Source organism: Gordonia hankookensis, from assembly GCF_014673215.1.
GTDB classification, from domain to species: domain Bacteria; phylum Actinomycetota; class Actinomycetes; order Mycobacteriales; family Mycobacteriaceae; genus Gordonia; species Gordonia hankookensis.
The window spans coordinates 1,085,509-1,143,179 of the sequence record NZ_JACWMS010000002.1; the positions used below are offsets into that span (position 1 = coordinate 1,085,509).

The following is a 57,671-nucleotide window of genomic DNA, read 5'->3' on the forward strand; positions in this document are numbered from 1 at the left end:
CGATCTCGGCGCCGTGCTCGAAGAACGCGCGGAAGGTCGCGAAGTTCAGCGAGATCTGGGTGATGCCGTACTGCTCCGAGTTCTTCGCCAGCTCGGTCACCATCGTCTCGACGATGCCGTTCACCGAGCCCCGATCGCGGCGCATGACGTCGAGGGAGACCCCGGTCCGTCCCCACGGGACGAACGACAGCATGCCGACGACCTTCTCCCCCGGTTCACCCTCGTGCTCGACCGCTTCGACGAGGAGGCAGTCGCCGTCGGACGGATCGCCGAGTCGGCCCAACGCCATCGCGAAGCCACGCTCCTCGTCGGTGTCGCGCCAGGCATCGGCGCGCGCGACGATCTCCGCCATCTCGCCGCCGATCCCGGCGACCGTGCCCGGCTTCCCGACGACCGAGCCCGATTTCCCGACGTTCGAGCCCGATTTCCCGACGACCGAGCCCGGCTTCCCGACGACCGAGCCCGATTTCCCGTCGACCGTGCCCGGTTTCCCGTCGATCGAGCCCGATTTCCCGTCGACCGAGCCCGATTTCCCGTCGATCGAGCCCGATTTCCCGTCGATCGAGCCTGTCGAGATCTCCCCGTGACGCCGGATGCGCACCGTGATCCCGGCCCGCTTCGTCCGTGTGACGGCCTGCCGGACACCCTTCATCGCGGGCCCGTTGATGCTGTAGTCGCGGGTGTGGAGGATCGCCTCGTCCCCGATCGAGAACGAGCCGAACCCTGCCGCGTCGTAGGCGGCGGCACCGCGTGCGCTCGACCCCATCGCCGCCGGATGCCAGCCGTACCGATCGCAGAGCGTGAGGAATTCGGCCACCGCGTCGTCCCAGGACTCCGGGTCGCCGATCGGATCGCCGCCGGCCAGTCCCACCCCGAGTTCGACCCGGTAGGTGAGCGCCGCGCGACCGTCCGGCGCGAAGACCACCGCCTTGTCGCGCCGGGTGGAGAAATACGCGAGCGAATCGTCGTCGTTGAATCGGGTGATCAACGCCCGGATGAGCTTCTCGTCGTCGGCGGTGATCAGGGATCGGAGCCGCACCGACCGGAACAGCACGATCGCCGCCGCGATCAGCGCCAGTGCGCCGAACAATCCGAGCAGCCCGTTGATCGGCGGATAGCTGTGCCGCCCGTCGAAAGTCGCCTCCTGGTCGATCGAACCGAATGCGACGACCCGGTTGATGGCGTACGGGAGACGATCGGCACGAGTGAGGGTGTGCGGGAACAACCACACCAGACCCCAGCCCAGCAGCGTGCCGACGACGAGGCCGCCGAGCAACACGCCGACGGCCCTGAGGATCGCGCCGCGGCGCACGCGCGTGTGGAACTGCTTGTAGGTGGCGATCAGATAGATCAGCGCAGCCAGGTCGATGACGATGCCGATGCACAGGTTGATGCGGTCGTTGTCGGTGACCGCGAGTTGATCGGCGAGCGCCGGGATCAGGTAGAGCGCGTTGCCCAGCGTGTACAGGACCAGGTAGACCACGCAGATCCACCAGGCGATGCGTTTGCGCATCGACAACGCGAACGCGACCAGGGCCAGCACGAAGGCCCACGCGAAACTGGTGTCGGGCAGGGTGATGACGAAGGTGTCCACGTAGTCGCGCGGCATGTGGATCAGGTGCCGGAACCAGGGGAAGACGCTGGACAGAAGTGCGATCGTGGCGAGCACGCCGACGACGGTCCCGGCGATCCGCGGTGCGTGCCTCCCGAACCCGCGCGGTGTGCGGATGCTCTCGATCAGGTCGCGCGACCGCCGCTCGGCCGGCGTGTGCGGTCGCGGAGTGGAATCGGTCATCTCGTGCTCGGAGATGCTCTCGGCAGCACGTTCTGAGCGCGGCGCTTCCAACGTCATGGATAGACGTTAGCCGTCCGGACTCGCTCGGCAGGCCATCGTTCGGCAAGATGGTTGCGATGTACGACGTACCCATCCGTGACGGCTCGATCCGCCTGGGTCAGTTCTTGAAGCTGGCCAACCTCATCGACTCGGGCGCCGAGGCCAAAGGTGTGATCGCCGACGGGCTGGTGTCGGTCAACGGGGATGTGGAGGATCGTCGAGGCCGACAGCTGGAGCCGGGCGACGTGGTGGAGATCGGCGGTCAGTCCGCGCGTGTCACCGCGGAATGATCAGCGGACGGCACTGATCATTCCGCATGGTGATCACGTGTGAAGTCGTCGGAGTTCGGCTTGGGTGACGAGGCGCTCGGCCTCGGCGGGAAATGCGCGGGTGGTGGTGCGCGCGCGGCCGAATCTGCCGCCGGTGATGGAGCTCAGCATCGAGCTACGACGTGGACTGGAGGATGTATTAGCCAACCTCATGACCAATCACTTCCCTGGTTCGCTACAACGGACTCGATCTTCGGCTTACTGTAATCGGTCGGTCGGTCGCACCCAAGTCATTTGGTCCATCGAAGAACGTATTCTCCGCCACACCTGGACTCCGATTCGCCGGGTACGCCCGCCGCAATGTCAGCCATCCGGTACATCGATGATCCCACAGCGACCGTTACATCCCGGGTAGCGTCGGCCCAGATGTCGCCTCGTGCAGGCATCAGCCCAGGACGTGGCCGATCTTCCAGTAGCCGGAGAAATACACCTGTCCCTTGTCCAGCCCCAGGTCTTCCACCACATGTCGGCGCAGCCGCTGGGCCGTGGAACTCTCACACGCGAGCCATGCGTACCCATAGGTCCGGTCTCGTGCCATCGAGGCGAGTGCGTCGGGCAACAATTCTCCCGGGCGGGCGCCGGCCTCATCTCGCGCCAACCACCGTGTCCGAACGGTTGCGTCCGACCGGATCTCCTGTGCGTCCGCAGCGGTCGGGATCTCGACGACGACGTCGGCGTGCGCCTCGGGTGGGAGCTGCTCGAGAATCGCCCCGATGGCAGGCAGGGCCGTCTCGTCCCCGGCGATCAACTGGGGCACGGACATCTCCGACGGCGCGTACGCCGAGATCGGCCCGAACAATGCCACCTCCGAACCGGGATCGCAGGTCTGCGCCCATGCCGAGGCCGGGCCGCCCCCGGGCCCGTGGGTGGCGAAGTCGATGTCGACCTCGTTGTCGTCGGCGCGATGTAGCCGGATCGTGTATGTACGCATGACCGGGCGATCGGACTCCGGCAGGGCGAGGATGTCCTTCGGCGTCATGTCCGGTGACACATTCGGCGACGTCTCACCGTCGCGGGGCAGGATGAGCTTCACCCGTTGGTCGGGCCCGACGGCGACGAAGTCGCGCAGGTCGTCCCCGCCGAGCGAGACCCGGATCATGTTCGGAGAGAGCTGCCTCCGATCGGTCACCCGCACCCGGTAGAGACGGACACCAGGACGTGCCGGGGCCGTCGACGGAGCGGTCTGCCGGTTCATGACATCTCTGTTCACTTCCACCACCTCATCTCGTCAGTGACACGGCGCCGCGCGACACCGACAATTGTTCTTCGAGGATCCGGCCGATGACGGCGATGGGCCCGGCCTGGCACATGTCCTTGTGCTCGCACGGTACGGGCACATCGCGGATGTCGCCGGAAACATACGGCGCCCAGTCATGTGCGTTCAGTCGAGGGTCGATGCGATTGACCGTCGCGGTGAAGAACAGCAGATCCCCGTCGAACACCTTGTGTTGTGCCTGCCGCTGGAGGACGACCGAGTTGACGAAGGTGTTGATCACGGCGGTGATGGAATCCTGCCCGAGCTCGGCCAACACGCCCCCCTGCTCGTCGACGATCGCCATCACCGCGTCCCGGTCGAGGGGACCGTCGGGCAGCAGGTCGAGATCGTAGTGCGACATGTACAGCAGGGAACGCAGCGCCTGCTGCTGATAATCGGCCGCCAGCTTCTCCCACGGATAGGCCGGATACGAGTCCAGCATCCCCAGCAGTTCGACCTCATGTCCTCGGTCCTGCAGCGCGGTCGCCATCTCGTGGGCGAGCACACCACCGAAAGACCATCCGATGATCCGGTACGGCCCGCTCGGCTGGACCTTCAGGATCTCGTCGACGTACTCGCCCGCCATCGCCGGCACCGACTCCGCCACCTGCGCAGGCGAGTCGAGTCCACGCGCCTGCAACGCGTACACCGGGACGTCGGCGGGCAGATTCCTGCGCAGACTCGAGAACGCCCACCCCAGACCGGAAGCCGGGTGGACGCAGAACAGCGGCGGTGCGCCGCCCTCGGATCTGATCGGCAGCATCATCCGCAACGCATCACTGCCCGAGGTCACCCGGTTCCCACTCAGGTGGTCGGCAAGCGACTCGACGGTCGGATTGCGGAAGAGGTCCATGATCGGTACGGCATGACCGAGTTCGCGCTGCAGGGCGATCTGGATCCGAGCCAGGATCAGCGAATGGCCGCCGAGGTCGAAGAAGTTGTCGCGTACTCCGATGTCCGACACGGACAGACATTCCGACCACGCAGCCGCGATGGCCTTCTCGATGTCGTTGCGGGGCGCTATCCGCTCCGGATCGTGTCGGACCTGCGCCGACGGTTCCGGCAGCGCCTTGCGATCCACCTTGCCCGACGGCATGAGCGGAAACGCCTCGAGCACGATCGTGTGCGCGGGCACCATGTGTTCGGGCAGGCGCTCGGCCGTCCAGCGCAGCAACTCATCCGACGCGGGATGCTCCCCCGAGGGCACGCAGTACGCGAGCAGGCCTGCGTCGCGCATCACCACCACGGCCTGCCGCACCTGCGGATGCTGTGCGAGGATGGCCTCGATCTCCTCCGGCTCGACCCGCATGCCACGGATCTTGACCTGATTGTCGACGCGCCCCAGGAACTCCACATTCCCGTCGGGCCGGAACCGGGCCAGGTCGCCGGTCGCGTACATCCGGCTGCCCGGGCTCGCGACGAACGGATCCTCGACGAAGACAGCGGCGGTGCGGTCGGGATCGCCGAGGTACCCACGCGCGAGTTGCACACCACCGATGAACAATTGACCCGGGACGCCGACGGGCACCGGATGACGATGCTCGTCGAGGACATAGATCCGATTGTTCGGATTCGGTCGCCCGATGGTGATCCCCTGAGCCGGATCCGCGCCCCGATACACCTGGCAGGTGACCCCGATGGTGGCCTCTGCCGGGCCGTAGCCGTGATACATCGTGGCATCCGAGTGGCTCGTGAAGCGCTCGTAGAGCGCAGGTGTGAGGACTTCGCCGCCGCACCAGACGTGTCGCAGCGACCGCGCCGCGTCGGCGAACTGTGCACTCTCCAGCATGAGTTCGAGCATCGTCGACACCAGGTACACAAAGGTGATGCGCTGCCGCACGATGAGATCCAGCAGGTAGGCCATGTCGCGTTCGCCACCCGGCTCGGCGACGACGAGGCGGGCACCTGCCACCAGCGGCAAGAAGATCTCGTTGATCGAGATGTCGAAGCCGAGCGGCGCCTTGTACAGCACCGCATCCGCCTCACCGAGGCCGAGCAGGCCGACCTGCCATGGCAACCGATTGCTCACCGCCCGGTGGATGATCATCGCGCCCTTGGGTTTCCCCGTGGACCCCGATGTGTAGATGACATACGCCAGACTGTCCATCTCGATCGTCACCGCGAGGTCGTCGTCGGCGTAGGTGTCCAGGCGTGTCGAGCTCATGTCGACGGTGTCCACGGCGACGTCGTCGATCGCACCGACCGGCTCGCCGAGGGTGATCACTGCGCGCAGCCCGGCATCCCGGATGATCTGGGTACGACGCTCCTCGGGCCAGGACGGCTCGAGTGGCACGAACGCGCCACCCGATTTGAGCACGGCCAGCAGAGCGACGATCTGCTCGATGCTGCGGGGCACCAGGATCCCGACGATCTCCTCGGGCCCCACGCCGATCCCGCGCAGATGCCTCGCGAGCCGACTCGCCCATCGGTTGAGCTGATCGAAGGTCAACTCGCGACCGGCGAAGCTCACCGCGCACGCATCCGGGGTCCGGCGAACCTGGTCGGAGACCATCTCCGGCAACGTGAGTGGGCTGATCGGTGCGTCGGTGTCGTTCCAATCGTCGACGATTCGGCGGCGCTCTGCCGCACCAAGGACGTCGAGTTCGCTCAATCGTCGCCCGGAGTCGCCGATCACGCTGCCGATCAGGTGACCCAGATATCCGACGATCCGCTCGACCGTCGATCGTGCGAACAGGTCCGTGGCGTATTCGAGATGACCACGGATACCCCCGTCGGTCTCGGCCAGATTGAGTGTGAGGTCGAACTTCTCGGTCCCCGTGTGGACCGGTTTCACCGTTGCCTCGCCGTGCTCGCCGAACCGCGTCGCCGCCTGCGCTCTCGTGAGCGACAGCATCACCTGGAACAGCGGGTGCCGGTCGGCGGCACGTACCGGATTGCAGGCCTCCACGACCAGTTCGAACGGCGTCTCCTGATGCGCGTAGGCCCCGAGGTCGGCGGTTGTGGTGCGAGTGAGGTACTCGTCGAACGTTGGGTCACCGGAGGCGTCGGATCGGAGCACCAGCGTGTTGACCAGATAGCCGACCAGGTCCGTCAGGGCGGGATCGTTCCTGGCCGCCACCGGCGTCCCGATGGTGATGTCGTCTCCCGCACCGAGTCGCGTCAGCAGGGTCGCGAACACCGCGTGCACGACCATGAAGAGGCTGGCACCATGGCGACGCCCGATGGTCCTGAGCGCGGCGACATCCTCCGCCCCGATCTCCACCGGTAGCCGATCACCCCGGTGGGTGGCCTCGGCCGGCCGCGTGAAGTCGGTCGGCAACTCGAGACGCTCGGGAACACCGGCAAGCGACTCGCGCCAGTACGTGAGGTCGCCGTCGGCGATCTCGTCGAGCAGTTCGTTCTGCCAGACCGCGAAATCCGCGTACTGGACCGGTAGCGGCTCCCACGACGGTGCTCGCCCGTCGGTGCGGGCCTCGTACGCGTCGCCCAGATCCCGTATCAGGGGCCGCAGCGACCATTCGTCGCCCGCGATGTGATGCAGGCAGACGAGCACCACGGTTCGCGTCTCTGCGAGGGGGAACATCGTCACCCGGACCGGCGGCTCGTTGGCGAGGTCGAACCCGCGACATGCCTCCTCCACGAGCGCTTCTCGTAGGTCGATACCGGCCTCGGGGTGTATCACCGCGAACGGCGACGACGCGGACCGAACGATCTGCTGGACCGGCGTGCCCTTGCGTGAACCGAAAACGGTCCGCAGGATCTCGTGTCGCGCGCACACATCGGCCATCGCCTCGGAGAGGGCCGTCGCATCCACCGGCCCCGCGATGTCGATCGCGACGGGCAGGTTGTACGTGGCCGTGGGACCACTGACACGGTCCAGGAACCACAGACTGCGCTGGGCTGCCGACAGTTCCGCGAACTCACCACGCTCATGTCGCGTCAGTCGGGGCCGGCGCGCGGCATCGACATGCCGGGCCAGTCCGCGAGGGGTCGGGTGCTCGAAGGCCGTTCGCAGGTCGACCGTGTTCTCCAGGACCGCACCGATCCGGCCGACGAGTTCGGTGATGAGCAGCGAGTGCCCGCCGAGGGCGAAGAAGTTGTCCTCGGGGGCGACACCGTCGACCTCCAGGACGTTCTCGAACAGGCCGCAGATCGCCTGCTCGACGGGGGTCGCGGCGACATCCTCGGTGGCGCGGCCAGACGGCGCGGGCAGCGCGGACACGTCGAGCTTGCCGTTCGCGGTCAGTGGCAGGGCATCGGTGAGAACGACTGCAGGAACCATGTATTCGGGCAGACGCCGGAGGAGGAACTCCCGTGCGTCCACGCGGGTGAGGTCGTGGCCCGGCCGCGGCACCACATAACACCACAGCTGGGCGGCGTCACCGGTCACCACCGCGGCATCGGCGACCGACGGCATCTCCAGTACGGTTGCGGTCACCTCGGCGGGATCGACCCGGTAGCCCCGCACCTTGACCTGGTGATCGGCCCGTCCGAGGTATTCCAGAAGGCCATCGGCCCGGCGTCTGCCCAGGTCGCCGCTGGCGTACATGCGGCTTCCCGGCGGGCCGAACGGATCTGCCACGAATCGCCGAGCGGTCAGCCCGGGCTGATGGAGATACCCCCGTGCCAACCCTGGGCCCGCGATGAACAGCTCACCGATGACCCCGTGCGGGACAGGATGCCCGTAACGGTCCAGAACGTGTACCGCCAGATCGGCGAGCGGCTCACCGATGATGCCGGCATCGCCGTCGTCGTCGCCGACGACGTGGAATGTCGCGTGCACCGTGATCTCGGTGATGCCGTACATGTTCACGAGCTCCGGACGATCCGTCGGATGGCGGATGAACCAGTCCTTCAGGCGTGCGAGCTCGAGTTTCTCCCCGCCGAGGATCACCATGCGAACGGTCTGCATCGGGTCGTCGCGGTCGTCTACCGCAGCGAGCTGGTAGAAGGCCGACGGCGTCTGATCGAGAACGGTGACCTGCTCGGCGCGGAGCAACTGCGCGAGATCCTCCGGCGATCGCGCCACATCGTGCGGCACTACCACCAGCCGGCCACCATGAGCCAGGGCACCCCAGATCTCCCAGACCGAGAAGTCGAAAGCATAGGAGTGCACCATGGTCCAGACATCGGTCTCGTCGAACCGGCACGGGCCCGCAGTCGACTCCAGCAGCCGGACGACGTTGCGATGCGTGACCAGAACACCTTTCGGCACGCCGGTCGATCCCGAGGTGTAGATGATGTACGCCCCGTCTTCGGGGTCGATCCGCACATCGGGTGCCGTCTCCGGTTGGTCGGAGAGATCGAGGGAGGCGATGTCGTCGAGCAGATGTACGGGGCGCGCATCACGAATCAGCAACTCCCGGCGTGCATCCGGCGTGCCGGGGTCGATCGGCAGATAGATCCCGCCCGACTTGAGGACACCCAGGATGCCGACGATCAGGTCGATCGACCGCGGGAGCGACAGGGCCACGACGTCGTTCGTGCCGATGCCCGACGCGACCAGGTGGTGTGCGAGACGGTTGGAGCGGCGGTGCAATTCGGCGTAGCTGCACGACTCGCGGCCATGGGTGACGGCGGTCGAGTCCTCGCCGGAATGTCCGGCGACGAGGCCGACGATGGTGTCACGTCCATCGCTGCCGATCGTCGTCGGAGCCGGCGGGTGAACGTCATACTCACCGGGCGCGAGCACACCAACCTGGGCCACCGTTGTCCCCGCGTGGAAGCGCCGCGCGAACCCGATGAATCGTTCGCCGAACAGGGCGACGTCGGTCTCGTCGTAACGGTCCGGATTGCCGTCGACGGTCAGCTCGAGCTCGCCGCTGTCACGTGGGACGACCGTCAGCGACAGATCGTCGACGTGTCCGGACGCCAGGAAGTGCACCTGCCCCTGCGCCTGCCCGAATGACAGAGGCGCGGCGGGCGGCTTGATGTTCACCAGCGGTCTGATGTCGCCTGCTCCCCGACCGCCGACCCCGCCGCGTACCTCGTCGGTGCGGAAGCGGTGATGCCTGCGCACGAAATCGATTTCCGCCGCGACCATTCGGGTGAGATCGGCGGGTGTCTGCGAGCCGGCGATGTCGAGGATCGCGGGCAGGATGTTCACGGCGGTCGTCGGGGTACGGCGTGCCACATCGGTGGACCGGGACATCACCGGAACCCCGACCACGGTCGTCGGCTCGTGGCTGAATCGGGCGAAGAACGCTCCCGCCGTGGCGATCAGCGCCTCCACCCACGAGCGACCCGCCTGCGCTCCGACAGCGCGGAGCGAGGAGGCGGTGTCGGCGTCGATGACGAAGGCACTCCGATGCGGGACGCGAGGACCGTTCGGCGCGTCGGCGTGTGCGCCGGGCAATCGAGCGACGTGCCCGGTCCACGCCGCCGCATCCGTCTCGTACTGTTCGGACGTCCGGTAGGCGAGGTCCTCGTCGAGGAACTCCGAGATCGGGGCGAATCGAGCGACTGGCGGTTCCCGACCCTCGACGAGGCGCGTGTAGCGCTCCGCCACCCGCCGCTCGAGCAACGACATACCGTAGGCATCGACCGCGATGTGATGACAGCGCTGGTACCAGTACCGGAGCACACCGTCGACACGCAGCAGCGCCTGGGCATGCAGCACACCGGCTTCCAGCTGTGGCGGCGCTCCGCCGTCGCCGACGTCACGGCGCATCCACTGCATGGCCTCGTCGGCGGACGCGACGTCGACCACATCGACGGCGAGCCGCTGCGCCTGTGTCCGTGGATCGGCGATCTCCTGCCATGGCGCCCCGTCGGATGTCCCGAACCGCATGCCGAGTCCGTCTGCCTCACGCAGGGTCTCGGTCACGGCGGTGACGAGATGGCCTTGGTCGATGCCGTCGGAGAACTCCACGCAGTGCGCAACCTGGTAGGCGGGACTGCGCGGATCCAGTTGTTGGGCATACCAGATGCCGCGCTGCGCCGCACTGAGTGGTCGACGGATTTCTCCGGTCACGCGGGTGCCTCCTGATTCACGTCATGTCCGTTCGGGGGTCGTACGGCGCTGCCCTGTTGTGTCGCACGATTCAGCGGTGCGTCGACCACGCCGCCCACAGCTGCGCATATCTGCTGCCGTTGGCGTCCACCAGCTCGTCGTGCGTTCCGGACTCCACGATCCGGCCGTCCTCCAGCAGGATGACCCGGTCGGCACGGGCCGCCTGGGTCAATCGATGGGCCACGATGAATGCCGTCCGGCCCGCGATGGCCTTCTCGGCTGCCGCCTCGAGGGTTTTCGCACCCGCACTGCCCGCGTCGGCGGTGGCCTCGTCCAGGATCGCGATGGGCGGATCGGCGAGCACCAGGCGCGCGAGGGCCAGTTGTTGTGACTGCGTCGGGGTGAGCGAGTGCCCACCCCGCCCGAGGACCGTGTCCAGTCCGTCCGGCAGTGTCGAGAGCCACCCGGACGCCCCGACCGCATCCAATGCGGACCGGGCCTGGGTCTCCGACGTGTGCTCTCCGGACAGTCGGAGATTGCCGAGCACGGTGTCGGCGAAGACATGTACCTCCTGACTGACGAGGACACATCGATGGCCCGAACCCGATGCGCCTGCGGCGAGATCGTGACCGCCGAGGACGATCTGCCCCTGCTCGGGAGGCAGCAGACCGGCCACCAGCTTCACCAGCGTGGTCTTGCCCGCCCCGGACGTCCCGACCACCGCAACATGCTCCCCGTCCTGTACGTCGAGATCCACGCCGTCGATCACGGTGTGCTGATCCGCGCCGTAGGAGAACCGGACGTCCCGCAGCGACACGCTGCCATCGGTCCCACGACCGGATCGCGAATCCGTTTCCCCGCCGTCGCGCAGGTCGGGGGTGGCCATCTCGGCGACGCCGATCAGGCGGGCGAAGGCAGCGGTGGCCGACTGCGCCGTGTCGAAGGTCCCGAGAACCACATTGAACTGATCGAAGAGACGGTGGAAGTACAGCGCGGCCGCGGAGGCGGCACCGATGGTGACGAGATCGCCGCGTACCAGGTAGAAGCCGACCACCAAGATCAGTGCGAGTCCGACGAACTCGCCGTAGTTCAGTTTGCCGAAGAAGCGACGCTGGACGGCCGCCATCCGGATCGAGAGCTGCCGCGCCTTGTCCGACGCCGCGGTCACCTTCGCCAGATGATCCGACTCGAGGCGCAGCGCGCGTACGGTGTTGGCGCCGTTGATCGAGTCCAGGAGCTGTTGGGCACGAGAACCTTCGGCGACCCGTTCGGCCCGGATGACCGGCACGGCGTTACGCAGGTACCAACGGGTTGCCACGACCTGGAACGGGACGGCCGCCAGGCCTGCGAGCGCGAAACGCCAGTCGAGGATGGCCAGCGTGACCGCGGTGAGCACGATCGTCAGGGCCGCGTCCAGCAGAGTCGGCAGGACCCCGCTGACGGCCTCGTTCACGGTCTCGACATCGCCGGAGACCCGGGACATCACGTCACCGCTGCCGGCGCGTTCGATGCGTCCCTCGGAGACGCGGAGAACCTGTCGGATCGCCTTCTCCCGGACCCCCGCGATCACGGTCTGCCCGACATGGGCCACCATCGCGGTGCCCACCGTCTGTCCGATCGCCTGCCCGATGGCGACCCCGATGAGCCCGAGAACCACCGGGAGGAGTTCGTCGGTGCGCCCGTCGATGACGAGGTCGACGATGCGTCCGAGCAACCACGGCCCGACGAGTCCGATCACGGTGCCCACGGTCAGGACGAGAAGGGTCAGCGCGACGTGGCCGCGCACCCGCCGGAGGGCGGTCCAGGCCGCGCTGCGGGCCTCCCCGCCCGTCGCGGTCGGCAACAATGTCTCGGTCATGTGGCGACCAACTCCCGGTAGTCACGGTTGTCGGACAGGAGGCCGGCGTGGTGTCCGGACGCGGCGACCCGGCCGTCGCGGACCACGACCACCCGATCGGCGATCGCGAGGAGTGCCGGACTGGTGGTCACCACGATCGTCGTCTTGCCCGCGCGCAGCGCGGACAACCCGGCGGCGATCTCCGACTCGGTCACGGCGTCGACAGCCGTGGTGGGATCGTGCAATACGAGCACGGGCGAATCCGCGGCCAATGCGCGCGCGAGCACGACCCGTTGCCGTTGCCCGCCCGACAGCGACAGTGCGCGCTCGGTGACCTCGACGTCGAGGCCGCCAGGCAGCATCGTCGCCACCCCGGTACATGCCACCGCGCGCGCCGGCATCTCGCCACCCCGGGTGACGGATTCGATGTTCTCCCTGACGGTCCCGCGGAACAGGACGGCATCGTGTTCGGCCACGAGGACCGACGAACGCACCTCGTCGGCACCGAGATCCGCCAGTGACCTGCCATCAATCTCGATCCGGCCGCCCTCGGGATCTCGCAGCCGACCCAGGCATCGGAGCAGGCTCTCCGCACCCAACAGGTTCTCCATCACGACCGCCACATGCTCGCCGGGTCCGACGTCGAAGGACAAGCCTTCCAGCGCGGGCGCCCGCAAGTCGTCGACACGGATCCCGGGGGCCGATCCCGTCGTCCGGATCGGTGTCTCGGCCCTCATGGTGGGCGCAGTGGTGGAGACCAGTGCCGGCTCGGCCAGGACGGCCGCGATACGTGTCGCCGACGCGCGCCCTCTCGCGAACTGGGTGCCGACCATCGTGATCCGTGTGAAGGGACCGATCAGGAACTGGGTCATGGTGAACGCGGTGACGAACTGTCCGACCGTGATCCGCTCGTCGGCGACGAGGTGGGCACCCAACCAGGCGACCAGCGCGAGAAAGCAGCCGGTCAACAGGGCGATCACGCCGCCGCGCAGAGCGATCATCCGCGCCGCCCGGATCCCGGCCACCCGGGAGGTGGAGCTCGCGGTCACATACTTACGCAGGGCGACGGCCTCGGCACCGAGCCCTTTGATCACCCGCAGGCCGCTCATCATGTCCTCCGCGACGCCCGCGGCGTGCGCGACCGCAGCCTGCTCGGTGGCGCTCCGCTCGACCAGCGGTCGCGAGATCATCCTGGTCAGCAGTACCACCGGGATGAGGCCGACGAGAACGACGAGGCCCAGCAACACCGATGCGTTCAACAGGATGATCGCCGCGACCACCAGCGCCGCGGCTGCACCGACCGAGGTCCACACCGCCGCGTTGACCATGCCGACGCGGCCGGCATCAGATGTCGCGGTCGAGAGCAGCACTCCGCCCCGGCTGCCCGCCTGGGTGAACCCGTCGGTGTCGAGCACACGTCGGGCGATCGCGACCCGCAGCTCGTGCGCCGCACCCTGGGTCGCATATCGGATGAGCCTGCCGCCCAGCCGCATCGACGCCGTCAGGACGAGGAACAACAGCGCGAGCACGACGATTGTCCACAGGAGTCCCGGACCGCTCCCGGGCGCGATCGCGCGGTCGATCACCACACCGATCATCAACGGCACCGATGCCTCGCAGCCCTGGTGGATCGCGGCGAACAGCGAGGCGGGTATCAGAAACCGCCGCTGGCCGATGATGGTGTGGCGCACCAGTTCCCGTCCGGGATCAGACACGGCCTGCGACCTCCGTCCGATCTCTGGCACGTATCCACATCGCGGCCGTCATGCCCTGGCCTTTCCCTGCGCGGCATCGCTCAGCCGTGGAAGATAGCGATCGAGCATCCACGGCAGACTCAGAACCGTGACCGCGCTGGTGGCATACACCAGCGCCGGTTCGTCGAGGCGGACGTAGCCATGGCGCGCGACGGCAGGCATCGTCCGGAAGACATCGTTGCCCTCCAGGCCACTGCGGACACTGTCGCTGAGGTACCAGGCCACCATGACGTCGGACTCGATGTCACCCAGACGCTCGATACTGGTCGGGACCGCGTACGACGATCCGCCCGGTGACGGCGCGGTCGGGACGGACGGGGAGATGGTGAACCCGAGGTCCTTCAGCAGCTGCACCCGGGAGTCGGTGGCGAGATACATGTTGAAGTTGTCCGCCGTCGTTCCGGAGCCGAAAGCTGCCGTCTTACCTGCGAATTCGGGATGTTCCTGCTTGGACTTCGCGATCAGCGCACTCGTCGAGTCAACCAGCTGGGCGGCCTTCTGCGTCTCGCCGAGTGCCTTCCCGGCCGTGGTGATCTGGTCCTGCCACGAGGTCTGCCACGCCTTGCCCGGATACCCGACGGTCGGCGCGACCTGACTCAGGCGCGAGTACTGCTCGCTGGTGAGTCCGGAGTTCACTGCCAGGATCACGTCTGGCTGCAGGGCCGCGATCTGCTCGAAGGGCACCGACTTCGACGTGTACTTGAGCAGTGTCGGCTGCGCGCCCTTCAGTTTCGGCTTGTCCCACGGCAGGATCGCGGAATCGTCGTCGACGTCGCCGGACATGTCCTGCATCCCCACCGGCACGACACCGAGCGCGAGCGCCGCGTCCGTGCTTCCCCACCCGATGGTGACGACGCGGGTGGGCTTCTTCTCGATGGTCGCCTTGCCCACCGCGGAGTCGATCGTCACGGGGAAGGCACCGCCGGCTCCGCCGGATGCGGAGGATCCGGCGGAATCGGCGTCGCCGTCGCTCGAACATCCCGCGACCAGACCGATCACGAGGGTGATCGCGGCGGCGAGGGTGATCAGGGTGGGGATGCGTCTTTCTGACACGTCAGCTCGTTTCTCGAGAACTCGAAGATGTGGTGGGTGGCTCGGTGGCTGCTCCGGAACGGGCGGTCCGATTCCTCGGATCACGGCGGGCCCGCACGGAAGGGGCACCGAGCCACGTCCGAGATCTCCGCGCCGGGATCGTTGGTGTCCGGCAGGAAGTACTGTTTCCACTCCAGGCTGTCCGGATCGCCGTAATCGCCCATCTCGCCGTACATCTCCATGCCGCCGTCGAACTCCTGGAGTCGCTTGCGGATCATCACCCGCGACGCACGGCCCACCGAGGTCTCGGGCCCGATGTTCTCGAACACCCAGCGCGGCTGGAAGGTCACCAGGAATACCGGGCTGTTGCGGCTCCGTCGCTTCACGTGCGCAGGTGTCGCACACACGACGAAGATGGGCGTTCCACCGAAGCTGAACTCCCACAACGGGTCATCCCCGTCCCGTGGGACATCACCCGGCCACTCGACCTCGTCGCCGTCGTGGAGGTACTGGAGCATGCGCCAGAACGTGCGGAAATATCCCTCGAGGTCGTCCGGCTCCGAATCGGTGTTGAAGAACACCAGGAAGGAGGTCTCCCGTGAGATGCTCCGGTAGACGGAGAGATAGTCGGAGAGCAGGTCGCGCAGAGTGTCCCAGTTGCCCTCGTCGTACAGTTCGTCGATGAACCCGAATCGCAGCGAGTCGGTCTTGGCCCCTCGCACGGCGAAGGTGCACGGGAATCCGCTGTCGGGGGACTTGATGAGATCGATCAGTTCCAGCGCAGGCGCGTACCCCCATTCGGGAACCTGCCCCATGCTGACCGTGCGCAGATACTCTCGCTGCTCGACGTCGCGCGCGTAGTCGGAAACCATTGTCAGATGATGTTCTTCAGCAGATCGTCGGAGATGATCGGCTGATGGTAGGTACAGACGCCGGACAGCACAGTCGAGCCGTGCAGCCTGGTCACCGGGATGAGGATCTTGTCCCCGGCAGTCAGTTCGATCGTGTGCGTCACGTTGTTCCAGAACCGCATGTCGCCCTCTTCGACCATCACGAGCCGATGCTCGTTGTGCACGTGGGTCGTCGAGGTCTCCTCTTCGCTCTCCACAAAGGTGTCGAGGTCGACCTCGATCCGGTTGTCCTCGAGGTACCGATGGATCTTCTCCGCGTATTCCTTGTGGAGTTCGATCTTGTCGGCCCAGCTCACCTGCAGCGTGAGATCGTCGTCCCAGATCTCACGCAGCCTGGCAGCGTGTGCCACGCCTTTCTGGAACCCGGTCAGAGCCGCCTGACCGAAGGACGTGATCAGCGCGCCCACCACCGATTCCAGTGTGGGCGTGTCGTCCCAGCCGACCCCGAGGTCGAGGCCGCGCAACGCGTCGTCGTCGGCGCCCATCCCGAGTGCGTCGGGCAGGCAACGGCGGAACGCGTCGGTATCGCGCGGACCGGTGTGGTTCAACAGCCACGCCGCACCGAGGAGTTCGGGTAGACGTGCCGCATCGGAAGCCAGCGACATCAGGTGGTTTCCCCGCGCCAGGCTCGATCCCAGGAGCAACTGCCAGTAGGCACCCGGCGTCTGCTCGAGGTCACCGTAGCGGAGCAACGCCCGGTAGTCCGGCCGACGTCCGACCCAGTCCGTATAGGACTCCTGCAGGAGCCGCCCGATCTCGTCGGCGCTCTGCGGGAACTCCCCGATCGCTGCGCGGCCGAGCGCGGCACGCGCCGCCGGCATGAATCCGTGGTACTGGATGAGCGCGAAGACCGTGGCTTCCCTTGCGCCGGTGAGCTGTTCGAGAACTGACGGGGCCACGAGGTCTTTCGTTTCGGCCAGCCGCTTCGATACCCAGGCGGACAGTTCGTCCGCATCGCTCACCGGCTCGAGGGCATCGTCGAGGAAGGAGTAGAGATGCCGCTCGAGGACCGGACGCGCCATCGCCGATCGAATCCGGTTGTCCTGGCTGTAGAACGACGACCGGTCACCGGCGATCGGCTCGTCGTCGCGCGGGGCGACCAGGGAGATCTCCAGATCGTTGATGTTGCGCAGCATGCGGTGACCGAGGAGCGCCGAGAGCCGCATCGACTTCTCGGCAGGCATCTCGCGGTTGAACTTCACCCATTCGAGATCGTCCGGCCGCACCGGTCGTCGATAGGGGTTGTCCGGAGTCGACAACTCGCTCCACTCCGCCGCCCGGAATGCCGGGTTCGATGCGAATGCTACGACGACCGCGTCCGGGTCGGCAGCCCGTTGCAGCGGCTTACCCGCCGCCGATCCGTCCTGATCGTGATCTGCCATGTCGCCCTTCGGTAGTGGTGGTTAGGCCAGCCTTACCGTAGGGAGTAATAGCCTATACGTCAACTGCCGTATCTGGTTCTTTTCGATGATTCGGACAATTCGGGCATGCCGACATGGAGGCAGGCACGCACCCCACACGCACCATTGATTCGGCGCGCGGGGCCGAGAGGAAATCGGGTCGCTTATGCCAGGCGGGCGAGAAAGTCGTGGGCCCACTGCACGGCGGTCACGCCCGGACGAACCTGGAACGCCGCATAGTTGCCGTGCGCACCTGACTTGAGGAAGGCGTTGAAGATCGTGATCTGCTCGCGCGCACGAGCATTGCTCAATTCCTCGACGATCTTTCCCGGGCCACCGAGGGTGAGGAGTTCGGCGACGATGGCTCCGGCCTCCGCCTGGTACTGGCCGATCTGGCTCGGCGTCGGGTCACTGGTCTCCGCCAGGTACCCGACGACTCTCGTGATGAAGTAGTCGCGAGGAACGTTGCAGTAGAGGTCGAGTGGCTCACAGATCGTGAAGGCCCGCGGCTTGACCCACCCCATGCCATCGAGCCGTGGGCCGCCGCTGCCCTCGCCGGCCAGCGGTGGTCCGATCAGATTGTCCTGCCGAGATCTGCGTGGATCGGAGATCAGCACCACTCCCGCCACCTGACCCGGCCGGATCGCCGCCCGGCCGGTCCCGATCTCCGACGCCACGTCTCCGGCGGCGTCGGCACCCTGGCTGTATCCCGTCAGCGCGATCCGCGTCCCCGGGCACCGCCGCAGCATGGTGGCGGCCAGTCCGGTCGTGTTGGCCACCGCCTGCGCCTTGGACTTTCCGTAGATCGCCTTCTCCCACGGGAACGCGGTCGCGTCGTATCCGACGAACTGCACCCGTGTCTCCGGCCCGAGTCCCGAGGTCACGGCCCGCAGGATGCCGGGACTCCGGCCGTTGGCCCACGTGCCGGGAACAGCGAGGACATAGATCTCCGGGCATCCCGGCGGCACCGCAGCCGCTGCCGATCCGACACCCACCGAGATCCCGGCAGCCGTGATCATGGCCACCACGGAAGCGATCATCCTGCGCAGACGCATCGTCGGCACTCCCCTCGCGCCCGGTTCGTGTCACGAGTGTAGTCGGCGAACGCCCATCCGGAATCTCTTCGGTGACGAATCCTTGCCGGGTTCACGTCCCGCCGGTGGCGGACGTGAACGCGCCGATCGTTCCCGATCCAGAGGAGTTCCCGTGGTCGATGTGACCCGCACGTTCACCGTTGCCCGCCCGCTCGGCGCGGTCGTCGCCTATCTCCGCGATTTCGCCAACGCGGTCGAGTGGGACCCGGGCACCCAGAGCTGCGAGCAGATCGGCACCGACCCGGTCGGGCCGGGTACCCAGTGGCACAACGTCACCCAGCTGTACGGGATCACCACCGACCTCACCTACGAACTGACCCGCGACGACGCCGACCACCTGACGTTCACCGGCACCAACAAGACCGCGACCTCCGTCGACGACATGACATTCGGTACGAGCGACGGTACGTCGACCATCGTGACCTACCACGCACATGTCGAGTTCAACGGTCTCGCCCGACTCGCCGACCCGATTGTCCAGATCGCCTTCGGCCGGCTCGCCGGAGCCGTCGAGCGCCAGATGACCTCGGCTCTGCTCACGATCTGACGCACGCTCGGTGTGCGTGGATCAGCGGCCGGCCCGGATGATCGGAGCCTCGAGTACGGCTCGCGCCAGGTGACGTGCCGCGTCCGGCAGAGCGGGAGTACGCAAGGTGGGGATGCGCACCACACCGTTGATCACCGCGAGGGCGAGGTCGACCAGCGCCTGCGCCTCATCCGGACTCAGCTCCGGCCTGCACTCCATCTCGAGTCGTCGCCACTCCCCCACGTAGTCGAGGTAGGTTCGCTCGAGCACGGTGCGTTCGGCGTCGTCGAGGATGCCCGAATGCGACAGACAGACGGTGATGAGATCCCAGTGGTCGAAGGCGAATCGCGCGTAGTGGCCGGTCAGGTCGTCGAGCGCCTGTCGCGGCTCGGACGCACTGCGGAGAACCTGGCCCAAGGTGAGCCAGAGCGATTCGAACGCCCGGCTGACCCCGGACGCCACGATCTCGCGCTTGCTGGCAAAGTAGTTGTACACACTCGGTCCGGCGATGCCGACCGCATCGCCGATGTCGTCGAGGCTGACCGTCTGGTACCCGCGTACGGCGAACATGGTGATCGCGGTACCCAGCAACGTTTCTCGCCGCGACGCAGGCCGGAGCCCGCCCATGGCATCGGAGGCGGACAGGGCGTCGGAGGCGGACAGTGCCTCGTCCGGAGACATCGCCTGGCCGTCCGACGTGTCGCCGATCCCCAGGCGGCCGGCGACCACGATCGCATCGACCGCGGACGCCAGGGTCCGCCGTTGATCGGCAACCGGCACCGCGAGCGGCCGATGACCCGGCCAGTCCAGCGCAGCGAAGACGGCCCACGCGGTGGTCCGCGAAGGCACACACCCTGCCTCCGAACCCACTTCGATCATCGCCGCGACGCGGCGGCCGACGCCACGCAGTCGCTGGAAGAGCTGGTCGTACTCCACCGGGGACAGATTCCCGCTGTCGCGGGACCAGAGCAGATCGAAGGCCCGGACATCGAGCGCGGCCTGCGCGATCCGGTCGGTCGCCGTCTCCCAGTCGTCCACGCCCTCGACGGCGCGTTCGTATCGGGCCAACGCGGCATCGAGGACCGCGACCAGGAGATCGTGCTTGCTCCGGTAGTGCCGGTACAAGGCGCTCGGCACGATACCGAGGTTGCCGGCGATGTCGCTCATCCCCACACCGTGGTACCCATGGTCACGGAACATGCCCGCGGCCGTTTCCAGGATCCGCTGCTTACGGTCCTTGGGACGGGATCGCCTCGCCGGGCGATCCACCCCTGTAGTCATCATGGTCTTCCCGTCGGGTCGGGGCGTCTGGATGCCACCGGTACTGGAGCACCCTCCACTCTGCTACATGTCCGGCCCGGTTCACCACATATCCGTGGATGAACTGGTCGTGCTCGGCATCGTTCGTACCCGAAACAAACGAATCAGTTGGGCGAGTCGGCAGTTCGGTGATTCAGCGGACCCGGTGACTCAGCGTTGGGCGGCCTGGGTCGGGACGATCGGCGCGGGCAGATCCGTCCGGCCGGCCAGGAAAGTATCGGCGGCCGCAGCTGCCGATCGACCCTCGGCGATCGCCCACACGATCAGCGACTGTCCACGACCGGCGTCGCCTGCCACGAACACTCCCGGCACACCGACGGCGGCGAAGTCGTCGTCGCGCTTGATGTTGCCGCGCTGGTCGTATTCGACGCCGAGCTTGTCGAGGAAATCCTCGCGCTCGGGTCCGACGAAGCCCATCGCCAGCAGGACCAGGTCGCACTCGAGCTCGAACTCGCTGCCCTCGACCTTCTCGAACCGTCCGTCACGCATGACCACCTCGTGCGCCTTCAGCGCGGTGACCTTGCCGTCCGTGCCGGTGAACTCCTCGGTGTTGACCGAGAAGACGCGCTCGCCGCCTTCCTCATGCGCCGATGACACACGGTACATCAGCGGGTAGGTCGGCCACGGCGTCGACTCGGCGCGCTCGTTCGGCGGCTTCGGCATGATCTCGAACTGGTGCACGATCTCGGCGCCCTGGCGCAATGCGGTGCCGAGGCAGTCCGCGCCGGTGTCGCCGCCACCGATGATGACGACCTTCTTGCCCTTGGCGGTGATCTGCCCTTCGACGGTGTCGCCGAGCTGGATCCGGTTGGACTGCGGCAGGAACTCCATCGCCTGGTGGACGCCGTCGAGCTCACGGCCCGGGATCGGCAGATCACGACCGATGGTGGAACCATTGGCCAGCACGACCGCGTCGAAGTCCGCTCGCAGTTGCTCCACGGTGACGTCGACGCCGACGTTCACGCCGGTCCGGAACACGGTGCCCTCGGCCTCCATCTGGGCCAGACGGCGGTCGATGTGCCGCTTCTCCATCTTGAATTCCGGGATGCCGTAGCGCAGCAGTCCACCGATGCGGTCGGCACGCTCGAACAGCGTGACGTCGTGTCCGGCACGGGTGAGCTGCTGTGCGGCAGCGAGACCCGCGGGGCCCGAGCCGACCACGGCGGCCGAACGCCCGGTCTTCTCGGTGGGCAGCACCGGGGTCACCCAGCCACTCTCGAAGGCGTTGTCGATCAGCTCGACCTCGACCTGTTTGATCGTCACGGCCGGCTGATTGATGCCGAGGACGCAGGAGGCCTCGCACGGCGCCGGGCAGAGCCGACCGGTGAACTCCGGGAAGTTGTTGGTCGCGTGCAGCCGCTCGATACCCTCACGCCACTGGTCCTTGTAGACCAGGTCGTTCCACTCGGGGATGAGGTTGCCCAGCGGGCAACCGTTGTGGCAGAACGGGATACCGCAGTCCATGCAGCGGCTGGCCTGGGTCCTCAACTCCGACTTGTCGAAATCGGTGTAGACCTCTTTCCAGTCCAGCAGTCGCAGTTCGACCGGACGGCGGTCGGGCAGCTCCCGCTCGGTGTGCTTGAGAAAACCTCTGGGGTCAGCCACGTGCGGCCTCCATGATCGCTTCGTTCACGTCTCGTCCTTCGCGCTCGGCGGCATCGATCGCCTGCAGCACGCGCTTGTAGTCGCGCGGCATGACCTTGGCGAACTTGCCTTGCGTCGTCTCCCAGTCGTCGAGAATCGCTGCGGCGACCGGGGAATCGGTCTCGGCGCGATGCTCGTCGACGATGCCCGCCAGGAACTCGATGTCCTCGGCCTCGAGCTCCTCGATCTCGACGAGCTCGGTGTTCAGGTTGTCCCCGAGCTTGCCGAACGGGTCGTACACGTAGGCGATACCGCCCGACATACCGGCCGCGAAGTTGCGCCCGGTGTCGCCGAGCACCACCACCCGACCACCGGTCATGTACTCGCAGCCGTGATCGCCCACGCCCTCGACGACGGCGGTCGCGCCCGAGTTGCGCACGCAGAACCGCTCTCCGACCACACCTCTGAGGAAGATCTTCCCCTTGGTGGCGCCGAACCCGATGACGTTGCCCGCGATGATGTTGTCTTCCGCGACGAATCCTTCCGGCGCGTTACGCGCCGGGCGCACCACGAGGCGTCCGCCGGAGAGTCCCTTGCCGACGAAGTCGTTGGCGTCGCCCTCCAGCCGCAGCGTGATGCCCTTGGGCACGAATGCGCCGAAGCTGTTGCCCGCCGACCCGGTGAAGTCGATCATGATCGTGCCGTCCGGAAGCCCGTGTGCGCCATAGGTCTTGGTCACCTCGTGGCCGAGCATCGTGCCGACGGTCCGGTTGACGTTGGTGATCTTGGAGCCGAAGGAGACCCGGGTGCCGTGATCGATGGCCTCACGGCTCTGGGCGATCAACTGCTGATCGAGTGCCTTGTCCAGCGAATGATCCTGGGCCCCGGAGCAATACAGGTCCTGGTTCATGAACGGCGACTCCGGCATCGCCAGCACCGACGACAGGTCGAGCTTGCCGGCCTTCGCCGAACCCCAGTGCGCCAGCGCCTTTGCCGTGTCGAGGGTCTCGACGTGCCCGACCGCTTCCTGCAGGGTCCGGAAGCCCAGGCGCGCAAGCAACTCGCGCACCTCTTCGGCGATGAACATGAAGAAGTTCTCGACGAACTCCGGCTTGCCGGTGAACCGTTCCCGCAGCAGCGGGTTCTGGGTGGCCACACCGACCGGGCAGGTGTCGAGGTGACACACGCGCATCATGATGCAGCCCGAGACCACCAGCGGAGCGGTCGCGAAGCCGAACTCCTCGGCGCCGAGCAGCGCCGCGACGACGACATCGCGGCCGGTCTTCAGCTGCCCGTCGACCTGGACCACGATGCGGTCACGAAGGCCGTTGAGCAGCAGGGTCTGCTGGGTCTCTGCGAGACCGATCTCCCACGGTGCACCCGCATGCTTCATCGAGGTCAGCGGCGTCGCTCCGGTGCCACCGTCGTGGCCCGAGATCAGCACCACGTCGGCATGGGCCTTGGAGACTCCCGCTGCCACCGTGCCGACCCCGACCTCGGAGACGAGTTTCACGTGAATCCGAGCCTGCGGGTTCGCGTTCTTCAGGTCGTGGATCAGCTGCGCGAGATCCTCGATCGAATAGATGTCGTGGTGCGGCGGCGGCGAGATGAGGCCGACACCCGGCGTCGAACCGCGCACCTCGGCCACCCACGGGTAGACCTTGTGCGGCGGGAGCTGACCGCCCTCACCGGGCTTCGCGCCCTGCGCCATCTTGATCTGGATATCGGTGCAATTGGTCAGGTAGTGCGACGTCACGCCGAAGCGACCGGAGGCGACCTGCTTGATCGCGCTGCGGCGCCAATCGCCGTTCTCGTCGTGGTGGAAACGGCGGGTGTCCTCGCCACCCTCACCGGAGTTCGACCGGCCGCCGAGACGGTTCATCGCGATGGCCAGCGTCTCGTGCGCCTCGGCCGAGATCGAGCCGAAGCTCATCGCTCCGGTGGAGAACCGCTTGACGATCTCGCTCGCCGGTTCGACCTTGTCGATCGGGATCGGATCGCGGTCACCGAAATTGAAGTCGAACAGACCACGCAGTGACGCCATCTTGGATGACTGGTCGTCGACGAGCTTGGTGTACTCCTTGAAGACCTTGTACTGCCCGGTCCTGGTGGAGTGCTGCAGCTTGAACACGGTGTCCGGGTTGAACAGGTGGTATTCACCCTCGCGACGCCACTGGTACTCGCCACCGACCTCGAGTTCACGATGCGCCCGCTCGGTCGGCCGCTCCGTGAATGCCAGGGCGTGCCGGGTGGCGACGTCGCCGGCGATCTCGTCGAGGCCGATGCCGCCGAGCTGGCTGTTGAGGCCGGTGAAGAACTCGTCGACGGTGTCCTGGGACAGACCGATGACCTGGAAGAGCTGTGCGCCGGTGTACGAGGCGAGGGTGGAGATACCCATCTTGCTCATCACCTTGAGCACACCCTTGCCTGCGGCCTTGATGTAGTTCTTGCGCGCAGTCGGGAAGTCGATGTCGCCGAGAACGCCTCGCTCGACCATGTCCTCGATCGACTCGAAGGCCATGTAGGGGTTCACGGCTGCGGCACCGAAGCCGATCAGCGTCGCCGCGTGGTGCACCTCGCGGCAGTCGCCGGACTCGACGATGAGCCCGACGCGAGTGCGCTTGCGCTCGCGCACCAAGTGGTGGTGGACGGCCGCGGTCAGCAGCAGCGACGGGATCGGCGCGAGCTTCTCGTCCGACTCCCGGTCGCTGAGCACGATGATCGACACGCCGTCGGCGATGGCGGCGCTCACCTTTGTGCGCACCTCGTCGAGTGCACGACGCAACCCCTCGCCGCCCTCGGCCACCGGATACAGGCCGTGGATGTGGGCGCTGGTGAAGTCCGGCAGCTCGTCGTTGTCGTCGATGCGGACGAGCTTGGCGAGCGTGTCGTTGTCGAGGACCGGCTGCGGCAGCATGATCTGCCTGCACGACTCGGGTCCGGGATGGAGCAGGTCGGCCTCGCGACCGATGGTGCCGCCGATGCTGGTGACGACCTCTTCGCGGATCGCGTCCAGCGGCGGGTTGGTCACCTGGGCGAACATCTGCTGGAAGTAGTCGAAGAGCATGCGCGGACGCGCCGACAGCACCGCGATCGGGGTGTCGGTACCCATCGAGCCGATCGCCTCGGCGCCGGTCTTGGCCATCGGTGCGACCAACAGGTTGAGCTCTTCGTTGGTGTAGCCGAACACCTGCTGGCGCAGCGCGACCCGGTCGTGGGCCATGTGCACGTGCGGCAACGACTCGACGTCGTCGATGTGGACCAGGCCTGCGTCGAGCCACTCCTGATACGGATGCTCGGCGGCGAGTTCGTCCTTGATCTCCTCGTCGTCGACGATGCGTCCGGCTGCGGTGTCCACGAGGAACATCCGGCCCGGCTGCAGGCGCATCTTCTGCACCACGTCGGCGTGGTCGATGTCGAGCACGCCGACCTCCGAGGCCATCACCACGAGGCCGTCCTTGGTGACCCAGACGCGGCTCGGGCGCAGCCCGTTCCGGTCGAGCACGGCGCCGACGACGGTGCCGTCGGTGAAGCAGACCGATGCCGGTCCGTCCCACGGCTCCATCAGCGCCGAGTGGTACTCGTAGAACGCCTTGTGCTCCGGCTTCATCGACTCGTGGCGTTCCCACGCCTCGGGGATCATCATCAGCACCGCGTGCGGCAGGCTGCGACCGCCGAGATGGAGCAGTTCGAGCACCTCGTCGAAACGAGCGGTGTCCGATGCACCCGGCGTGCAGGTCGGGAAGATCTTGTCGGCCACGTCACTGTCACCGAACGCACTGGCGTCGATCAGCGCCTCACGCGCCCGCATCCAGTTCTCGTTGCCGGTGACGGTGTTGATCTCGCCGTTGTGCGCGACGCGGCGGAACGGATGGGCCAGCGGCCACGACGGGAAGGTGTTGGTCGAGAAGCGCGAATGCACCAGCCCGAGAGCGCTCTCCAGGCGCGAATCCTGCAGATCCAGGTAGAACTCACGCAGCTGCGGGGTGGTCAGCATGCCCTTGTAGACAAAGGTCTGACCGGACAGGCTCGGGAAGTACACGGTCTCGCGGCCGGGACCGTCGGCCCCGGCGCCCTTGGTGCCCAATTCGGCCTGGACCCGCTTGCGGACGACGAACGCCCGCCGCTCCAGGTCCATGACATCGGCGCTGCCCTGATCTCTCCCGGCTAGACCGATGAACACCTGCCGGAAGGTCGGCATCGCGTCGCGCGCCAGAGCACCGAGCGAGTTCTCGTTGGTCGGCACCTCGCGCCAGCCGAGCAAGGTCAGGCCTTCGGCCTCGATGATCTTCTCGACGCCCTCGCAGGCCACCCGGGCGTCCTCGGAGCCCTGCGGCAGGAACGCGATACCGGTGGCGTACTCGCCCTCGGCAGGCAGCTCGAAGTCGATGCTCTCGCGCAGGAACCGATCCGGCACCTGGATCATGATCCCGGCGCCGTCGCCGGTGTTCGGCTCGGCGCCCGCGGCGCCGCGATGCTCCAGGTTCACGAGTGCGGTGATCGCCTTGTCGACGATGTCGCGGCTGCGTCGTCCGTGCATGTCGACCACGAATGCGACACCACAGGAGTCGTGCTCGTTGACCGGGTCATAGAGCCCCATGGGGCCCGGAGCATGCTTCATAAGTTCGCCTCACTCTGTGCGCGACGCTGCGCACGCAATCACCGTTATGTGTCCTAGGGACACCGTTGACGTGTGTCCGTGGACACCGACCACCGGCTCGTCGCGAATCCCCCCGAATCCTTGGGCTGACCTGGGAGTCTTCTCCAGCCATGTAGCGGTGTCCGTGTCAGCGTCGTTGCTGACGGCGCACCCGGGATAGAGCTGCTCCACCCGGCACCACCCTGCTCTGCGAAAGCATTGTGAGTCATTTTCTCACGCCGGGTACCAGGTATCGAAATCCGGATAGCACAACCGTGATGATTCCGCAGCTGACGCGGCCGAAAGGGCCATTCGACGCCCCTGGTTCGTCTAGCGTCATGACCGTGCGCACGCCCACCTCGGAGCAGCAGTGGCGACCGGTCGGTCGAGGGTCACTGCGGTCCCGCGCGGTCAACGGCTACCTCTCCCGTGTCTCTGCGCCACTGATGGCCGCCGCAGGCCTCGGCGGCGCGCTCCCGCCCGCCCACATGATCACCGCGATGCGCCCCGGCGTGAACCGCTCGCTGGCGGCGCTGTCCCCGGTACCGGATGGCACCCGGGTCGAGGTCGTTCGTGAGTCCTTCGGCGACGGCCGGGTGCGCGGCGAGTGGGTCAGCGCACATGCCGGCCCACCTCGGGGCACACCGGGCGATCGGACGATCGTCTACTACCTCCACGGCAGCGGGTACGTCATCTGCTCGCCGCGCACCCATCGCGGTCTGGTGGCGCGTCTGTCCCGCCGCACCGGATGGTCGGCCTTCAGCCTCGACTACCGACTCGGGCCCGAGTACCCGTTCCCGACCGCGGGTGACGACGCCATCCGCGGCTACCACTGGCTGCTCGACGCCGGCTACCGCGCTGATCAGATCGTGGTGGCCGGCGATTCGGCCGGCGGTCACCTCGCCGTCGACCTGATCGCCGACAATCACCAGACCGGGACACCCCAGCCGGCCGGGCTCGTCGTCTTCTCCCCGCTCTACGATCCGACCTTCGATCTCGCGGTCGCCAACCAACTTCGCGGAACCCGCGACCCTCTCATCGATGCCGTTGCTGCACAACGCATTCTGCGCCTGTACACGCGCGGGGCCGAGGCCGATCACCCCCGGATGAGAATCGCTCTGACCCCGGAGATGTCGCTTCCACCGACGCTCATCCAGGTGGGTCAGTACGAGGTGATGGGCGACGACGCGCGTGCGATGTACCGCGCGTTCGCGGCGGCGGGTGGCGATGTGCGCCTGCAGGAATGGCCGGGTCAGGGACACGTGTTCCAGATGTTCCCACTGTTCTCCCCGGAGTCACGACAGGCGCTGAACGAGGCCGCGGGCTTCCTCGGTCAGGTGGTCAGCCGCTGACCCGTGCACCTCGTCGCCGGCGGGTCGCCGGTCCGGGAGCACCACATGACGGAGATACCAGTAGAGCATCAGCGCACTGGCCATGCTGTGGAACAGGTGCAGGATCAGCGCCGGCCCGACCGGCAGATCCAGCACATAGACGAGGTAGATGAGGTTGCCGACGTTTGCCAGCGCGATGTTGCCGGGACTGTAGGACCTCACGTCCCTGGTCCGCCATGCCTTGACCAGCATCGGCAGCGTGCTGGCCGCGAAGACTGCGGTGGCGACACCTCCGGCGAGAATCGGGATGTTCATGGCTCGCTCCCACGACTCCGGACTTCAGAACCGTTGTCCGACCACGGGGCTCGTCGCATACCGGTCGCCGCCCTGTGCATAGTTGAGGTGGACCTGCGCATAGACCTCGTCGTCGTCATCGAATGCGTTGTCGTCCTCGTTCAGATACTCGCGCGGGACAGCCATCACCTTCAGGTAGTGCAGGCCGTCGTCGGCGGCGACCAGGTGCCCGCCCGGCATCGTGCCGGTGCCGGTCACCAGGCGCTCGAACAGCACCGGATCACCTGTGCCGACGTCGTCGCCGCGCAGCGTGTAGCGCACCCCGCCGACCCGCTGATCGACCATGTACTTGATGATCGTGTCGGCGTCGACCCGGCTCATCCGGAAGACGCCCTCGATGGTGATCCGGATGTTGTACGGATCGGTCTGGTAGGCGGTGAGCCGAGCGCCAGTCGCGCGGGGCGCCGCGTGCGCATCGCCGGCCGCGCCGGCCATCGGTGCGATCACGCCGGCCGCGATCGCGGCGGCGCCGACCACCGGCGCCACGCGCGCCCAGCCGCGGCGATGGTGCTGTGGCCGAGCGGGCGTGTTCGGGGCGTTGCGCTCGCGAGGTGAGATGTTCATGGTGTGCTCCGATCGTCGGGTCGTGCACCCGTGCATTCGACGGGCATGACCCACGATCGGCGGCGGCGAGCGGATACTCATCGGGGAAACCTCCCCAAGTTCCGAACGCGTGCGGAGTCAGTCGACGACGCCGAGCGCACGCGCGCGGCGTACCGCTTCCCGTCTGCTGGCCACCTCGAGACGACTCAGGATCGCCGACACGTGGTGGTCCACGGTCTTCTCCGACAGGAACAGCCGTTGGGCGAGTTCGGCATTGGTGAGCCCGTCGCACATCAACGCGAGCACCTCGGCCTGACGTGGGGTGAGTCCGGCCGGGTGCGCCATGCTCGCGCGGCGTCGCCGGGACGGCACCGCCGCCACCCCCGTGGCGCGGAGATCACGCCGCAACTTGTCGGCGACCAGGTGGGCACCGAGGCGATCCAGCGCGGCGAGTCCGCGTGCGATCCGGTCCGGGTTCCCCGATTCGACGGATGCGAGGGCGCCTTCGTAGGTGATGCCGAGACCGTCGAACGACTCTGCGGCACCCGCGATGTCGCCGGCGAGCTGCTGCCGGTAGGGCTCGGCGACCCGCTCGGCGACGGCGTCCGCGGGGAAACCGACCGCGGCACGGCGTAACCACACCGCCAGGTCCCCGCGCGACCACTCCAACCCGGCGGCATCGGTGTCCACGAGCAGTCTGACAAACGTGTCGGTGCGAGGGTCGGCGACGCCGGTCAACCAGGACCGCTCCACCAACGCGGACGCGGCGGGCATGAGGCGCAACGGTTCTCCGTATCGTTCGACCAGATCCCAAGCCCGTCCGAGATCGTCGGCCCCACCGCCGGTCGACCGCAGCGCGACCAGCCCACTCACCAGCAGCGGCCAGATCTTTGTCAACGGTGCCGACCCGCTGTCGAGGACCTCGGCGCAATCCGCCTTCGCCCCAACCCAATCGCCACGGATGAGACCGAGTCTCCCGCGGGAACCGACCTGCCACGCGCGGCACACCGGCAGGTCACGCTCGACCGTCATCCCGATCCCGGTCGCGAGCAGATCGGTCGCCTCGACGATCCGGCGCTGTTCCACATCGAGATAGGTGAGATTGCTGTATCCGCTCGAATAGATCTCGTCGAGGTGCGCAGGCGCGTGGGCCAGCCGCTCGAGCACCGCCTGCCGGCCGGCCGGGGTCCCGTCCATCACATCGCAGCACCCCGCGATGATGTCCACCCTCGCGGCGAGTTCGGGAGAATCGAGACGGGTCGCGAGTTCACGCGCGCGAGCCAGATCGCGACGGGCGTCGTCGACCCGGCCCGCCTGCATGGCCAGGAACGCCGACATCGCGTGGCCGTGTCCAGACGCGACCGCGGCCGGGCCGGCCTGCGTCGAACCGACGGTCGCGGCAATGGATTGGGCGACGTGGTGGTCCGCGGCGGCACGATTGGCGTTGTACCACTCGTAGACGGCGAGGGCGTGGTGGTCAGCGCTGACACCGGCGGCGTCATGGCTCGCGGTCCGAAGGGCCAGCGCGCGGGTACCCGCCGCGATGGCCTCGTCGAGCCGATCGATCAGGTAACACTCCCAGGCGAGCAGCTCCAACAGCTCGGCGTCGGCCGAATCGTCGCTGCCGCCCGCGGACAGTGCCATCCGGAAGAACTCCGCACTCTGCTGGTGTGCCCCTGACCTCGCGGCGACCCGGCCCGCCTCGGCCGCAGCGGCCCGCAGGCGCGTGTTGTCCCCCGCGCCGCGCGCGTGATGGACGATCACCGCGGGGTCCGCACCGACCGCATCGTAGGCGGCGATCATCCGCTGGTGCAGCGCCGGTTCGGCTCCCGGCGGGATCACCGTCTGCACCGCGTTGCGGCAGAGGTCGTGGCGGAAGGACACGCCGCGTGGGGTGCGCTGGATGAGGCGGGTCTCCCCGAGCCGCTGCAGTCCGGACGAGGGGACGCCCAGTTCGGCGATCACGGTCTCGCTGATCGCACCCGGCGCACAGGCGAGCAGGTTGAGTACCTCCCAACCCGACGAGTCCAGACCGACGGTGCGGGCGAGTACGGCGTCGCGTACCGAGGCGGGCAGATCGACACCGCGGTGGGCGAGCATCTGATCGACGAAGAAGGGATTCCCACTGGTGCGTCGATGCAGCTGCTGCGCATCCAGCGCCCGATCGCCGATCATCGACGCCACCCCGTCGACCGAGAGGGGCGACAGCGCAATGGATCGCGCGTTCTCGGTGCGCGCGATGTCGCCGAGTAACAGTCGTACCGGGTCCGCGTCGACGACGAACTCGCCCTCGCGTGCGGTGATGATCACCATCGTCGTACTGCGCCCGACCCGTCGCAGGAGGTGCCGTAGCAGGTCGATGGTGCCCTGGTCCGCCCAATGCGCATCGTCGATGACGAAAATTGTTGGCTGCGAGCTGAAGTCGTCCCAGACGGCGTCGAACATCTGGTAGGCGTGCTCGGCTTTGGTGAGCGCCTCCCTGGTCCGGGGGAGCAGATCCCGCGCGACGTCGTGCAGGGGCCCGAGGGGGCGTGGCGTGGCGAGTGGGTCGCAGACGCCCCAGAGCACTCGATCGTTGTCGGGCCGTTGCCGGGTGAACTCTTCGATCAGCGCGGTCTTCCCGGCGCCCGCCTCGCCGGTGATCATGACGAGATTGCCCTCGCCACCGTGCGCACGTGTCGCCAGGGCGGTCAGCGCCGCCAACTCGCCGTCACGTTCGATCAGGCCCACGCACAGACAACAGGCGCGGTCGTCGGGGCTGGACAAGACCACGAAAGATGGGTGACTCCTCCCGATGTGACGAAGGATCCGGTGGCGGGACCCTGGGTGGGCACAATTCCTTCGACCAGGAGAATCCGATGAACACCACCCCCGCGGACCCCACCATGAAGACCTTCGTCATCGAACGCGAGATGCCCGGCGCGGGAGCCCTCGACACCGCCGCGCTGGTGGAGATCTCGCGCACGTCGAACGCGACCGCGGCGACACTGGGTGTGCCGTATCGCTGGGTCACCAGTTACGCCGCCGGCGACAAAGTCTACTGCATCCACCAGACCGACAGCGAGTCGACGGTGCGGGAGCATTCGCGGAGAGCGGGCTTCCCGTGCACGACCGTCACCGAGGTGGGCACAGAGTTCGGCCCTCGGACAGCGGAGCTACTGCAACCACGGTGATCCCGATTGGCGCCCGGAGCGCGCGGAGGCGTCGGCGCCATGTGCGCCGTCGCTCTCCCGTGCGTGCAGGGAGCGACGTGTCCACCGATCGGTGGACATCGTCATCCTCCGGTGCATCGGCCGGTCGGCGGAGTTCGTCTCGACCCGGATCCCGGGAAAGTCATTGGTGTCACCACGACCACACGGTCCACCCACACCAGCACGGACCCACCCGAGGAGAACCCGATGAACACCACCACCCGCCGCATCACCGCCACCACCGCCGGCCTCGCCGGGATCGCCGCGGCAGCCGGCATCGGCCTGCTGGGTGCGGGCGCCGCGAACGCCGGCACCATGCCGGTCACCCACCCGGGCGAGCCGTCGGTCGCGATGACGATCACCAACCACACCGACAAGGTCGAACACCTCATCAGCTCCGGCACCAGCGGCAACGGTGTGTGGGTCAACGGCCCCAAGCAGACCCTGGGACCCGGCGCCAGCGAGACGATCACCGCGGTCGCCCCACAGGGCAGCAAGCTCGCGGTCAACGTCGCCTACAAGATCGGCGTCGGCGGACCCACCGCGACCTATGAGGTCCTCAACTCGCAGTCCAACACCAATGTCGGCACCAGCGGGATCTCCGGTCCCGGAGCGTCGCACTACTGGATGGCCCACAACTTCAGCAGCCACTTCCCGGCGACGAATGTCGGCTTCGACCAGTGGTGAACGACCAGCAGTGACTGGAGGGCACCCACCCACCATGCCGGCGCAGACCCGCGACGATCATCGTCGCGGGTCTTCGCGTGTGTCGCTCTGCCTCAGCTCGGCGCTTGAGCCCCGACGCTGCGCAGGCGGGTGATCTCGGCTCGGGTGTCGAGGACGTCGTCGGTGTCGTGGCCCTTCCCGGATGCGAGGTCGGCGAGGAGGTCGAGGGCTGCTCGCACGATGTGTCGTCGTCGTTTGCGGTCCGCCCGGTCGGTTCCGGCCTTGATGTACTGACGTTGTTGGCGCCAGCCTGCCGCCGCCGTCACCTCAGCGTCGGTGAGGACGCCTGTGTCGACTTCGGGAGCGAGGACGTCGCGGACGAAGTGCGCTTCCCTCGGGTGCGCCCACACGAACGCGATCCACAACGCGGTCAACCCGAAGATCACATCTCCGGCCATGATCACGAACACGATGGCCCCGCTGCCGCCTGCGATGGCGATCATCGAATCCCAGACACCGTGAACCACCACGGGTATGACCACCAGCGCCAATCCTCGGACGATTCGTCGAGGTTGGGCGGGTGTGCCGATCAGGTAGATGATCCCGGCACAGAACAAAGCGGTGAACAGTGGATGCGAGATGATGTCGGAATAGGTGCGGGTGGCAATCGATCCCAGCAGTCCGTCGGTTTGGTGGGCTCCGAAACCTTGGGTGGCGCCGGAAACCGAGTACAGCAGGTCCTCGCTCGTCTGAAACCCGAGGCCGATGAACGCTCCGAGCAGCAGGCCATCGGTGGGGGTGCGGACCAGGCGGGGTGCGAGGGCGAGGAGCACGACGATGCCGATGCCTTTGGCGGTTTCCTCGACAAAGGGTGCCGACAGGCCGGCGTGCCAATCCTGTGCCCAGACCTGGCCGAACAGTTTTCCATAGAGCGATCCGACGGCGGTGTTCGCAGGTACCGCGATGGCGAATGTGGCAGCTGTCGCGCCCCAGACGAACGCGGTGATCACCAGTGCCACGGGCTGGCGTTCGTAGCGGTCCACGTGTCGGAACCACCAGCCCCACACCGCGGCGCTGATGACGCCGACGACGCTTGCGATCAACAGGGCTCGACCGAAATAGCCCGACAACGGGGAGAACATCTGCCAGCCCTTGACGACGCCGGTTCCGCACAGCCACAGGAACATCCAGAAGACGACATTGCGGGGCTGGAAGAAATGGAACCTCTCACCCCAGGCCGTGGTCTCGAGTGCCGCGCTGCGGGCATCAAGCACATCGGCGCTCACGGAGTCCGTCCTTCGGTGGGACCGATGCTCGAGATCATGGCGTCGATCTCTTCGCTGCGGTCGGTGATCTGATCGGGTGGGCCGACCACCTGCACGCTCAGGCCGGTTCCGCCCACGACGAACGTCGTCACCGACCCTGCTGAGCTCGGAGTGTTGAAGGTGATCTGCACCCCCGTGAGGCCCGCATCCGTGGAGAACGGCTGACGCGATCCCGCCAGCGCCAGCACCGAGTTGCCGTTGGTGGCAGAGCCGACTGCGTCAATCTGCGTGAGCAACTCGTCTGGCGTGCCGGCAAAGGAATCTGCACGTACCGAGAAAGTGATGTTGCCACGCGTCAGTTCGATGGGTGGAACCGACTTGGATGCGCCTCGTTCGCCGACGCGAAAGCCACTTTCCACGTTCCAGTCCGGGGCGGGGACGAACGAGAGTGTCGGCGTGATCGACAGGCGGTCACCGGCGACGACCGGGTCTTCGCTCGGGAGAGCCGAGTCGATGGCAGGAACGATGACGACCCACAGCAACCAGACCGCGAGAATGGCCACCGCGTGCGGGAACACACGGGTGTCCAGTCCGAGGAATCGATGCTCGACCGGGGGACGTCGGCGATGAGAGCGGGATCGGTACTGCCGGGCATCGCCGGTGATGGTGCTCACGCCCACACCGCCAGGAGCCGACAGTGAGGCCGGGGCGACAGAGGGATACCAGTGTCACATGTAGCCAGGTGCATGGGTGGGGCGGCCATCGACGTCTCCTACGACACGGGATCGTCACCCTCGCGCCGCCGCTCACTGGTGAACGGCACCGTGCACGAGGGGACAGTGTGCACAACGACGCATCCGGACTGACGCCATGACGATACCGTCGCCCCAGATGCGCGGCATCAGCCGCGCAGCAAAGTATGACACGGCGCCACAGTCGTCACCGCCGGCCGGCGACAGTTCGCACGTATCCGATGAACTCGTGTGTTCTGTTCTTTGGGATGACTCACTGCATGGCTGCGGTAACGATGAGTGCGATGCCGGGGACAGTCCGGGTAGGTGACGTCTGTCGTGATCGAGGTCTTTCGCGTGTCCCGGCGGCACCGGGCGTGCTGCCTTTCAGATGACACCTTTGGTGCCGAGCGCCCCGACGATGCGCGGCCTCGCTGACGGAAGGATTTCTACGTGAGACACAAAAGGTTTCGCAGCAAGCCCGCAGCCGCAGTGCTTGGCTCGGCCGCCGCCGGAGCACTGGTGATCGGTGGGACCGGATTGTCGGGGCAAGCCGCCGCAGCGCCCAGCGCCGCCTATCCGCTGAGCAGCTGCATCGGTGTGAGCCCCAATATCGCTGACCTGCCCTACAATCCGACGCGGATCATCGTCTCCGACTACGCCGGGACCACCTGGCTGACGACCGAGTTCAGCAGCTTGTGGGGCTACCGTTCGACGGTCCGTCTGGACCTGCAGAATCTGGCAACCGGAAAGCGGGCCACCAAGCTGTCGGACCGCACGGTCTACCCGCCGTACGTCGGTACGCATCAGATCGCGCTGCCGACCTCGCAGATCGGGAAGGGCAAGGTCAAGGCCACCCTGAGCTCGGTCAATCGAAATGCGCTGTGGGTGATCCCCGCTACCACGTGCAGGGGCGTGATCCAGGTCCGATGAAGAGCGAGAGCAGCCAAGGTCGCGGGACCTGGCTTGCGTCAGTCCCCGGCCTTCGTATTGATCCGTAACCGCCTCCGCCGGATACGCCCGGCCTCCGACCCATAGCCCTGCCGGTCGGCGGCCTCGGCGAGCCGCCGGTCCAGCGGGGTAACCCAGTCGCGGTCGACCGCGGCGTCGAGCGCTGTCAAACGCTCGCGGAGCGGCTCCTGTTGATCGTCGGGGCACTGCTCCATAAGCGTCTCCAGCAGGGCGCGCAACCTCCGCTGCACCTGGATGGAGCTTCGACCGTAATGGCGGATCTGGTCGGTCGCGATGCCGACGTAGTCACCCCAGGTCCGCCGGTACCCGCCGATCATCGTGAGGCTGTTGTCATGTGCGTCGGCGCGGACTCGCGGCCCGAGCAACAGCAGCAGGTCCTCGGAATGGTCGAGCGCCTGCACCGCCCGGCTCGGGTCGTTGATGGCCGGCGACAGCGCCTTGAGCGCCACATCCGAGATCGCCTGCAACGCTGCCGCGGGACTGACCGACGGTCGATGGGTGTCACCGAACAGCAGGCAGGACAGGAGTTGGTGCGTGCGGACGTCCCGATGGTCGCCGATGATCTCGCACACGCCGACATTGTGCGGCACATAGTCACCGATGCCGACGAGCAGATCGACCCGTACGTTCCAGCGGATCGCCAGGCGCTGGATCCGTGCGAGGTCGACGGCCAGCAGCACCCGCCCTCGGGTCGGGGTGTCGCGCAACGTCACGACGAGGCTCGCCGGCCCCTGATCTTCATCCACCTGGTCGCCGCCGTGGACCGGGAACGATGCTCGGCTCTCCGGCATGACGTCGGGGTACAGCCGGTAGACGGCCGCCCGCCCTTCGGATTCGATCCAGCGCAGCAATTGTGACGAGTTCAGGATGCTCCCGACCTTGCCCACCAACACGATGAACATGAACGTGCTGACGAGTGTGAGGAAGATGGCGATCGTCGTGGAGATGACCGGTGCGACTTCTTCGTCGGCGACGGTCGCGAGGTCGACGGCGACGATCACGGTGAAGGCGAAGGTGGACAAGAACAGACCGATCGATGCGCGCATCACCACGTCCTGCTGCAACATCGGGATCACCCGGATCGAGATCTGCGAGGCGCCGAACTGCATGGCGAGTGTCACCGCGGTGAACACCAGGCCGGTGAGCGTGGCCATCGCTCCGGCGATGACCCCGAGCAAGGTCGCGGTGGTGCCGGCGGCGAGTTGGTAGGTGCCGAAATTGTCGTCGAGCCCGACGGCGACGAGGCCGGCGATGATCGCCACCGCCACCATCACCGTGGGCAGACGCCATGGCGGATCGCGGCGGAGTTCGCGGCGGGTGCGCCGCCATCGCAGCGCTGCCGCAATGCGATTGGGCGCGCTCGGCGCCGGCACGGCACCGTGGTCAACCATGGCTACCGCGGGCAGCGCGGCGGCGGTCGCAGTCGGTTCGGGGACACCGAACCGTCCGGCCACCGCCTCCTGCACCACGATCTTCCAGCGCACCACCGGTTCCCGGTACCGCTGCTCCCGCCGGATCGACTTGACCATCTTGCCCGGCCGCTTGGTGTACCGCCATCGCGCCCACGGGGAGCGCGGTCGCGCGATCCGGATGGCCCCGAAGATGAGCAGGGGCACGATGAACAATCCGACGAGACCGGTCCAGAGTTTGCCCTTCAGCAGCGTGATCACAGCCAGCGCAACGATGATCGCGAACAGCACGAGGATGACCACCCGCGTGCTGGTGTCTGGCGCGTCTCGATACTCGTCGACCTCACCGAATCCGATCGGCCGCAGTCCCATGAGGAAGAGCAATCCCACGCCGACCGCGACGAACACCGCGTCGATCGACGACCGGCCCTCCTCCTCCCAGTAGACGTCACGGAGGTGGAGGATCAAGGCGAACTCGTCGAGCACCAGGGCGCATCCGGCGCCGAAGACCGACGCCAGCACGCAGTTGGCGATCGGGGTATCGAAGGTGGCCAGCGCCACGAATGAGAACCCGGAGATGAGCATCAGCAGGACACCGAAGAACTCGTGGTGCATGTGGACGCCGCCGGGCGTCACGTTCCCCGGCCACCAGCTGACCTCCGCGCGGATCATCCGCACGCTGAAACGGATGAACACGAAGGTCAGCACGAACGCGATGAGCAGGAAGAACAGCGGCAGTCGACCTGTGTCGACGATCGTCTGATCGAACCACCGCGCCATGATCAGACACTACTGCGTGGCGGGCCGCCCGATTCGGCGATTCCGGGGCGGCGGAGTTGCGGTCGTCGGCCCGCCTGCCACCCTATTCTGAGCCGATGGACCTGGTGACCGTGGTCGTCGTCGACGATCACCCCTTCTTCCGCGACGGGGTCGCCCGAGGGCTCACCCAGAGCGGGCGGGTGCGTGTGCTGGGTGAGGCCGGCGACGGCACGGAGGGTCTGGCGATGATCCGCCGGGAGTTACCGGACGTGGCCGTCGTCGACCATCAGATCCCCGGCCTGACCGGTGTGGACGTCGCACACGCCGTGGCCCGGGACGGACTGCGCACCAGGGTGCTGCTGTTGTCGGCCGTCACCGACGGTCCGATCGTGTTCCGCGCCTTGGCGGAGGGCGCGGCCGGCTACCTGGCCAAGGATGCCGACCGCGACGACATCGTGGGCGCCGTGACGCGGGTGGCGAAAGGTGAGACCGTGGTGCCGCCCGAGCTCGCCGCGGGCCTCGCAGAAGAGATCCGCATCCGATCGCAACCGGACGCGCCCGCACTGTCCGAACGCGAACGTCAGGTGCTGACGGGTTTCGCGCGCGGTCAGTCGATCCCGCAGGTCGCCGCCGAGCTCTACATCGGCGCGTCGACGGTCAAGACGCACACCCAGCGCCTGTACGAGAAACTGGGCGTCTCCGACCGCGCGGCCGCCGTCGCCGAGGCGATGCGCCGTGGCCTCCTCGAGTAGCCCGGCGCCCCTTCTGGGGCTTGCCGAACTCGCCGACGAACAGCGGATCGACACGATCCTGATCGATCACGCCCTGCAGGGCATCCGGATTCAGGTGCTGCTGCGCCTTCTGCTGTCGGTGTTCGCCCTGTTGTCGGTGGCCCTCGAGCCCCCGGTCCACAGTGCAGGGATCTGCATCGCGATCGCCGCGGTCTATGTGGCGTGGTGCGTCGGTGGTGTGTTCCTCGCACCGCGCGCCGGTCTCATCGCCATCCGATTCTCGTGGGTGGCCCTGCTCCTCGACCTCGTGGTGCTCGTCGCGGTGACCGCAATAGCCAGTCAGTCCGACGAGATCAGTTGGACCGCAGATGTTCTGGTGACCGGTTTCGCGATCGTCCCGATGATCGCCGCGATCAGCATGCGCCCCATGGTGTGTGCGGCGGTGGTCGTCCCGACGGTGGCGGTCTACTTCGTCGCCAACGCGATCGCTCGTGTCCCCAATGGACGGCCGTGGTCGGTGATCCTGCTGAGCACCTTGGTGATCGGCATTCTCGCGCTCGGCGCCGTGGCGCTCTCGCGACTTCAGCGCTCCCGGGTCGTGACCATCGGATCACTCGCCGCCGAACGCAGTCGGCTCCTCGACGAGGTGATGCAGATAGAGCACCGCGAGCGACGAGAGCTGGCCGAGCACTTGCATGACGGCGCATTGCAGTACGTCCTCGGCGCACGTCAGGAGCTGGCCGTGCTCGAAGGCGGGAGTCCCGATCCTCAGGTCGTCGGGCGGATCGACGAGGCACTCCGCGAATCCGCGCGACTCCTGCGCTCGACGCTCGGGGAGCTGCACCCGGCGGTTCTGGAACAGTCCGGCCTGGCCGTCGCGCTCGCCGACCTCGCGGACTCGATCGAGCGACGGAGCACCTTCACGGTCTCGGTCGACACCGTCGGCTGGCCCGACGGCATCCGGACGCCGGTCGACGCGGTCCTCTTCGCGTCCGCGCGGGAGTTGCTGACCAATGTCGTCAAGCACGCACAGGCGGCCACGGTGCAGCTCACCGCGGAGGTCGACGAGGGCCGAGCACGGGTGGTGGTGGTCGACGACGGCGTGGGTGTCGACCCGCACCTGCTCGACCAGCGTGTCGCCGGTGGTCACATCGGCCTGGTGTCCCGGCGGGTGCGGCTGGAAGGACAGGGTGGGCGACTCAGCGTCGCGCCGCACCCCGCAGGCGGAACCGTCGCGATCGCCGAGGTACCGGTCGGGCAGCTCTGAGGCACCCGCCTCACTCCCTGCCGAACCTGATCAACCCCGGCACGTCGGCGGGTGATGTCCACCCAGTCCGCGCGAACTCAACCCAGATCGCGCGGAGTTGCCGGGCGTTCTCCTCGACCTCGGACCAGCGGTGTCCGACCAGGACCGGCGCCCCGTCCCACGTGGCCTGATCGCCGAACAGCAACGGGATGTCGACGGTGTGCGCCGCCCGCAACGGATCGCCGCGCGCGCCCCATTCGAGGACGTACTGCGCCGCGAGTCCGCCGACTCGACGATGGCGCCGAATGAAATCCTTTGCAGCACTTGTGTACACCACCTTGGTGACACCTCGCACGATCAATTCGTACAGCGCAGGCCCGGCGACCGGGACCTTCTGCAGCCCGCCGAGGAGAGAGATACCGGCGGTGAAGAACGCCGCCTCACGCTCGTTCCACCCGATGAGCACCTCCACATCGGCCGCACGCCGTTCCCACGCGGCGTCGACCTCGTCCTCGTCAGGCAACGGTGCATGGCCGTACTGGGTGCCGAACGGCATCAGCGCCCGCACGCCGAAGCGGAGCAGGGCGGGGTCGCGGGCCAATGCACTCTGCGCAGCCAGGACCTCGTCGACCGGGGTGGTCGAATCGATCTGCCGCGTCGCGTCGGCCATGGCCGTGTACATGGCCGTACGGCCGCGCGCGAGACCCAGAGGGGCACTTTGCACGATCACCCGCCGGAACAATCCCTCGGTGCCGTCGGCGATCATCAGGTGCACCGCGGCATCCGCACCTGCGGACTCACCGAAAACGGTGACGGCGTCGGGATCACCGCCGAACGCGGCGACGTTTCGTTGCACCCAGCGCAGCGCCTCGATCATGTCGAACAGGCCCAGGTTCGCCGGACGGCGCACGCCGTCGCCGACGAAGCCGAACAGCCCGAGACGGTACGTGATCGACACCACCACAACCCGTTGCTCGGCAACGAGATTCGCTGGATCGTGACACGGCGCGTCTGCGGCACCGAGCACGTAGGAACCACCGTGAATCCACACCATCACCGGCAACGGTTCACCCGGCTCCCGGTCGGCCGGGATGGTGACCGACAGTCGCTGGCACTGTTCGTCCTCGGGCACGTCGCCGAGCGCTGCATCCCCGAACCGACTCCGGAGCAGATCCTCGGTCTCGTTCTGTGGGCAGGCAGGCGACCACGATGTCGCGTCGATCGGTTCTGCCGACGACGGTTCCGGCACCGGCACCTCGAAACGATCGGCACTCGCATACGGGATGCCCGTCGCGCGGATCACGTCACCGTCCACCCGAGCGACGACGTTGCCCGCCGGGCAGTCGATGGTGAGGGTCTGGGAACCGGTCTCCGTCATGGCGCTCCTCCGCGTTCGGTGATCCAACCAGCCATTGTTCTCCACGGCTGTCCTCCACCGCGTATCCCCCGATCGGTGGACGCCACTGTCCACCGGCGAATCCGCCGATCGGCGGAGGTTGCCGAGAGCCGTTTCACGGGAAAGTTCTTGGTGTCACCCGGACAACACAGTCCACACCGAACCGAACGCCAGGAGAACACCATGAACACCACCACCCGCCGCATCACCGCAGCCACCGCCGGAATCGCCGGAATCGCCGCCGCAGTCGGCATCGGACTCATCGGCACCGGAACGGCGAATGCCGGCACCATGCCGGTGACCCACCCCGGCGAGCCGTCGATCGCGATGACCATCACCAACCACACCAACAAGGCCGAGCACCTCGTCGGTTCGGGCACCAGCGGCAACGGTGTCTGGGTCAACGGGCCACGACAGACGCTCGGACCCGGCGCCAGCGAGACGATCACCGCAGTCGCGCCACACGGCAACAAACTCGCCATCAACGTCGCGTACCGGATCGGAGTCGGCGGCCCCACCGCCACCTATGAGGTGCTCAATTCGCAGTCCAACACCAACACCGGCACCAGCGGCATCTCCGGACCGGGGGCCTCGCAGTACTGGATGAGCCACAACTTCGGCAGCCACTACCCGGCCACCAACGTCGGCTTCGACCAGTGGTGATTCGCCCAGTGGTGAGCCAACGCCGGTGAGCGCACACCACCCGGCCACAACGGGCCCGCGACCATCACGGTCGCGGGCCCGTTCTGCGGTGGTCGGGAATCGATCAGGGGATCAGCGAATCCAGCGATCCGAAGGCCCCGCTGGCGCCGGTGGCAGCGAAGTTCGTCGTGCAACCGTTGAACGACACATTGTCGACATTCACCTTGCCGGTCTTCTCGTTCGGCTGGCTGGAGATGCCGTAATGGTCGACCACGGTCTTGTGATTCGCGCTGTTGGCGGCCGCGGTGAGTTCCGCAAGCGTTGCGTTCTTGCCCCTCGCGATGCCGGGCAGGTCACGAGTCGCCCACCACTGATTCGACGAGGCGGCGTCCGCCTTGCCCGCAGCCGCCGGCGCAGACCAGACGAATGTCGCGAATCCGTCATTCGCGCCGGTGTTGGCGCCGGTCACACGTATTTGCCAGTTCGCGTTTCCCGCCGATTTCTCGAATGTCAACGGCTTCTTCGCGGCGTCGGCAAGAGGCAGTTGACCTGCGGCATGATATGACGCCTCACGCGGCTTGTCCGCGGTGGTCATGAATTCCAGCGACCCATCGGTGTCGACGACCTTTGTCGCCGTCACCTTTCCCGCCTGACCCTGCTCGTCGGAGAAGGTGTTTCCCCACCCATTCGCGCTGGTAGGCGTCGAAGTCTTGGCGCAGTTCATATCTGAAACCGGCGCCGCTGTCGCCATTGTCGGGAATGCCAGGCTTGCCGCCCCCAGGGCTGCGCCCACAACAATTCCTCGGATGACATTACGTCGCATTCTGTTCATCGCCTCCAGTTCATTTTTCGGCAGGTGGCCTCACCGAAGCTAACAAACCGATCCATCGATAAACACCCCCCATCGCACATGGGGATCACGAAAGGCGATGGTGAAATGAGAATGAAAGAGTTCTAGTCAGGTGAAATGCTCCCGATGACGAAGTCGCGAAATCTCTCGGCGGCGTCGGGCAGGGGACGCGGCCGCGACCAGGTCAGGCCGATCTCGCGTGACTCGCCGGTCAACGGGACGAGAACAACGCCTGGGCTGCGATCGGCGTCGTCGACGGGCACGACCCCGATCCCGAGTCCCGCACCGACCAGGCCGGTGATGGTCGCCAGCTCGGCAGAGGAGAAGGCGATCGTCGGGGCGATATCGGCTGCGGCGCACAGTTCGTCGAAGATCCGACGCATACCGAATCCCCTCTCCATCACGATGAACTCCTCGTCGGCTGCCTCCGCGAGACCGATCGTGGTGCGATCGGCGAACCGATGATCGGACGGCACCACCAGGGCGAGCTTCTGCTCGGCGATCGCGAACCAGGCCAGGTCGGTTCGCATCGGCCGCGGTGACACGATCGCTAGGTCGGCGTCTCCCCGGATCACCTGGTCGACGACAGTGGCAGCGGCGTCCTGGGTCAGGGTGAACCGCGCCTGCGGGTTCTCGTCGCGGAACCGCCGGATCAGATCGGGCACCAACGTGACGCCGAAGGAATGCAGGAAGGCCAGCCGCACCACCCCTCGCGCCGGCCGCCGCATCTCGTCGATCTCGCGACGGGCGGCATCGAGTTGTACGCGCGCCCGCCGCGCACGTTCGAGGTACACCTGCCCGAATCGATTGAGCACCAGACGCCGGCCGTGCCGATCGAAGAGCGGCACGCCGACGTCTCGTTCCAACCGTGCGACGAAACGCGACAGCGTCGGCTGCGAGACACGGGCCTGTTCACCGGCGGCGGTCAGGTTCTCCGCCTCGGCGATGGCGATGAACCAATCGAGTTCGTGGTGCACATTCATCCTGGCAGTCCATCCTAGCTGCAGTCATTCACAACTGAATGAGATGGCGTAGATCCATTCATTTTGAGGTGCAGACCGATGGGGTGACGCTGAACCACGATGACCACGAGAACCACCACCTCCGCCCCGAACATCCGGCACACGCTGGGCTCACCGGGCTATCGGCGCGCCACCACGGCACTGTTCGCCGCAGGCATGACGACGTTCATGGCCCTCTACTACGTTCAGGCCCTCCTGCCGCAGCTCTCCGATCACTTCGGCGTCTCGCCTGCCACCTCAGCGCTCGCCGTCTCATTGACCACCGGGTTCCTCGCCATCGCGATCATCCCGGCAAGTGTGCTGTCCGAGCGGTACGGGCGAGTGCGGGTGATGGTGGTCTCGGCGCTCGCCGCGTCGATCATCGGCATCGTGCTCCCGTGGTCACCGTCCATCGAGGTACTCCTCGCCGGCCGTGCGTTGCAGGGAGTGCTGTGCGCCGGCGTGCCCGCGGTGGCGATGGCCTATCTCGCCGAGGAGGTCGACGGCGCGTCACTCGGCACGGCGATGGGTCGCTATGTCGCGGGCACCACGATCGGCGGACTGACCGGCCGTCTCGTCCCCGGCGTCGCGGCCGATCTGGTGTCGTGGCAGTGGGCGCTGGAGGCGGCGTGCCTCGTGTCGCTGGGTTTCGCGCTCGTGTTCTGGCGCACGGTCCCCGCATCCCGCTTCTTCAGTCCCCAGCGCGTGGCACCACGGATCACGGCCCGGAATCTGATGAACCATCTGCGCGACCCCGGGCTGCTCCCGCTGTTCGTCCTCGCCTTCGTCCTGATGGGTGGGTTCGTCACGGTCTACAACTTCATCGGCTACCGACTGCTCCGGCACCCGTTCGACCTCAGCGAGGCAACCGTCGCGGCGGTCTTCCTGATGTACCTGGCGGGAACGTTCTCGTCGACCTTCGCCGGCCGCCTGGCCGACCGGAGAGGGCGCAGGCAGGTGCTGATCTCCGCGGTCGCCACGATGCTGGTGGGACTCGCCCTGACCGTGCCCGACCATCTGGCGCTCGTCCTGGTCGGCATGTTGCTGTTCACCGGCGGGTTCTTCGCGGCGCATTCGGTGGCCAGCGGATGGGTGTCGGCGCGCGCCACCGATCACCGGGCCGAGGCCTCATCGCTCTATCTCTTCCACTACTACCTGGGCAGTTCGGTGGTCGGCGCGCTCGGTGGGCTCGTGTTCTCGGCGTTCGGTTGGACGGGGGTCGCCACCTACGTCGGGGTGCTCGTGGTGGTGGGGCTGACGCTCACCGTGCTGTCGCGGCGCTGAACCCGACGGCGCGTGCATCCCAGTACGATCACCGACGCGGAGTCAGAAGGGCGGCGGATTCTCCGCGTTCCACCGATCCATCGCCCGTTGGTCGGCACGTTTGATCGACGCCGCACGTCGGGCGCGGACGGTGTCGATGCGTTGCCGCGCGGCGTCGTCCGGCGGTCGGCCGGTGCGGGTGAGAGATCCGAACACATCGCGTCCGGTGAACGCGTTACCCAGGTAGGTGTGGCCGGCGGGTGACTGGAAGAACACCTCACCGAGGGGATCGTGGTAATCGCGCCAGCCAACCGCGAAGGTCTTGATGCGGTGATGAAAACGGCACAGCGGCTTGAGGTTTCGTGGGTTGGTTGGCCCGCCCTGGGCGAACGGGATGTCGTGGTCGACGTCGGTGTGGAAGGCGCGGTTGTTGCAGCCGGGGAAGCTGCAACACAATTCACCGGCACGGACCTGATCGGCGAGCATCTTGCTCGGCGCGTAGCGGTCGATGCGCCGCGGCTCGGCCACGACATCGGGCCGGATGTACGTGCGTCGCGCCCCGGCGACGAGTCTGCGTGCGGTGTCGGCATCGAGGATGCCTTGGCCGTCCAAGAAGGCTGGATCGTCGTCGAGACCGAGGAGGCTACTCAGGTTGACGACGATGTGGAAGGTCGGCCGCGGCGCACACGGTGACTCGGTCGCATCAGGCGAACCATCTGACCGGGCGGTGTCCGAGGGAGCGGCGACGGTTGCGGGGTCGGCGTCGATGCCGCCGGCGTCAGGGTCGGAGGTGCAGGTTTCGCAGCGACAGTCGAGAGCGTTGGCCCCGTGGGCCAACCCGACCAACGCATCGGCGCGCCGTTGGGCAGCGGTGCGGGGATCATCGGCGTGCACCGCGGCGGCCATCGCGGTCAGGCGCGCGTCGACGGCGGCGGCCTGCTCGGCCGGCAGCGACCCACCGATGCGGGATTGGCCAGGGGTGTGGCGGTCTGGTCGCACGCTGATGTTGCGCTCGGAATCGACGAGTTCGCGGCGTCGGCGAGTGGCCGCGGGATCGTGGGTCGCGATGTGCTTGTCGATCATCACCAGGAAGCGGACCATCGACATCGGCTCGCGGGTCTCGATGTCAGCGGCGATGATCTTGTCGAGCAGGTCGAGTTTCTCGGGGGTGCACAGGGCGGTGCGACGCACCACCGCGAGAAATCGGGGCAGGTCGATGCGTCCGGCACCCAGGGTGGCGCCGATGAACGGCAACTGGTGACGCAACACGCTGCCTGCTTCGATGAACTCCCGCGCGCGGGCCGCAGGCACGGTCAGTGCTGCTCCGACTTCTGCGATGGCGGCTTCGAGTCCGTTGGGGCCAAAGCGGGCGTGCGGGTCTTGTCCGGCGGCGGCACGCGCGGCGAGACGCTCGAGGTTGGCCGGCGACGTCGATTGTTCGCCGAGCCCTGCGGCCAGCCGTACCAGATGGTCTTGTTCGCGCTCGTCGTGGATGAGACTGGCGGCCTGCAACTCCGATAGTCGGCGGCCGCGCGCACCGCGGTGCTGTGATGGAGCACCTCGACCAACCCGGTGGCCGAGTGCTGCTCATCGGCGGCCATCTGGGCCAACACCGGCGCGCTCGATTGCATGACACCAACTTGTCGGCGGCCACCGACAAGTTTCGTCCCGCAGATCAGACGTGTTCCGGACGATGGTTGGCAACGGTAACCGAGAGCGTCGAAACCGCACCGAGCATGATCTACCCATGAGCACAATCGTCTTTGTCCATGCGCATCCCGACGACGAGGGCACGGCCACTGCGGGAACCATGATCCGAGCCGCGCGCGAGGGTCATCGGGTGGTGGTCGTCTACTGCACCGACGGAGACCCGGGCGAGCGCAGCGACGGGGGTTTCGACAGCGATGTCCCCGACGATCTGGAGCCCGGCGAGACCGTGGCGAGCCGGCGGCGCGGCGAAGCGGAGGCCTCGGCCGCCATCACCGGCACCGCACGGGTGGAATGGCTCGGGTATGCCGACTCCGGAATGACCGGCTGGGCACAGAACAACACCGACGGTGTCTTCGCCCGCGCGGACCCCGATGAAGCGGCCCGCAGGCTGGCCGATCTTCTCGACGAGGAGTCCGCGGACGCGGTCGTCGGCTATGACTGGCACGGTGGCTACGGCCACCCCGATCACGTCATGTTGCACAGGACAACCCTCGCCGCAGTGGAACTCGCCGCGAAGCGCCCCCGCTACCTCGAGGTCACGATGAACCGCGACCTCATGCGACAACTGTTCGTCCTCGCCGCCGAGATGGGCATGGAGGGATTCGACCCGGATACCCGCGGCGACGACGGCAATCCGATCGGCACTCCCGAGAGCGAACTGCACTGGGCCGTCGACCTCGGCGACGACGTGATGACCAAGCGCAAGGCGCTCGCCTGCCACGCCAGTCAGAGCGACGTCCGGCAGTTGCTCGAGATCCCCGTCGAGGCGTTCCCGTTCGCCTTCGGCACCGAGCACTACATCGAACCCGGCCGACCGGCCGGCATGGTTCGCGGCTGGTGGCTCGATGCGGTGTCGGGTGTCGGGTGATCTCGATACGACTCCTCACTTCGTTCGTCGTCTACTCGATCAGCGGTTTGGGGTTCGTCGTCTACTCGATCAGCGGTTTGGGGTTCGTTGTCTACTCGATCAGCGGCGAAGGCGACTTGACCGCTGGTTGAGTAGCCGCCGAGCCGCCAGGCGAGGCGGCGTATCGAAACCTCCTATGGCTCAGCCGAAATCCGACCCCACCCGCGGCGGGCAGGCGTCGAGCCAGGCATTCTCGGCCTCGTCGAACACCCGCGACCGCGAGAGGAACCGAACGCCTTCCGGCGCTTCGAGACTGAAGCCGGCGCCGCGGCCCTTCACGACGTCGAGGATGAGCTGTGTGTGTTTCCACAGCTCGAACTGGTCGCCGTTGATCCACACCCGGACATCGGGAATCGGTTCCGGGAGATCGATTTCGCCGACGAGTACGTCGCGCTGGCCGACACGATATTCCCCGACCGGGTAACACATCGGGGCCGAGCCGTCACAGCATCCACCGGACTGGTGGATCATGAGTCCGCCGTGCAGCTCCGACAGTTTCGTCAAGAGCTGCACGGCGGCGTCTGTGGCGACCACCCGTTCAGGAGCGTGCTGTTCGGTGGTCATCGGAAATCACCTGTCCTGTCAGAAGAAGCCCTTGGCATTCTGAGCGTAACCAACCAGGAGATTCTTCGTCTGCTGATAGTGCTCGAGCATCATCAGGTGGTTCTCACGCCCGATGCCCGACTGCTTGTAACCGCCGAAGGCCGCGTGTGCCGGGTAGTCGTGATAGGTGTTGGTCCACACCCGGCCCGCCTGGATCTCGCGACCCGCGCGGTAGGCGGTCGCGCCGTCGCGGCTCCACACACCGGCGCCGAGGCCGTAGAGGGTGTCGTTGGCGATGTGGATGGCGTCGGCGTAGTCCTTGAACGTCGACACGGCGAGCACCGGCCCGAAGATCTCCTCCTGGAAGATCCGCATCTTGTTCTGTCCCGCGAACACCGTCGGCTGGATGTAGAAGCCGCCGGACAGGTCGCCACCGAGGTCGGCCGGTTCGCCGCCGGTCAGCACCTTGGCGCCCTCTTCCTTGCCGATGGCGAGGTAGGAGCTGATCTTCTCGAACTGGTCGTTGGAGGCCTGCGCACCCATCATCGTCTCGGTGTCGAGCGGGTTGCCCTGCTTGATCTGCTTGACCCGGTCGATCGCCTTGCCCATGAAGTCGTCGTAGATGCTCTCCTGGATGAGCGCCCGGCTCGGGCAGGTGCAGACCTCACCCTGGTTGAGCGCGAACATGGTGAAGCCCTCCAGCGCGCGGTCCAGGAACCCGTCGTCCTTGCTCAGCACGTCGTCGAAGAAGATGTTCGGGCTCTTGCCGCCGAGTTCCAGGCTGACCGGGATCAGGTTCTCCGAGGCGTACTGCATGATCAGGCGGCCGGTGGTGGTCTCGCCGGTGAACGCGATCTTGCGGATGCGGTTGCTCGAGGCGAGCGGCTTGCCCGCCTCAACGCCGAATCCGTTGACGATGTTCACCACGCCGGCCGGCAGCAGATCGGCGATGAGGCTCATCACGTAGAGAATCGACGCAGGCGTCTGCTCGGCAGGCTTGAGCACGACGGCGTTGCCTGCGGCCAGCGCCGGGGCCAGCTTCCACACGGCCATCAGGATCGGGAAGTTCCACGGGATGATCTGGCCGACGACGCCGAGCGGCTCATGGAAGTGGTAGGCGACGGTGTCCTCGTCGACCTCCGAGATCGAGCCCTCCTGGGCGCGCAGTGCGCCGGCAAAGTAGCGGAAGTGGTCGACCGCGAGCGGGATGTCGGCGGCGAGGCACTCACGAACGGCCTTGCCGTTGTCCCACGATTCCGCGATGGCGATCTTCTCGAGGTTCTCCTCGATGCGGTCGGCGATACGCAGCAGGACCAGTGATCGTTCGGCCACCGATGCCTTGCCCCACTGCGGCGCGGCCTTGTGCGCAGCATCCAGGGCGAGGTCGATGTCCTCGGCGGTCGATCGGGCGACCTCGCAGAAGGTCTTGCCGTCCACCGGCGAGGGATTCTCGAAGTACTGCCCCTTCACCGGTGGGGTCCACTGACCACCAATCCAGTTGTCGTAACGGGACTCAAAGCTCATCACCGATCCATCGGTGCCCGGCTTCGCGTAGACGGTCATCTGGTGCTCCTCAGCATTGTTCCGATTGAGGTGTCTGGGTTGTCGCATGCGCCACGTGCTGCCACACATGTGATCTGTTACACAGACTAGGAGCAGGCCGGTTGCACCTGCGTTGCAGCGGGGTACACAAGGTTGCAACGTTTCGTCTGTGCTGGTCAGAGGCGCATTCTGCACCTGAACGCGGATCGGCCCGGCCGACGCGGGTCGACCGGGCGAACGCGGGTCGTCGACGACCCGCGGGAACCCGCCGGGCCCGCGCTAGCTGATCCGGGCGCGCCCCTGACGCGAAGGCAACCGCGGACGTCGAACGGAATTCGGACAATGACTTACGGCACGACCTTGGGCAGACTGGGGCACATGACCTTCACCGCACGCGATTTCCCCGTCCGTATCGGCGTCCAGCTCCAGCCGCAGCATGCTCCCCAGTACTCGATGATCCGCGACGCCGTCCGGCGTGCCGAGGACCTGGGTGTCGACATCGCCTTCAACTGGGACCACTTCTACCCGCTGTACGGCGATCCCGACGGCGAGCACTTCGAGTGCTGGACGATGCTGGGCGCCTGGGCCGAGCAGACGAGCCGCGTGGAGATCGGCGCGCTGGTCACCTGCAACTCGTACCGAAATCCCGAGCTGCTCGCCGACATGGCACGCACCGTCGACCACATGTCCGACGGCCGGCTCATCCTCGGCATCGGGTCAGGCTGGTTCGAGAAGGACTACGACGAATACGGCTATGAGTTCGGCACCGCAGGCGGCCGCCTCGACGACCTCGGCGAATCCCTGCCTCGCATCAAGAATCGGTTCGGCAAACTCAATCCGGCGCCCACCCGCGACATCCCGGTCCTGATCGGTGGCGGCGGTGAGAAGAAGACGCTGCGCCACGTCGCCGAGTACGCGAACATCTGGCACTACTTCGTCGACGTGCCCACCTATGAGCGCAAGTCGGGGATTCTCGCCGACCACTGCTCGGCGGTCGGTCGCGATCCCAACGCGATCGAGCACTCCGCCGGTGTGCAGTCGAAGGTCCCCGACGAGGCCGTCCGGGAGGCCGAACAGCTCGTCGCCGCCGGGATCTCGCTGATCACGGTCGGGTCGTCGGGCCCCGACTATGATCTGAGCGTGCTCGAGGCCGTCTGCAAGTGGCGGGATTCGCAGGACAACTGACCGACACCCGGTGACCGGGCGGCGCCGGTGTGTCGAGGCGGCCGGATAGATTGGAGCCCATGCTTTCCACCGCACGGTTGATCTCGTCGCCCCGATGGAAGTCTCGACTCACCGGCTCCCGCGCTGCCACGGCCGTCGTCCGACTCGGCCTCACCATCCTGGTCGCCGTCGCCGCGCTGGTCGTCGGCGCCGGCGTCGGTGGATCGGCGCATGCCGAACCGCCGTCGCGCCTGCCCACCCAGGTGGTCGATTCGGCCAATGTGCTGACCACCACGCAACGCGATCGCCTGCAGAATTCGATCGACCAGCTCTACAACGATCACGAGGTCCAGCTCTGGGTGGTCTACGTGCGGGACTTCGGCGGACTCACCGCCCAGCAATGGGCCCAGCATTCCGTGGCGCAGAGCGACCTCGGCGACCGCGACGTGCTCCTCGCGGTGGCCGCCGACGACCGCGCGTACTACTTCGACTCACCCGAGTCGATCGACGGCCTCGATCAGGACGCGCTCGACGACATCGCGCGCGGTGACATCGTCCCGGCACTGAAGAACAACGACTGGGCGGGTGCCGGCCAGGCCGCGGTCACCGGGATCTCCGATGCCATGACACCGTCACACACCGGCGCGATCACGGCCGCGGCCGTCGGCGGCGTCGCCGTGGTCGGCGCGGCGGGTGCACTGTTCTACACCCGACGCCGCAAGCGCAAGCAGATCGACGCCGGACTCGAGGCCATGCGAGAGCAGGAGCTCACCGGGGACCAGCTGGCCGCGCAACCACTCGAAGTGCTCGATCCGTGGTCCCGCGAGGTTCTCACCGACACCGACAACGCCATCCGCACGAGTGAAGAGGAATTGCAGCTCGCCGTCGGAGAGTTCGGCTCGAGCGAGACCTCACCCTTTTCCGACGCACTCGCAGCCGCGAAGAAGGGGCTGGCCGACTCCTTCGTGCTGCGCCAGCGGCTCGACGATTCGATTCCCGAGACTCCTGACGAGCAGCGGTCGATGCTCGTCCAGATCATCACCACGTGCATCGATGTCGATGCCGCACTCGACGCCCAGGTGGAGAGTTTCGACGCGATGCGCAACCTGCTCATCAACGCCGACTCCAGGTTGGCCGAGCTGACCCAGAAGCTCGTCGCGGTGCGCGCGCGGATCGAACAATCCCAGGAGCAACTCGACACCCTGATCGCCGAACACGGCGAGACGGTGCTGGCCTCGATCACCAACAACATCACCCTCGCCCACGAGGAACTGGACTTTGCCGAGCACAGCTCGGATCAGGGCCGAGAGGCCGCCGATGCGCCTGCGGGAGAGCAAGGTCCGGCGGTGGCCGCCATCCGATCCGCCGAAGGTGCGCTCGAACAGGCGAACAGACTGCTCGACGCCATCGACAACGCGGACCGCAACATCGCGGCCGCCCATTCCCGGATGCCCGCGCTGATCGACGAGGTCGAGGGCGAGTTGACCGAGGCCGAGGCACTCACCGCCGACGGCGGCCCCGCTCTGGCAACCGCGGCGGCGGCGGCGACCACGGCGGTGGCGGCGGCCCGCTCCGACTTCTCCGACGACCCGCTGGGCACGTTCACCGCGCTCATCGACGCCGATGCCGAACTCGACCGGGCCCTCGACGCCGCCCGGTCCGCGTCGGCCGAGCGGCAGCGCCGCTCCGAACTGCTCACCGCTGCGATCACGTCGGCGCAGGCGAAGGTCTCCGCGGCCAGCGATTTCATCTCGACCCGGCGCGGTGCGATCCAGTCGATCGCCCGCACCCGGCTGTCCGAGGCACAGCGCCTACTGGAGCACGCGAACGAGTCGTCGGCGACAGATCCGGTTGCCGCGTCCGACTCCGCGCGCCGGGCCGGTTCACTCGCCGACCAGGCACTGATGGCCGCACAGGGTGACGTCGCGCAGTGGCAGCAGAACCAGCAGCCTCATCCGTCCGGCGGGTCGGTGACCGGGGCCGTACTCGGTGGCATCCTCGTCGACAGCTTCCTGCGCGGCGGGATGGGTGGCGGCCGTGGTTGGGGCGGGGGATTCGGTGGCGGCGGCTACGGCAGTGGCGGTCGGAGCCCCGGCTCGTTCGGCGGGTCGGGTACCTCCGGCCGGATCGGCGTGGGCGGCCGCTTCTGACACTCGCCGGCCGTCCCGCGTTCACGCGCTGATCCACGTCGGTTTCCTTTCCCTCCCTACCGTTCGGGCAGTCCTCGATTCAGCCCACAGGCTCTGATTCGGCCGAGAGCGTCCCCGGAGGGTTCCCGTGCGTATTCCGTTGCAGTTGTTCGCGCCGTCCGGAGAGGATGTCGGCCGGTCGGCCCGTGCGCACGTGACCTGCCGATACAAATGCGGCGACGCCTGCCGGCAGCAACCCGGGAACACCAGCGACAACCCATACTTCCGGGATGTGCTGCGGGCCAGCGCGTCCCGGCGCGCCGTTCTCCGCTCATCGGCGGGCGCCGCGGTCGCGCTCGGCGCGACCTCCCTCCTCGCCGCGTGCGGTTCGCAGGACTCCGACACGGCCGGTTCGTCGTCCGCGGTCGACCACACTGCGCCTGCGGGGATGAACTTCGATCCGGTCTCCCCCAATACCGAAGACGCCCTGGTGATTCCGGGCGGCTACCAGCAGAAGACGGTGATCCGGTGGGGCGATCCGGTGATCCCCGGTGCGCCCGAGTTCGACTTCGCGAATCAGACCCCGGAGGCACAGGCGAAACAGTTCGGCTACAACAACGACTTCGCCGGACTCATCCCCGTCGACGGGGTGCCCAACCACCACTACCTGGTGTGCAACCAGGAGTACACGACCGAAGAGTTCATGTTCACCGGGTACCAGCCGAAGGAACCCACCGAGCAACAGGCACTGATCTCGATGGCAGCGCATGGGATCACCGTCGTCGAGGTGGCCGCCACACCTGGCACGGGCGCACTGACACCAGTTGTCGGACAACGAAATCGGCGCATCACCGCGTCCACCCCGATCCATCTGACCGGCCCTGCGGCAGGCAGTGAGTTCGTCAGGACCACCGCAGATCCCGCAGGCACCACCGTGCTGGGCACGATCGCCAACTGCTCGGGCGGGCTCACCCCGTGGGGCACCATGCTCTCCGGCGAGGAGAATTACAACAACTACTTCGGCAACGCGAGCGCGGTCACCGACACGGCCACCAAAGACCGGCTCGATCGGTACAGCTTCGCCGACGACGCCGACTACCACCAGTGGGGGAGGTTCGACCAGCGGTTCGACCTGGCCACCGAACCCAACGAGGCCAATCGATTCGGCTACGTCGTCGAGGTCGATCCGCACGACCCGTCCTCGATCCCGGTCAAGCACAGCGCGCTCGGACGACTCAAGCACGAGTCGGCGACCATCCACGTCGTGTCGTCGGGGCCCGACACGGGAACCGTGGTGGCCTACAGTGGCGACGACGAACGATTCGAGTACATCTACAAGTTCGTGTCGAGCCGCCGGATGAAGACCGGCCTGTCGTCGACCGCACGCACCCACAATCTCGGCATCCTCGATGAGGGCACGCTGTATGTGGCCTCGTTCACCGGCAACGAGCCGGACGCGATCGACGGCTCCGGAAAGCTCCCGCCCAGTGGATCATTCGCGGGTCGCGGCGAATGGCACCCGCTCCTGACCGTCGATGCCGACGGAACCGCCCGATCCCACGTCGACGGCATGAGCCCGGCCGAGGTCGCGGTGTTCACCCGCGTCGCCGCCGACAAGGCAGGCGCCACCAAGATGGATCGCCCCGAGGACATCGAGCCGCATCCGCGCACCGGCAAGGTCTACTGTGCGCTGACCAACAACGACAAGCGCGGCACCGACGGCAAGGCCGCCGCCGACAGTGCCAATCCGCGTAACGAGAACAAGAACGGTCAGATCATCGAGATCACCGACAACCACACCGGCACCGACTTCACCTGGGACCTGCTGCTGGTCTGCGGCGATCCCGCGGAGGCCGACACTTACTACGGCGGGTTCGACAAGGCAAAGGTCAGCCCCATCTCCTGCCCCGACAACGTCGCCTTCGACCCGCACGGCAACCTGTGGATCTCCACCGACGGCAACGCGCTCGACAGCAACGACGGTCTCTTCGCCGTCGCGCTGGACGGCGCGCACCGAGGTGAGACGAAGCAGTTCCTGACGGTGCCGATGGGTGCCGAGACATGCGGTCCGATCATCGACCGCGACCGCGTGATGGTGTGTGTGCAGCACCCGGGCGAGCTCGACGACCATTCCGCGGACAACCCGGCATCGCACTGGCCGGACGGCGGCACGAGCCAACCACGACCGGCAGTTGTCGCCGTCTGGCGTGAGAGCGGTTCGCCGATCGGGGTCTGAGGGCCCTTACTTTTCGGTACCCTTCCGTCCGACCGCGAAGTAGGCGATCGGACCGAGGTAGTTGACGAAACTCAGGCCGACCCACAGCGGCTTGGGTCCCTTGACCTGCGCCGACGGACGGCGTTTGAGATCGCGCAGAGCCGCACCCTGGAGTACGAACTGGATCATCGCGCCCACGATGATCATGGCGCGCGACCGGGGTGGGAGATCCGAGAACTTCTTCGACGACCCTGTCATACAGTTCACACTAGTGACGCTTTTATTTCGTAACCCTAAGTATTAGTCTTGCGAATGTGTCTGATTTCGAGGTCTCCGATCTGGCTGTCGCCCTGCGCCCCATCCTGACCAGGCTCTACCTGGCGTTACGCAGGCGGACGCCGATCGCCGAGTACTCCGCCGCCCAGGCGTCGGCCCTGGCGGTTCTCCTCGACAACGGCCCGATGCGGATGGGTGAGCTCGCCGAACGCGAGTCCATCCGCATGCCGACCGCGACCGCACTGATCGACGGGCTCACCAAGAACGGCCTCGCCGAACGCCGCCCTGATCCGGACGACCGCCGCGCGGTCCTCGTCGGGCTCACCGACCACGGCCGGTCCGTGCTCGAAGGGGTCCGGGGCCGGCGGGACAGCATCCTGACCGCGGCGCTCTCCGAGCTCAGCGACGCCGACCGTGCGGCCCTCGCCGCTGCGGCCCCGGCCCTGCAGGCACTCCGCGAGCAACTCGATGCCGTCCCCGCGCACAGCGAGGCCGCGTCGAACGAATGAGGAATCCGAGGAAAGCATGACAGTCATCGAGGACAGGTCTGCGCCGGCAGCGCAGCCCGCCGAACACCACGAAACATCACTGCTGGAGACCTTCCGGCAGCAACCGCGCGCGGTCTGGGTGACCGCCTTCGCCGCCGTCATCGCCTTCATGGGCATCGGCCTGGTGGATCCGATCCTCAACACGATCCGCGAGGAGCTCAATGCCCCGCCGTCGAAGCTGACCCTGCTGTTCGCCGTCTACCTCGGCGTGCAGGTGGTGGCGATGCTGATCACCGGTTGGGCGGCATACCGGTTCGGACCCAAGCGCACGCTGACCGTCGGTCTGACCCTGATCGTGGTCGCCGCGGGTGTCTCGACCTTCGCCGGCAACATCGACCAGCTCATCGCGCTGCGGGTGCTGTGGGGTCTGGGCAACGCACTGTTCATGGCGACCGCCCTCGCCTTCATCGTCGGCGCCGCCCGCGGTGGCCAGCACGGTGCGATCCTACTGTACGAGGCGGCCCTGGGCGTCGGCCTGGCCGTCGGGCCGCTCGTCGGCGCGCTGTTGGGTGCGTGGACGTGGCGCGGACCGTTCGGTGGTACGGCACTGCTGATGCTCGTCGGTGCGGTGCTCTGTGCGCTGATGCTGCCCAAGGACGGGCCACGCGGCGACCGCGTCGCCGTCAGCATCGCCGATCCGATCAAGGCCCTGCGCAACCGCACCCTGTTGCTCACCTCCATCGGCTCGGCCTTCTACACCGGTGCGCTGTTCACCGTCATCGCCTACGCGCCGCTGGCGATGGGACTCTCCCCGATCCCGGCCGGCATGGTCTTCTTCGGCTGGGGTCTGCTGACCGCGGTCTCAGGTGTCTTCGTGGCGCCACGAATCGCCGATGCACTCGGGCAGAAGGGCGGCGTCATCGTCGCGATCGGCGGCTACGGCATCACCATGGCACTCGCCGGGCTGGGGGTCGTCACCGGTCAGGTGTGGCTGACCGGGTTCGCGATCGTGCTGTCCGGGCTGCCGTCGGGCATCCTCAACACCCTGTTCACCGGTGTCGCGATGTCGTCGGCCGATCCGGACAAGCCCCGGTCGGTCGCGAGTGCCGGCTACAGCTTCCTGCGCTGGATGGGCGGTGCCGCGTCGGCGGTGATGGTCGCCTACCTCGCCGAGTGGTTCGCCCCGTCGGCCCCGTTCTGGTTCGCCGTCGGCTACTGCGCCATCGCGGTGTGCGCGGTCTCGCTCGTCCGGTCGGCGAGGGCCGAGTCGCATGACGTCGCCGAGGACGCCGCACTGGTCGGTGCCGAAGAGTACTGAGCCTCATCGGTTCTCGTTTCGGTCAGCTGTCCGGCGTCTGCGGTGCGGGCGACTCCGCGCTCTCTTCCAACAGGATCGGCAGGCCGAGGTTGATCGAATGAATCCCGACTGTCGTGGAGAGTTTCAGGACCTCGAGGATCTCCGACCTCGTCACGCCGAGGTCGAGTGCGGCTCGGATGTGCCGCCGGAGGCCCTGTGCGTACAGATGGGTGCACGAGGCGTCGACGGCAATGCAGAGCAGTTGGACGACCTGGGGTGACAGGACACCACTCTCGTAGGGCTGCATGACCGAGGACAGATACTCCTCGGTCCACGCCGGGTCGAGATCGTCCAACCCGTTCCACAGCTCGTTCCACGTGCCATCGGCCTTCATCCGCTCGGCGATTCCCGCCCGGTCGTCGTCGCGGGCCATGGTGGTCACCCTCCTGTCGCCTCGTGGAGAGGAGCATCTGTCGCAGACCGGACCTGCTCAGGGCTGATACCGGGCGCACACTCGCGCAGCACCAGCCCGCGGTCGGTCACATCGATGACCGCGAGGTCGGTGATGATGCGGTCGACCACGGACTGCCCGGTCAACGGCAGGGTGCAGCGCTGCACGATC

43 protein-coding genes (2 of these 43 only partly in view) are annotated in these 57,671 nt (G+C 67.1%); 16 read left to right on the top strand and 27 right to left on the bottom strand.

All coding sequences use genetic code 11. The annotated features are described in order from the left end of the window. Positions 1-1,795, bottom strand: partial view of a bifunctional lysylphosphatidylglycerol synthetase/lysine--tRNA ligase LysX gene (gene lysX, locus IDF66_RS23785; RefSeq protein WP_223309608.1) — the 5' portion only. It extends 1,775 nt beyond the left edge of the window; only the first 1,795 of its 3,570 coding nucleotides appear in the window; its start codon is at positions 1,793-1,795; its stop codon lies beyond the left edge, outside the window. Between the two features lie 116 nt (positions 1,796-1,911). Here lysX and IDF66_RS12290 point away from each other — a divergent pair, with 116 nt between their 5' ends. Beyond that, positions 1,912-2,124 carry an RNA-binding S4 domain-containing protein gene (locus IDF66_RS12290; RefSeq protein WP_164310011.1) on the top strand — a complete coding sequence of 71 codons (213 nt, stop codon included), beginning with the start codon at positions 1,912-1,914 and terminating at the stop codon, positions 2,122-2,124. A gap of 424 nt (positions 2,125-2,548) precedes the next feature. Here IDF66_RS12290 and IDF66_RS12295 read toward each other — a convergent pair whose 3' ends face one another. From IDF66_RS12295 to IDF66_RS12330, 8 genes are all read right to left on the bottom strand, one after another. Continuing rightward, positions 2,549-3,373, bottom strand: coding sequence for a siderophore-interacting protein (locus IDF66_RS12295; protein ID WP_190267036.1), 825 nt, complete (start codon positions 3,371-3,373; stop codon positions 2,549-2,551). A gap of 10 nt (positions 3,374-3,383) precedes the next feature. Next, positions 3,384-10,352, bottom strand: coding sequence for an amino acid adenylation domain-containing protein (locus tag IDF66_RS24045; RefSeq protein WP_190267037.1), 6,969 nt, complete (start codon positions 10,350-10,352; stop codon positions 3,384-3,386). Between the two features lie 70 nt (positions 10,353-10,422). Then, positions 10,423-12,189, bottom strand: a complete 1,767-nt coding sequence (locus IDF66_RS12305) for an ABC transporter ATP-binding protein (protein WP_190267038.1) — start codon at positions 12,187-12,189, stop codon at positions 10,423-10,425. Continuing rightward, the gene (locus IDF66_RS12310) at positions 12,186-13,883 is read right to left on the bottom strand and encodes an ABC transporter ATP-binding protein (protein WP_190267039.1); all 1,698 of its coding nucleotides are present in this window, start codon (positions 13,881-13,883) and stop codon (positions 12,186-12,188) included. Before IDF66_RS12310 ends, IDF66_RS12305 begins: the two co-directional genes overlap by 4 nt. 48 nt (positions 13,884-13,931) lie before the next feature. Further along, positions 13,932-14,975, bottom strand: a complete 1,044-nt coding sequence (locus IDF66_RS12315; protein WP_317628669.1) for an iron-siderophore ABC transporter substrate-binding protein — start codon at positions 14,973-14,975, stop codon at positions 13,932-13,934. Positions 14,976-15,055: 80 nt separating this feature from the next. Further along, on the bottom strand, positions 15,056-15,826 hold the full coding sequence (locus IDF66_RS12320) for a YqcI/YcgG family protein (protein WP_190267040.1): 771 nt from the start codon (positions 15,824-15,826) through the stop codon (positions 15,056-15,058). Between the two features lie 2 nt (positions 15,827-15,828). After that, entirely contained in the window at positions 15,829-17,247 is a 1,419-nt protein-coding gene (locus IDF66_RS12325) for a cupin domain-containing protein (protein WP_190267041.1), read from the bottom strand. Between the two features lie 182 nt (positions 17,248-17,429). Next, positions 17,430-18,284, bottom strand: coding sequence for a cutinase family protein (locus IDF66_RS12330; protein ID WP_387999218.1), 855 nt, complete (start codon positions 18,282-18,284; stop codon positions 17,430-17,432). Between the two features lie 187 nt (positions 18,285-18,471). Here IDF66_RS12330 and IDF66_RS12335 point away from each other — a divergent pair, with 187 nt between their 5' ends. Then, the gene (locus IDF66_RS12335) at positions 18,472-18,906 is read left to right on the top strand and encodes an SRPBCC family protein (RefSeq protein ID WP_164310019.1); all 435 of its coding nucleotides are present in this window, start codon (positions 18,472-18,474) and stop codon (positions 18,904-18,906) included. Between the two features lie 21 nt (positions 18,907-18,927). Here the strand turns inward: IDF66_RS12335 and IDF66_RS12340 are convergent, their stop codons facing one another. The 3 genes from IDF66_RS12340 to gltB all read right to left on the bottom strand — a co-directional run bounded on the left by IDF66_RS12340 (position 18,928) and on the right by gltB (position 26,410). Beyond that, the gene (locus IDF66_RS12340) at positions 18,928-20,169 is read right to left on the bottom strand and encodes a TetR/AcrR family transcriptional regulator (protein WP_190267042.1); all 1,242 of its coding nucleotides are present in this window, start codon (positions 20,167-20,169) and stop codon (positions 18,928-18,930) included. Between the two features lie 186 nt (positions 20,170-20,355). Next, a complete protein-coding gene (locus IDF66_RS12345) occupies positions 20,356-21,810 on the bottom strand; it encodes a glutamate synthase subunit beta (protein WP_190267043.1) in 1,455 nt (484 codons plus the stop codon). Continuing rightward, a complete protein-coding gene (gltB, locus tag IDF66_RS12350) occupies positions 21,803-26,410 on the bottom strand; it encodes a glutamate synthase large subunit (RefSeq protein WP_190267044.1) in 4,608 nt (1,535 codons plus the stop codon). The genes IDF66_RS12345 and gltB overlap by 8 nt, the downstream gene beginning before the upstream one ends. Before the next feature lie 356 nt (positions 26,411-26,766). On the opposite strand from gltB, the gene IDF66_RS12355 reads away from it, so the two are divergent. Further along, positions 26,767-27,780, top strand: coding sequence for an alpha/beta hydrolase (locus IDF66_RS12355; RefSeq protein ID WP_190267045.1), 1,014 nt, complete (start codon positions 26,767-26,769; stop codon positions 27,778-27,780). Here IDF66_RS12355 and IDF66_RS12360 read toward each other — a convergent pair. From IDF66_RS12360 to IDF66_RS12370, 3 genes are all read right to left on the bottom strand, one after another. Next, entirely contained in the window at positions 27,724-28,074 is a 351-nt protein-coding gene (locus IDF66_RS12360) for a PQ-loop repeat-containing protein (protein ID WP_223309432.1), read from the bottom strand. The two genes, IDF66_RS12355 and IDF66_RS12360, sit on opposite strands and share 57 nt — an antisense overlap. A gap of 24 nt (positions 28,075-28,098) precedes the next feature. Continuing rightward, positions 28,099-28,677 (bottom strand): hypothetical protein, encoded by a 579-nt coding sequence (locus IDF66_RS12365; RefSeq protein ID WP_190267046.1) that lies wholly within the window; start codon positions 28,675-28,677, stop codon positions 28,099-28,101. 117 nt (positions 28,678-28,794) lie between these two features. Next, positions 28,795-31,428, bottom strand: coding sequence for an ATP-binding protein (locus tag IDF66_RS12370; protein ID WP_190267047.1), 2,634 nt, complete (start codon positions 31,426-31,428; stop codon positions 28,795-28,797). Between the two features lie 86 nt (positions 31,429-31,514). Here IDF66_RS12370 and IDF66_RS12375 point away from each other — a divergent pair, with 86 nt between their 5' ends. Both IDF66_RS12375 and IDF66_RS12380 read left to right on the top strand, forming a co-directional pair. Further along, positions 31,515-31,829 carry a DUF4242 domain-containing protein gene (locus tag IDF66_RS12375; RefSeq protein ID WP_317628671.1) on the top strand — a complete coding sequence of 105 codons (315 nt, stop codon included), beginning with the start codon at positions 31,515-31,517 and terminating at the stop codon, positions 31,827-31,829. A gap of 225 nt (positions 31,830-32,054) precedes the next feature. Continuing rightward, positions 32,055-32,534, top strand: coding sequence for a hypothetical protein (locus IDF66_RS12380; RefSeq protein WP_190267048.1), 480 nt, complete (start codon positions 32,055-32,057; stop codon positions 32,532-32,534). Between the two features lie 92 nt (positions 32,535-32,626). Here the strand turns inward: IDF66_RS12380 and IDF66_RS12385 are convergent, their stop codons facing one another. Both IDF66_RS12385 and IDF66_RS12390 read right to left on the bottom strand, forming a co-directional pair. Beyond that, entirely contained in the window at positions 32,627-33,799 is a 1,173-nt protein-coding gene (locus tag IDF66_RS12385; RefSeq protein ID WP_190267049.1) for a PrsW family intramembrane metalloprotease, read from the bottom strand. Beyond that, entirely contained in the window at positions 33,796-34,452 is a 657-nt protein-coding gene (locus IDF66_RS12390) for a hypothetical protein (protein WP_190267050.1), read from the bottom strand. Before IDF66_RS12390 ends, IDF66_RS12385 begins: the two co-directional genes overlap by 4 nt. A gap of 510 nt (positions 34,453-34,962) precedes the next feature. Between IDF66_RS12390 and IDF66_RS12395 the strand changes: the two genes are divergently transcribed. Next, positions 34,963-35,442 carry a hypothetical protein gene (locus tag IDF66_RS12395; protein ID WP_190267051.1) on the top strand — a complete coding sequence of 160 codons (480 nt, stop codon included), beginning with the start codon at positions 34,963-34,965 and terminating at the stop codon, positions 35,440-35,442. A 38-nt stretch (positions 35,443-35,480) separates the two neighbouring features. Here IDF66_RS12395 and IDF66_RS12400 read toward each other — a convergent pair whose 3' ends face one another. Beyond that, complete coding sequence (locus IDF66_RS12400) at positions 35,481-37,670, bottom strand: DUF2254 domain-containing protein (RefSeq protein ID WP_190267052.1); 2,190 nt, start codon at positions 37,668-37,670, stop codon at positions 35,481-35,483. Between the two features lie 95 nt (positions 37,671-37,765). Between IDF66_RS12400 and IDF66_RS12405 the strand changes: the two genes are divergently transcribed. Next, positions 37,766-38,401, top strand: a complete 636-nt coding sequence (locus IDF66_RS12405; RefSeq protein WP_190267053.1) for a response regulator — start codon at positions 37,766-37,768, stop codon at positions 38,399-38,401. Beyond that, positions 38,385-39,647: a sensor histidine kinase gene (locus tag IDF66_RS12410; protein ID WP_190267054.1), complete on the top strand. Its 1,263-nt coding sequence runs from the start codon at positions 38,385-38,387 to the stop codon at positions 39,645-39,647. Before IDF66_RS12405 ends, IDF66_RS12410 begins: the two co-directional genes overlap by 17 nt. 10 nt (positions 39,648-39,657) lie before the next feature. On the opposite strand, the gene IDF66_RS12415 is transcribed toward IDF66_RS12410, so the two are convergent. Then, positions 39,658-41,004, bottom strand: coding sequence for a carboxylesterase family protein (locus IDF66_RS12415; protein ID WP_190267055.1), 1,347 nt, complete (start codon positions 41,002-41,004; stop codon positions 39,658-39,660). Positions 41,005-41,205: 201 nt separating this feature from the next. Here IDF66_RS12415 and IDF66_RS12420 point away from each other — a divergent pair, with 201 nt between their 5' ends. After that, positions 41,206-41,685, top strand: coding sequence for a hypothetical protein (locus IDF66_RS12420; protein WP_190267056.1), 480 nt, complete (start codon positions 41,206-41,208; stop codon positions 41,683-41,685). A gap of 103 nt (positions 41,686-41,788) precedes the next feature. On the opposite strand, the gene IDF66_RS12425 is transcribed toward IDF66_RS12420, so the two are convergent. Further along, complete coding sequence (locus IDF66_RS12425) at positions 41,789-42,304, bottom strand: hypothetical protein (protein WP_396264278.1); 516 nt, start codon at positions 42,302-42,304, stop codon at positions 41,789-41,791. Between the two features lie 314 nt (positions 42,305-42,618). Further along, positions 42,619-43,497: a LysR family transcriptional regulator gene (locus tag IDF66_RS12430; RefSeq protein WP_190267058.1), complete on the bottom strand. Its 879-nt coding sequence runs from the start codon at positions 43,495-43,497 to the stop codon at positions 42,619-42,621. Positions 43,498-43,596: 99 nt separating this feature from the next. Between IDF66_RS12430 and IDF66_RS12435 the strand changes: the two genes are divergently transcribed. Beyond that, on the top strand, positions 43,597-44,799 hold the full coding sequence (locus tag IDF66_RS12435) for an MFS transporter (RefSeq protein WP_190267059.1): 1,203 nt from the start codon (positions 43,597-43,599) through the stop codon (positions 44,797-44,799). 42 nt (positions 44,800-44,841) lie between these two features. Here IDF66_RS12435 and IDF66_RS12440 read toward each other — a convergent pair whose 3' ends face one another. Continuing rightward, positions 44,842-46,290 (bottom strand): HNH endonuclease signature motif containing protein, encoded by a 1,449-nt coding sequence (locus tag IDF66_RS12440; protein WP_190267060.1) that lies wholly within the window; start codon positions 46,288-46,290, stop codon positions 44,842-44,844. Between the two features lie 235 nt (positions 46,291-46,525). On the opposite strand from IDF66_RS12440, the gene IDF66_RS12445 reads away from it, so the two are divergent. Next, entirely contained in the window at positions 46,526-47,356 is an 831-nt protein-coding gene (locus IDF66_RS12445; protein ID WP_190267061.1) for a PIG-L deacetylase family protein, read from the top strand. 180 nt (positions 47,357-47,536) lie between these two features. Here the strand turns inward: IDF66_RS12445 and IDF66_RS12450 are convergent, their stop codons facing one another. Then, a complete protein-coding gene (locus tag IDF66_RS12450; RefSeq protein ID WP_190267062.1) occupies positions 47,537-47,959 on the bottom strand; it encodes a DUF779 domain-containing protein in 423 nt (140 codons plus the stop codon). 18 nt (positions 47,960-47,977) lie between these two features. After that, positions 47,978-49,501 (bottom strand): acetaldehyde dehydrogenase ExaC, encoded by a 1,524-nt coding sequence (gene exaC / locus IDF66_RS12455; RefSeq protein ID WP_164310036.1) that lies wholly within the window; start codon positions 49,499-49,501, stop codon positions 47,978-47,980. A gap of 357 nt (positions 49,502-49,858) precedes the next feature. Here exaC and IDF66_RS12460 point away from each other — a divergent pair, with 357 nt between their 5' ends. The 3 genes from IDF66_RS12460 to IDF66_RS12470 all read left to right on the top strand — a co-directional run bounded on the left by IDF66_RS12460 (position 49,859) and on the right by IDF66_RS12470 (position 55,009). Then, entirely contained in the window at positions 49,859-50,665 is an 807-nt protein-coding gene (locus IDF66_RS12460) for an LLM class F420-dependent oxidoreductase (protein WP_164310037.1), read from the top strand. 59 nt (positions 50,666-50,724) lie between these two features. After that, a complete protein-coding gene (locus IDF66_RS12465; RefSeq protein WP_190267063.1) occupies positions 50,725-52,794 on the top strand; it encodes a TPM domain-containing protein in 2,070 nt (689 codons plus the stop codon). Positions 52,795-52,921: 127 nt separating this feature from the next. Continuing rightward, complete coding sequence (locus IDF66_RS12470; protein WP_190267064.1) at positions 52,922-55,009, top strand: PhoX family protein; 2,088 nt, start codon at positions 52,922-52,924, stop codon at positions 55,007-55,009. 6 nt (positions 55,010-55,015) lie between these two features. Here the strand turns inward: IDF66_RS12470 and IDF66_RS12475 are convergent, their stop codons facing one another. Then, positions 55,016-55,246 carry a PLDc N-terminal domain-containing protein gene (locus tag IDF66_RS12475; RefSeq protein ID WP_190267065.1) on the bottom strand — a complete coding sequence of 77 codons (231 nt, stop codon included), beginning with the start codon at positions 55,244-55,246 and terminating at the stop codon, positions 55,016-55,018. Positions 55,247-55,302: 56 nt separating this feature from the next. Between IDF66_RS12475 and IDF66_RS12480 the strand changes: the two genes are divergently transcribed. Both IDF66_RS12480 and IDF66_RS12485 read left to right on the top strand, forming a co-directional pair. Further along, positions 55,303-55,773, top strand: a complete 471-nt coding sequence (locus IDF66_RS12480; RefSeq protein ID WP_164310041.1) for a MarR family winged helix-turn-helix transcriptional regulator — start codon at positions 55,303-55,305, stop codon at positions 55,771-55,773. Between the two features lie 16 nt (positions 55,774-55,789). Beyond that, on the top strand, positions 55,790-57,070 hold the full coding sequence (locus tag IDF66_RS12485; RefSeq protein WP_190267066.1) for an MFS transporter: 1,281 nt from the start codon (positions 55,790-55,792) through the stop codon (positions 57,068-57,070). Positions 57,071-57,092: 22 nt separating this feature from the next. Here IDF66_RS12485 and IDF66_RS12490 read toward each other — a convergent pair whose 3' ends face one another. After that, the gene (locus IDF66_RS12490) at positions 57,093-57,482 is read right to left on the bottom strand and encodes a carboxymuconolactone decarboxylase family protein (protein ID WP_190267474.1); all 390 of its coding nucleotides are present in this window, start codon (positions 57,480-57,482) and stop codon (positions 57,093-57,095) included. Between the two features lie 5 nt (positions 57,483-57,487). Beyond that, on the bottom strand, positions 57,488-57,671 hold the 3' end of the coding sequence (locus tag IDF66_RS12495) for a CoA transferase subunit B (RefSeq protein WP_190267067.1). Its footprint extends 485 nt past the window's final position; 184 of the gene's 669 nt are visible here — the last part of the coding sequence; its start codon lies beyond the right edge, outside the window — the gene reads right to left on this strand; the stop codon is at positions 57,488-57,490.

Coding starts and splice junctions, on each gene's coding strand:
- IDF66_RS12490 (WP_190267474.1), bottom strand. CDS start 57,482: ATGGCCCGCGACGACGACCGGGCGGGAATCGCCGAGCGGATGAAGGCC.
- IDF66_RS12320 (WP_190267040.1), bottom strand. CDS start 15,826: ATGGTTTCCGACTACGCGCGCGACGTCGAGCAGCGAGAGTATCTGCGC.
- IDF66_RS12465 (WP_190267063.1), top strand. CDS start 50,725: ATGCTTTCCACCGCACGGTTGATCTCGTCGCCCCGATGGAAGTCTCGA.
- IDF66_RS12475 (WP_190267065.1), bottom strand. CDS start 55,246: ATGACAGGGTCGTCGAAGAAGTTCTCGGATCTCCCACCCCGGTCGCGC.
- IDF66_RS12415 (WP_190267055.1), bottom strand. CDS start 41,004: ATGACGGAGACCGGTTCCCAGACCCTCACCATCGACTGCCCGGCGGGC.
- IDF66_RS12375 (WP_317628671.1), top strand. CDS start 31,515: ATGAACACCACCCCCGCGGACCCCACCATGAAGACCTTCGTCATCGAA.
- IDF66_RS12430 (WP_190267058.1), bottom strand. CDS start 43,497: ATGAATGTGCACCACGAACTCGATTGGTTCATCGCCATCGCCGAGGCG.
- IDF66_RS12340 (WP_190267042.1), bottom strand. CDS start 20,169: ATGATGACTACAGGGGTGGATCGCCCGGCGAGGCGATCCCGTCCCAAG.
- IDF66_RS12330 (WP_387999218.1), bottom strand. CDS start 18,284: ATGATCACGGCTGCCGGGATCTCGGTGGGTGTCGGATCGGCAGCGGCT.
- IDF66_RS12325 (WP_190267041.1), bottom strand. CDS start 17,247: ATGGCAGATCACGATCAGGACGGATCGGCGGCGGGTAAGCCGCTGCAA.
- IDF66_RS12450 (WP_190267062.1), bottom strand. CDS start 47,959: ATGACCACCGAACAGCACGCTCCTGAACGGGTGGTCGCCACAGACGCC.
- IDF66_RS12355 (WP_190267045.1), top strand. CDS start 26,767: ATGACCGTGCGCACGCCCACCTCGGAGCAGCAGTGGCGACCGGTCGGT.
- IDF66_RS12360 (WP_223309432.1), bottom strand. CDS start 28,074: ATGAACATCCCGATTCTCGCCGGAGGTGTCGCCACCGCAGTCTTCGCG.
- IDF66_RS12435 (WP_190267059.1), top strand. CDS start 43,597: ATGACCACGAGAACCACCACCTCCGCCCCGAACATCCGGCACACGCTG.
- IDF66_RS12445 (WP_190267061.1), top strand. CDS start 46,526: ATGAGCACAATCGTCTTTGTCCATGCGCATCCCGACGACGAGGGCACG.
- IDF66_RS12405 (WP_190267053.1), top strand. CDS start 37,766: ATGGACCTGGTGACCGTGGTCGTCGTCGACGATCACCCCTTCTTCCGC.
- IDF66_RS12365 (WP_190267046.1), bottom strand. CDS start 28,677: ATGAACATCTCACCTCGCGAGCGCAACGCCCCGAACACGCCCGCTCGG.
- IDF66_RS12305 (WP_190267038.1), bottom strand. CDS start 12,189: ATGACCGAGACATTGTTGCCGACCGCGACGGGCGGGGAGGCCCGCAGC.
- IDF66_RS12485 (WP_190267066.1), top strand. CDS start 55,790: ATGACAGTCATCGAGGACAGGTCTGCGCCGGCAGCGCAGCCCGCCGAA.
- IDF66_RS12380 (WP_190267048.1), top strand. CDS start 32,055: ATGAACACCACCACCCGCCGCATCACCGCCACCACCGCCGGCCTCGCC.
- IDF66_RS12400 (WP_190267052.1), bottom strand. CDS start 37,670: ATGGCGCGGTGGTTCGATCAGACGATCGTCGACACAGGTCGACTGCCG.
- IDF66_RS12460 (WP_164310037.1), top strand. CDS start 49,859: ATGACCTTCACCGCACGCGATTTCCCCGTCCGTATCGGCGTCCAGCTC.
- IDF66_RS12290 (WP_164310011.1), top strand. CDS start 1,912: ATGTACGACGTACCCATCCGTGACGGCTCGATCCGCCTGGGTCAGTTC.
- gltB (WP_190267044.1), bottom strand. CDS start 26,410: ATGAAGCATGCTCCGGGCCCCATGGGGCTCTATGACCCGGTCAACGAG.
- IDF66_RS12420 (WP_190267056.1), top strand. CDS start 41,206: ATGAACACCACCACCCGCCGCATCACCGCAGCCACCGCCGGAATCGCC.
- exaC (WP_164310036.1), bottom strand. CDS start 49,501: ATGACCGTCTACGCGAAGCCGGGCACCGATGGATCGGTGATGAGCTTT.